The sequence below is a fragment of the Lentimicrobium sp. S6 genome, from assembly GCF_013166635.1.
Classification (GTDB): domain Bacteria; phylum Bacteroidota; class Bacteroidia; order Bacteroidales; family UBA12170; genus UBA12170.
This window is the reverse complement of record NZ_JABKBZ010000004.1, coordinates 57,672-115,342: the sequence shown is the minus strand read 5'-3', so window position 1 is coordinate 115,342 and position 57,671 is coordinate 57,672. Positions and strand designations below refer to the sequence as shown.

General features: G+C 34.5%; 49 protein-coding genes and 4 tRNA genes (1 of these 53 only partly in view). 17 read left to right on the top strand and 36 right to left on the bottom strand.

What is annotated here, in order from left to right:
* Positions 1–1,110 carry the 3' end of a right-handed parallel beta-helix repeat-containing protein gene (locus HNS40_RS03080; protein WP_172277491.1) on the top strand. 1,905 nt of this gene lie to the left of the window's left edge, so only the last 1,110 of its 3,015 coding nucleotides appear in the window; the start codon falls outside the window, past its left edge; the stop codon is at positions 1,108–1,110.
* A 160-nt stretch (positions 1,111–1,270) separates the two neighbouring features.
* Here the strand turns inward: HNS40_RS03080 and yaaA are convergent, their stop codons facing one another.
* The 10 genes from yaaA to rsfS form a co-directional block, all read right to left on the bottom strand.
* Positions 1,271–2,038 (bottom strand): peroxide stress protein YaaA, encoded by a 768-nt coding sequence (yaaA, locus tag HNS40_RS03075; RefSeq protein WP_172277488.1) that lies wholly within the window; start codon positions 2,036–2,038, stop codon positions 1,271–1,273.
* 2 nt (positions 2,039–2,040) lie between these two features.
* Complete coding sequence (locus HNS40_RS03070) at positions 2,041–3,264, bottom strand: ABC transporter permease (RefSeq protein ID WP_172277485.1); 1,224 nt, start codon at positions 3,262–3,264, stop codon at positions 2,041–2,043.
* Position 3,265: 1 nt separating this feature from the next.
* Positions 3,266–4,192, bottom strand: coding sequence for an ABC transporter ATP-binding protein (locus tag HNS40_RS03065; protein WP_172277482.1), 927 nt, complete (start codon positions 4,190–4,192; stop codon positions 3,266–3,268).
* Positions 4,192–4,479: a DUF493 domain-containing protein gene (locus tag HNS40_RS03060; RefSeq protein WP_172277479.1), complete on the bottom strand. Its 288-nt coding sequence runs from the start codon at positions 4,477–4,479 to the stop codon at positions 4,192–4,194. The genes HNS40_RS03065 and HNS40_RS03060 overlap by 1 nt, the downstream gene beginning before the upstream one ends.
* 56 nt (positions 4,480–4,535) lie before the next feature.
* Entirely contained in the window at positions 4,536–5,207 is a 672-nt protein-coding gene (locus tag HNS40_RS03055; protein ID WP_172277476.1) for a helix-turn-helix domain-containing protein, read from the bottom strand.
* A 68-nt stretch (positions 5,208–5,275) separates the two neighbouring features.
* Positions 5,276–5,932 carry a phosphatidylserine decarboxylase family protein gene (locus tag HNS40_RS03050; protein ID WP_172277473.1) on the bottom strand — a complete coding sequence of 219 codons (657 nt, stop codon included), beginning with the start codon at positions 5,930–5,932 and terminating at the stop codon, positions 5,276–5,278.
* A 9-nt stretch (positions 5,933–5,941) separates the two neighbouring features.
* Positions 5,942–6,763 (bottom strand): phosphatidate cytidylyltransferase, encoded by an 822-nt coding sequence (locus HNS40_RS03045; RefSeq protein WP_172277470.1) that lies wholly within the window; start codon positions 6,761–6,763, stop codon positions 5,942–5,944.
* A 3-nt stretch (positions 6,764–6,766) separates the two neighbouring features.
* The gene (locus tag HNS40_RS03040) at positions 6,767–7,414 is read right to left on the bottom strand and encodes an LUD domain-containing protein (protein ID WP_172277467.1); all 648 of its coding nucleotides are present in this window, start codon (positions 7,412–7,414) and stop codon (positions 6,767–6,769) included.
* An 18-nt stretch (positions 7,415–7,432) separates the two neighbouring features.
* Positions 7,433–9,475 (bottom strand): ATP-dependent zinc metalloprotease FtsH, encoded by a 2,043-nt coding sequence (ftsH, locus tag HNS40_RS03035; protein ID WP_172277464.1) that lies wholly within the window; start codon positions 9,473–9,475, stop codon positions 7,433–7,435.
* 10 nt (positions 9,476–9,485) lie between these two features.
* Positions 9,486–9,869, bottom strand: coding sequence for a ribosome silencing factor (gene rsfS, locus HNS40_RS03030; protein ID WP_172277461.1), 384 nt, complete (start codon positions 9,867–9,869; stop codon positions 9,486–9,488).
* A gap of 378 nt (positions 9,870–10,247) precedes the next feature.
* Between rsfS and HNS40_RS03025 the strand changes: the two genes are divergently transcribed.
* The 6 genes from HNS40_RS03025 (at position 10,248) to HNS40_RS03000 (ending at position 15,455) form a co-directional block, all read left to right on the top strand.
* A complete protein-coding gene (locus tag HNS40_RS03025; protein ID WP_172277458.1) occupies positions 10,248–12,290 on the top strand; it encodes a thiamine pyrophosphate-dependent enzyme in 2,043 nt (680 codons plus the stop codon).
* Positions 12,291–12,306: 16 nt separating this feature from the next.
* Positions 12,307–12,810, top strand: a complete 504-nt coding sequence (locus HNS40_RS03020; RefSeq protein ID WP_172277455.1) for a flavodoxin — start codon at positions 12,307–12,309, stop codon at positions 12,808–12,810.
* Positions 12,811–12,831: 21 nt separating this feature from the next.
* On the top strand, positions 12,832–13,305 hold the full coding sequence (locus HNS40_RS03015) for a hypothetical protein (RefSeq protein ID WP_172277452.1): 474 nt from the start codon (positions 12,832–12,834) through the stop codon (positions 13,303–13,305).
* A 92-nt stretch (positions 13,306–13,397) separates the two neighbouring features.
* Complete coding sequence (trmB, locus tag HNS40_RS03010; RefSeq protein WP_172277449.1) at positions 13,398–14,102, top strand: tRNA (guanosine(46)-N7)-methyltransferase TrmB; 705 nt, start codon at positions 13,398–13,400, stop codon at positions 14,100–14,102.
* Complete coding sequence (locus tag HNS40_RS03005) at positions 14,095–14,430, top strand: MGMT family protein (RefSeq protein ID WP_172277446.1); 336 nt, start codon at positions 14,095–14,097, stop codon at positions 14,428–14,430. The genes trmB and HNS40_RS03005 overlap by 8 nt, the downstream gene beginning before the upstream one ends.
* A gap of 329 nt (positions 14,431–14,759) precedes the next feature.
* A complete protein-coding gene (locus HNS40_RS03000) occupies positions 14,760–15,455 on the top strand; it encodes a hypothetical protein (protein ID WP_172277443.1) in 696 nt (231 codons plus the stop codon).
* A 140-nt stretch (positions 15,456–15,595) separates the two neighbouring features.
* Here the strand turns inward: HNS40_RS03000 and HNS40_RS23650 are convergent, their stop codons facing one another.
* From HNS40_RS23650 to mutS, 12 genes are all read right to left on the bottom strand, one after another.
* Positions 15,596–17,092, bottom strand: coding sequence for a T9SS type A sorting domain-containing protein (locus HNS40_RS23650; protein ID WP_172277440.1), 1,497 nt, complete (start codon positions 17,090–17,092; stop codon positions 15,596–15,598).
* A 143-nt stretch (positions 17,093–17,235) separates the two neighbouring features.
* Complete coding sequence (locus HNS40_RS02990; RefSeq protein ID WP_172277437.1) at positions 17,236–18,231, bottom strand: hypothetical protein; 996 nt, start codon at positions 18,229–18,231, stop codon at positions 17,236–17,238.
* A gap of 48 nt (positions 18,232–18,279) precedes the next feature.
* Positions 18,280–18,426, bottom strand: a complete 147-nt coding sequence (locus HNS40_RS02985) for a hypothetical protein (protein ID WP_172277434.1) — start codon at positions 18,424–18,426, stop codon at positions 18,280–18,282.
* A 121-nt stretch (positions 18,427–18,547) separates the two neighbouring features.
* Complete coding sequence (locus tag HNS40_RS02980; protein WP_172277431.1) at positions 18,548–20,011, bottom strand: FlgD immunoglobulin-like domain containing protein; 1,464 nt, start codon at positions 20,009–20,011, stop codon at positions 18,548–18,550.
* Between the two features lies 1 nt (position 20,012).
* On the bottom strand, positions 20,013–20,528 hold the full coding sequence (locus tag HNS40_RS02975) for a hypothetical protein (RefSeq protein ID WP_172277428.1): 516 nt from the start codon (positions 20,526–20,528) through the stop codon (positions 20,013–20,015).
* A gap of 119 nt (positions 20,529–20,647) precedes the next feature.
* A complete protein-coding gene (locus HNS40_RS02970; RefSeq protein ID WP_172277425.1) occupies positions 20,648–22,102 on the bottom strand; it encodes a T9SS type A sorting domain-containing protein in 1,455 nt (484 codons plus the stop codon).
* Between the two features lie 452 nt (positions 22,103–22,554).
* Positions 22,555–22,899 carry a GIY-YIG nuclease family protein gene (locus HNS40_RS23645; protein WP_216663795.1) on the bottom strand — a complete coding sequence of 115 codons (345 nt, stop codon included), beginning with the start codon at positions 22,897–22,899 and terminating at the stop codon, positions 22,555–22,557.
* An 841-nt stretch (positions 22,900–23,740) separates the two neighbouring features.
* Positions 23,741–23,825, bottom strand: a tRNA-Leu gene (locus tag HNS40_RS02960).
* 112 nt (positions 23,826–23,937) lie between these two features.
* Positions 23,938–24,010, bottom strand: a tRNA-Gly gene (locus HNS40_RS02955).
* 6 nt (positions 24,011–24,016) lie between these two features.
* A tRNA-Leu gene (locus tag HNS40_RS02950) sits at positions 24,017–24,101 on the bottom strand.
* A 121-nt stretch (positions 24,102–24,222) separates the two neighbouring features.
* Positions 24,223–24,295, bottom strand: a tRNA-Gly gene (locus HNS40_RS02945).
* A gap of 58 nt (positions 24,296–24,353) precedes the next feature.
* Positions 24,354–26,972, bottom strand: a complete 2,619-nt coding sequence (gene mutS, locus HNS40_RS02940; RefSeq protein ID WP_371742916.1) for a DNA mismatch repair protein MutS — start codon at positions 26,970–26,972, stop codon at positions 24,354–24,356.
* A gap of 97 nt (positions 26,973–27,069) precedes the next feature.
* Here mutS and HNS40_RS02935 point away from each other — a divergent pair, with 97 nt between their 5' ends.
* Positions 27,070–27,708, top strand: a complete 639-nt coding sequence (locus HNS40_RS02935) for a cyclase family protein (protein ID WP_172277422.1) — start codon at positions 27,070–27,072, stop codon at positions 27,706–27,708.
* A gap of 196 nt (positions 27,709–27,904) precedes the next feature.
* Entirely contained in the window at positions 27,905–28,414 is a 510-nt protein-coding gene (locus tag HNS40_RS02930; protein WP_172277419.1) for a Spy/CpxP family protein refolding chaperone, read from the top strand.
* 67 nt (positions 28,415–28,481) lie between these two features.
* On the opposite strand, the gene HNS40_RS02925 is transcribed toward HNS40_RS02930, so the two are convergent.
* The gene (locus tag HNS40_RS02925; protein WP_172277416.1) at positions 28,482–30,383 is read right to left on the bottom strand and encodes a tetratricopeptide repeat protein; all 1,902 of its coding nucleotides are present in this window, start codon (positions 30,381–30,383) and stop codon (positions 28,482–28,484) included.
* A 151-nt stretch (positions 30,384–30,534) separates the two neighbouring features.
* Here HNS40_RS02925 and pyrH point away from each other — a divergent pair, with 151 nt between their 5' ends.
* Positions 30,535–31,239 (top strand): UMP kinase, encoded by a 705-nt coding sequence (gene pyrH / locus HNS40_RS02920; RefSeq protein WP_172277413.1) that lies wholly within the window; start codon positions 30,535–30,537, stop codon positions 31,237–31,239.
* A 70-nt stretch (positions 31,240–31,309) separates the two neighbouring features.
* Here the strand turns inward: pyrH and HNS40_RS02915 are convergent, their stop codons facing one another.
* Entirely contained in the window at positions 31,310–32,368 is a 1,059-nt protein-coding gene (locus HNS40_RS02915) for a glutaminyl-peptide cyclotransferase (RefSeq protein ID WP_172277409.1), read from the bottom strand.
* Positions 32,369–32,526: 158 nt separating this feature from the next.
* A complete protein-coding gene (gene lysS / locus HNS40_RS02910) occupies positions 32,527–34,227 on the bottom strand; it encodes a lysine--tRNA ligase (protein WP_172277406.1) in 1,701 nt (566 codons plus the stop codon).
* A 192-nt stretch (positions 34,228–34,419) separates the two neighbouring features.
* Here lysS and HNS40_RS02905 point away from each other — a divergent pair, with 192 nt between their 5' ends.
* Entirely contained in the window at positions 34,420–35,937 is a 1,518-nt protein-coding gene (locus HNS40_RS02905) for a hypothetical protein (protein WP_172277403.1), read from the top strand.
* 6 nt (positions 35,938–35,943) lie between these two features.
* Complete coding sequence (locus HNS40_RS02900; protein ID WP_172277400.1) at positions 35,944–37,455, top strand: hypothetical protein; 1,512 nt, start codon at positions 35,944–35,946, stop codon at positions 37,453–37,455.
* Positions 37,456–37,520: 65 nt separating this feature from the next.
* On the opposite strand, the gene nhaA is transcribed toward HNS40_RS02900, so the two are convergent.
* Complete coding sequence (gene nhaA / locus HNS40_RS02895) at positions 37,521–38,831, bottom strand: Na+/H+ antiporter NhaA (protein ID WP_172277397.1); 1,311 nt, start codon at positions 38,829–38,831, stop codon at positions 37,521–37,523.
* 61 nt (positions 38,832–38,892) lie between these two features.
* Here nhaA and HNS40_RS02890 point away from each other — a divergent pair, with 61 nt between their 5' ends.
* The 4 genes from HNS40_RS02890 (at position 38,893) to HNS40_RS02875 (ending at position 44,568) form a co-directional block, all read left to right on the top strand.
* Positions 38,893–39,627: a DUF4136 domain-containing protein gene (locus HNS40_RS02890; protein ID WP_172277394.1), complete on the top strand. Its 735-nt coding sequence runs from the start codon at positions 38,893–38,895 to the stop codon at positions 39,625–39,627.
* Positions 39,628–39,643: 16 nt separating this feature from the next.
* Positions 39,644–40,297 carry an outer membrane beta-barrel protein gene (locus tag HNS40_RS02885; protein ID WP_172277391.1) on the top strand — a complete coding sequence of 218 codons (654 nt, stop codon included), beginning with the start codon at positions 39,644–39,646 and terminating at the stop codon, positions 40,295–40,297.
* Positions 40,298–40,450: 153 nt separating this feature from the next.
* A complete protein-coding gene (locus HNS40_RS02880; protein WP_172277388.1) occupies positions 40,451–44,086 on the top strand; it encodes an ATP-binding protein in 3,636 nt (1,211 codons plus the stop codon).
* 14 nt (positions 44,087–44,100) lie between these two features.
* Positions 44,101–44,568: a type II toxin-antitoxin system HigA family antitoxin gene (locus HNS40_RS02875; RefSeq protein WP_172277385.1), complete on the top strand. Its 468-nt coding sequence runs from the start codon at positions 44,101–44,103 to the stop codon at positions 44,566–44,568.
* A gap of 20 nt (positions 44,569–44,588) precedes the next feature.
* Here HNS40_RS02875 and HNS40_RS02870 read toward each other — a convergent pair whose 3' ends face one another.
* Positions 44,589–46,010, bottom strand: coding sequence for an ATP-dependent RecD-like DNA helicase (locus HNS40_RS02870; protein ID WP_172277382.1), 1,422 nt, complete (start codon positions 46,008–46,010; stop codon positions 44,589–44,591).
* A 229-nt stretch (positions 46,011–46,239) separates the two neighbouring features.
* On the opposite strand from HNS40_RS02870, the gene HNS40_RS02865 reads away from it, so the two are divergent.
* On the top strand, positions 46,240–46,773 hold the full coding sequence (locus tag HNS40_RS02865; RefSeq protein ID WP_172277379.1) for a GNAT family N-acetyltransferase: 534 nt from the start codon (positions 46,240–46,242) through the stop codon (positions 46,771–46,773).
* Between the two features lie 3 nt (positions 46,774–46,776).
* Here the strand turns inward: HNS40_RS02865 and ppk1 are convergent, their stop codons facing one another.
* The 9 genes from ppk1 to HNS40_RS02820 form a co-directional block, all read right to left on the bottom strand.
* Positions 46,777–48,825 carry a polyphosphate kinase 1 gene (gene ppk1, locus HNS40_RS02860; protein ID WP_172277376.1) on the bottom strand — a complete coding sequence of 683 codons (2,049 nt, stop codon included), beginning with the start codon at positions 48,823–48,825 and terminating at the stop codon, positions 46,777–46,779.
* A gap of 2 nt (positions 48,826–48,827) precedes the next feature.
* On the bottom strand, positions 48,828–50,276 hold the full coding sequence (locus HNS40_RS02855) for an LptF/LptG family permease (protein WP_172277373.1): 1,449 nt from the start codon (positions 50,274–50,276) through the stop codon (positions 48,828–48,830).
* A 102-nt stretch (positions 50,277–50,378) separates the two neighbouring features.
* Complete coding sequence (locus HNS40_RS02850; protein WP_172277370.1) at positions 50,379–51,824, bottom strand: PKD domain-containing protein; 1,446 nt, start codon at positions 51,822–51,824, stop codon at positions 50,379–50,381.
* Positions 51,825–51,828: 4 nt separating this feature from the next.
* Positions 51,829–53,316: a hypothetical protein gene (locus HNS40_RS02845; RefSeq protein WP_172277367.1), complete on the bottom strand. Its 1,488-nt coding sequence runs from the start codon at positions 53,314–53,316 to the stop codon at positions 51,829–51,831.
* Positions 53,316–53,867 carry an RNA polymerase sigma factor gene (locus HNS40_RS02840; protein WP_172277364.1) on the bottom strand — a complete coding sequence of 184 codons (552 nt, stop codon included), beginning with the start codon at positions 53,865–53,867 and terminating at the stop codon, positions 53,316–53,318. The genes HNS40_RS02845 and HNS40_RS02840 overlap by 1 nt, the downstream gene beginning before the upstream one ends.
* A 197-nt stretch (positions 53,868–54,064) precedes the next feature.
* The gene (locus HNS40_RS02835; protein ID WP_172277361.1) at positions 54,065–54,424 is read right to left on the bottom strand and encodes a hypothetical protein; all 360 of its coding nucleotides are present in this window, start codon (positions 54,422–54,424) and stop codon (positions 54,065–54,067) included.
* A gap of 89 nt (positions 54,425–54,513) precedes the next feature.
* Complete coding sequence (locus tag HNS40_RS02830; RefSeq protein WP_172277358.1) at positions 54,514–55,491, bottom strand: T9SS type A sorting domain-containing protein; 978 nt, start codon at positions 55,489–55,491, stop codon at positions 54,514–54,516.
* Positions 55,492–55,500: 9 nt separating this feature from the next.
* Positions 55,501–56,883 (bottom strand): hypothetical protein, encoded by a 1,383-nt coding sequence (locus tag HNS40_RS02825; RefSeq protein ID WP_172277355.1) that lies wholly within the window; start codon positions 56,881–56,883, stop codon positions 55,501–55,503.
* Positions 56,883–57,410 (bottom strand): RNA polymerase sigma factor, encoded by a 528-nt coding sequence (locus HNS40_RS02820; RefSeq protein ID WP_172277352.1) that lies wholly within the window; start codon positions 57,408–57,410, stop codon positions 56,883–56,885. The genes HNS40_RS02825 and HNS40_RS02820 overlap by 1 nt, the downstream gene beginning before the upstream one ends.
* Positions 57,411–57,671: the final 261 nt, after the last annotated feature.

The window sequence follows — 57,671 nt, the reverse complement described above, 5'->3', positions numbered from 1 at the left end:
AAAATGCTTTATTTGTTCGAATCACCTTTTTATGTTCAAGCTTATCAAGGTAATATGGCTGATACCACTATTGAGTATAGATATACCTCTAATGCTAACCAGTTGGCCTATCGTGTGATAGGACATGAGGAGATTCTGTTCTCAGAACTCTCGTTGTTTAGAAAGAATACAAATCCTAGTCCATATCAGGAATTATTGAGGAACTTTAACATAGAAACTTGTGAGTTATTTGAAGACAGAGGAGATTCGTTAATAGTTAGAGGAATTCATGAATTAACAAGCAAAGTTTTAGTACCTAAGGGTAAAGTAGTAGTTTTTGAAGCAGGAGCTCAAGTGAATATCCTAAATGAAGGAACCATTATTTCGCATTCGCCTGTATATATGCTAGGGACGAAAGAGCAGCCTATTAAAATATACTCAACTGATACTACTGCAAATGCATTTATTGTGCTACAAGCAAATAAAAGAAGTCTATTGTCTCATGTGGTTTTCGAAGACTTAAACACACTTGAGTATGATGGTTGGAACCTAACTGGAGCAGTTAATTTTTACGAATCAGATGTTGATATTACAAATTGCAGCTTCCTTAAAAATCATTGTGAAGATGCGTTAAACATCATACGATCCGATTTTCATGTGACCAAATCTAAGTTTGAAGATATCTATGCCGATGCTTTTGATTCTGATTTTTGTACAGGTTTATTAGATTATTCAAGCTTCGACAGGGTAGGAAACGATGCCATCGATTTTAGTACCAGCCAAATTTATATAGAAAATTGTGAAATCACCAATATCCAAGATAAAGGAATTAGTGGAGGTGAAGGTTCAACACTTTGGGTGAAGAATACTAATATTACTAATTGTAATATTGGAGCTGCTTCTAAAGATCTATCTCATGTTAGTATTGAGAATGTAAATATCGAAAATTGTTATTATGGTTTGGTAGCATTAAGAAAGAAACCAGAGTATGGTACAGCAGTTTTTGATACCAAGAAACTCAAGCTCGTGAATTGTCAGGTTAAGCATTTAATAGAAAAGAACTCAGTGTTGAATTACAACGGTAGAAAGATAGAGGGAACCCGTGAAAAGGTTGCTGAAATGTTTTATTAAAAAGGCATAATATGGGGGTAGTAATATACTGCTACCCACCCTGTAATTCCTAGAATCACTCCCATAAAGAAAAAGAAAAAGGCCAAAATAGCTTTCTTTTTGTAAATACTATAAGCTCCTAATAAAAAGGAGATTAAAGCGTATATGTACATTCCTATAATCATCCTCTTGTAAATGTTAGTTCGGTTTCGGTACTCAGCTCTGCATTAAAGAAATAGCCTTCTTTGTCGAAGTGTTTTAATTCTTCAGGGTTTTGTATTTTGTTCTCGATGATATAGCGGCTCATTAATCCTCTGGCTTTTTTAGCAAATATTGCAATCACTTTATAAGAATCACCTTTGGCTTCTTTAAAAATCGGAGTAATGATAGGGCTTTTAATTTTCGAGGTATTAACTGATTTGAAATACTCATTCGAAGCTAAATTCACCAAAACACTTGTTCCACTCTCTTCTATTGCTTTTTGTATATTCTTGGTGATTTTATCTCCCCAAAACTCATATAGATTTCTAAACTTTTCAGTATGAAGTTTGGTTCCCATTTCAAGTCGATAGGGTAGAATCATATCATAAGGCCTCAAAAGTCCATATAAGCCAGACAGCATCCTCATGTGTTCTTGGGCATAATCGGCATCTTCTTGGCTAAGAGAATAGGCATCTAGCCCATTATAGACTTCTCCTTTAAATGCATAAAGTGCCTGTCTCGATTCTCCCTTTATAAAAGGAGCTTTCCATTGCGCAAATCGATCGTAGTTTAAATAAGCAATTTTTGAGCTTACGCCCATTAGTTTAGCAATATCATCAGCTTTATATTTCTTTAAAACTTTGACCAATTGCTTGCTTTCTTTTAGGAAAGGGATATTTGATTGGCCTTGAACTGAAATAGGGCTTTCATAGTCTAATGTTTTTGCAGGAGAAATAATAAATAACATAATTAAAAATCTTTTTTAAGTCTTTTGTTGAAAACAAAAATAGCAATTATACTGCTCAATATGGAGAAGAGTAAAAGCATCAGAGTATTTTGCATAATACCCATCAATCCAACATCTCTACCCAGTACATCATAGAAGCCATCTATAGCCCAATAATTAATGGTAAAATGGGCTACAGTTTTTATGATTTCAGGAAATAGAAATAATGGCATCATACTGCCTCCCAAAGCTGACATTACCAAGATGATGATTAAGCTTAAGCTTTCAACTTGTTTTTGACTTCTAGCTAAGGAGGCAATGAGGATTCCAAATCCACTAACGGCCATCGCGGTGGCAAAAACAAGTAAAATCAGTCCGGAGAAGTTTCTAAAGATGTCTAGACCGAAAGCTAACCAAGCAAACAGAACTAATATGCTCATTTGTATCATGGCAAAAACAAAACCACTTCCGAATTTACCTAAGATAATCTGCCATGGTTTAATGGGAGAGTAGAGGATTCTTTTTAAGGTGCCTGTATCTCTTTCTTTGATAATGGAGCTCCCCATTCCTGTAATGCTGAAGAGGAGCATCATAACCGAGGTTCCTGCGAATGCTTGTATCAAACCCCAAGGCATGTCTTCTTTTACTGAAACGGCTCGTGATTCTATGGAACTTGTTCCCACACTCGTTTCTTCTTGGTCTGGACTGAATTGTTGATCTATATCATCATGGATTTCAGCTATCATTTCTTCGGGCATTTCATCTCCATATTTATCATTAATAAAAGAATGGACTTGGCTTTTACTTCCTTGCTCTCCTAAAAATGGCATAAGAGTAGACATGAGTGCTTTTTGAGTCAGGCCCATCTCCAATTCTCTTGACTCATCATAAATGAATTCTACTGGAGTAGATTTTCCTTGATTGATAGAATCCTCAAACCCTTTATAAATCAGAAGGGCAGAAGGGAAGTCTCCATTGATGACCAATGTTTCTGCTTCGCTTAATGGTTTTATAGTTAATTTGAGGCCTTTTTCGGCTTCTAATTCAGATAATAAATCATGACTTAAAACGGACTGATCATCATCGCAAAATAATAAGGATTGGGCTCTGTCTTTTGAGGAGCTTTGAAAGCCACCATAGACCAAGGAAAATAATGCAATGAGTACTATTGGAAGTAGAAAGGATAATAATAATCCTTTTTTGTCTTTAAATGATTGTAATAAATCTTTTCTGGCTATCTCAAACATATTAATCCCTTAATTTATTACCGGTTAGCTTTAAAAATATCATCTCTAAATTTACTTTCTGTATCTCAATTTGATTCACTTTTATCTCGTTTTGACTAAAGGATTGCAATAAATGCACCAAATCTTCATTGGCGTTTTTGGAGGAGACAAATAATTGTTGATTTTGGAAGTAGAAGGAGTTGGACGAGGAAATGGAGTTAGAAAGTAGGGCCTCGTCCACTTTTTTCTCAAAGCTAATCACTAGTGTTTCCTCCATCTTTAAATGCTCTTTTAACTCTTTCTGGCTTCCTTCTGCAATTAATTGACCATGGTCAATAATGCCTATTCTGTCCGAAAGGCGTTCTACTTCTTCCATATTATGCGAGGTGTAAAATATGGTTTTACCTTGTTGATGGAGCTTCTCAAATATCTCATAAGTAAAAAGCCTACTTTGCGGATCGATACCTACCGTAGGTTCATCCATGAATAGAATTTCTGGATCATGGAGTAGAGCTGCAGCTATATTAATCCGCCTTTTCATTCCGCCACTATATGAACTTATTTTTTGATTTCTAGTGTCGTATAAATCCAGAAACCGCAATATCTCATGAATTTTATCAGTCAAAATATTGGATGAAACCTGATTGATTTTTCCCCAGAATTTTAAATTCTCAAAAGCAGACAGATCTTCATATAAGGCTATTTCTTGTGGAATAACTCCAATGGTTTTTTTGATATCTTGCTTTTGTTTAAGACTATTGAAACCAGCAATTTCTACTTCTCCACTACTTGCTTTTGTAATATTTGAAATGATATTAATACAAGTAGTCTTTCCTGCTCCATTAGGCCCCAAGAGGCTGTAAAACTCGCCTTTTTTGATATGTAAGCTTAACTTATCCAGAGCGGTAAAGTCTCCAAATTGTTTACTGATTTCTTTTATCTTAATCATTATAATGCCATTTTAAATCCAGGTACAACTTTTAAATCATTATATACTTGGGTTAATATTTCTTGGCTTATAATTTTAACATTAACCGAATAGCTTGTATAGGTTCCTTTGCCGCTTGGTTTATGACTCCATTTACCAAAACTAATATTTAGGTTTTTTAAAACAGGCTCTAAAAGGTCAATATTATCTTGATTGTTTTCTTGAGTAGTCATGATTACCTTTAAATCAAATTTCACAGGAAACTTTACCTTTTCTTCTTTCTTTGGGCCTTTGCTTTGTAATTTCATTCTTAATTATTTTAAATATATTTGTAAGGTTCTACATTAGAGACTAAATACTGTTATCACTTCCATATGGATTCAACCTTTTCAAATTGTTTTTCATTGAGTTGATAAAAATAACCTTTTTCGGAGATTTTTAGTTCTATTATTTCCAATAGTAGGAAATCGAGTAGGAGCTGATTGGTTTTTTTTGGTGTGAGTTTCAATTGTTTTCTCAACTGACTCCAGCTGATTGGTTGTTTCTCGTTTATCTGGTTCAGAAATTCTTTTTCTATATCTGTATAATTGATTTTCACAGGGCGAGCATTTCTCTTTTGTTGCCATGCTTTAATAAACATTCCGTTGGCTAATATATTCTGATCATTTAGTCGTATGAAAACTTTAAAGGCACCATTTTTATCAGGTGCAGAAACCAGCTCTTCTTCTGTCTTTTTAATGGAGACTTCCAAAATGAGCTTACCTAGAACATTCCATTCTTTGAACTTTAAGGGAACTTCGGGTTTGCAATACATCTGGGCAGCTGCTTGAAGCATATGGAATTCCTCCTCTGATCTTACTCCTGCCAATGCTCCATTGTCTTTAACTCCAATTAAAAGTTTTCCACCATTGGTATTTGAAAAAGCCGAAAGTGTGCGGGCAATCTTTTTCGAGTCAGATACCTCAAATTTAAAGTCTTGAGTTTGATGTTCGCCTTGTTCAACAAGTTTTTCGATATAGGATTTTCTGGAATTCATGGATAGCAAAAATAATAAAATTCACCCCAAGGGATTTAACTAAAATGTTAGAAAAACAAAAAAAGGATTTAGAATTTGGCTAGAACAGTTCTTCCACCCACCACTTTTTCATCGACAGAAACCAAAGGTTTGGCTGTGATAGGTAAGTATAAATCTACTCGGCTACCAAATTTGATAAAGCCAACTTCGTCGTTTTGATTTACCTCTTGTCCGACTTTGGCATAACAAACTATTCTTCGAGCTACTGCTCCGGCAATTTGTCTAAGCATAACCAATTGCTTGTTTTCATTTTCTATACAAACGGAAGTGCGTTCGTTCAATAAAGATGATTTTGGATGCCAAGCTACTAGATATTTACCAGGATGGTATTTGTAATATCTTACTTTTCCTTTGAATGGGAACCAATTGATGTGAACATTGTATGGCGACATGAAAACACTTATTTGTAGGCATTTTTCCTTAATGTATTCATCCTCAAAAACTTCTTGAATGATCACAATTTTTCCATCAGCTGGCGACATGATATGGCCATCTTTAGAAATAAATTCTCTATTTGGAACACGGAAAAAACGAACAATTAGAGTGTAGAAAATAATCGCGGCTATGCCTATAGGTACTTGGTACCACCAGATCTGGGGTCCAAAATATAACAATGCAAAAGCTAGCAATGCTACTATAAAAAATGAATTTCGTATTATGTTTTTTCCTTCTCTATGGAGTTTCATTCGATTCTACTAAGCCAGCAAATATAGTAAAAATACATAAAAAGGTATAGAAAATATAGCTGCATCAAAGCGATCTAAGATTCCACCGTGCCCAGGCATGATGTTGCCACTATCTTTAACTTTGGTTTGGCGTTTCAGCATACTTTCCACTAAATCACCCAAAGTTGCTGTTATTACGATAAATAGCGCGATAATAACCCAGATCCAAGGCGTAAATATTCCAGAGTAATAACCAATAAACCATGCAATAATCATGGTAGCAATAGCTCCTCCGATACTTCCTTCCCAAGATTTTTTTGGGGAAATGCGCTCAAATAAACGATGATTTCCAAAGCTAATTCCGCTTAAATAGGCAAAAGTATCGCTTGACCACACCAAAACGAAGAAGCTAATAAGTAATAATGGTTCGGTTTGATTTTCGCCAATCATTCCCATATTGGCAACTATATTGAATAAACCAAAGGGAATGGCAATATAGATGAGTGATAATACTTTTATACCTAAATCTTCGAATGGACTCTCGGTTCTTTGGAATAATGAACTAATGAAAAAGATGAAAGTAAGAGGAATGATACCGTATAGCATTTTTACTTCTATCCAGCCGTTGGCATAAGAACCAATGAGTAAATAAATCAAACTACCCATGAAAATGACAGAGCTTGTTTGGATTGGACTACCTTGTTTTTTGAACATACGAGTATATTCAAAAAGAGCGATGGCATTAAAAGCAAAAAACACAATAAAAACTGCGATAGGGTGATATAGGATGCTTCCGATGATTAGTGAAGCAAATACAGCTCCTGCTAAAGTTCTTATGATTAGATTTTTCAAATTTTATTCCATTAAATCGTCAATAAAAAATACGAAAAGCTCTTTTGGCCCATGGGCTCCCATAACCAAGGTTTTCTCAATATCAGCCGTTCTACTGGCTCCAGTTACCATGGTCATCATCGATGGCAAAACGCCATTATAACGCTCGCGCATGCCAATAATCGCATCACTAATTTCAGGAACTAATTGAGAAGCATAGGCCACAATTAGATGAACCTCTGGCCAGCTGTATAATTTACGGCCAGAACTTAATGAGGAGGACATTAAAGCAGAACCAAATCGGGCGATTAGGAATTCGCATTCTGTGAGTCCCGATTTGCAATCTTTTAGATCTTCATCTTTTGAAAGATATTCTATTTTTGCTAGATCTAGGTGCTTTCTTAAATCTTGATGTTTACAAAATAGAGGACCAATATTCTCTTCTTTTAGTAATAAGGAGAGGATATCGGTCAGTTCTTTTTCATTTTCACAAAAGATGAATTTCCCACCTAATGCAGATAATTCTTGAGCAAATTGTAGATCGATGGATTCTTCGAGAGGCTTCATGATAGGCTTCTCCAAATTTACTGATACATAAGGATTGTCTAATTTGGTCATTAAACCATTTCTAACTTCCTTTAGAATCTTTTCCCTTGAGGTAATCTCGTCCATCTTTATAAACTTAAATCTCTATACTTTTTCTTCTTTAGGCTCTTCAACTTTAGCCTCAACAGTTTCTTCTTTTACTGCTTCAGTAGTGGATTCATTTTCGTTTCCTCTGTTAATCATGAGATGATCTTTACCTTCATCCCAAGAGCGAGAACCGAAAATTTTCTCCAAATCTTCACGGAAAATAACTTCTTTTTCCATTAATACATTGGCTAGCATGCTAAGCTTGTCTTTGTTTTTATCTAAAAGATCTAAAGCTCTTTTATAAGCCTCCTCTATTAATTTACTAACTTCAAAATCAATGACCTGAGCTGTTTTTTCACTATAAGGCTTCTGGAATTGATATTCTTGTTGTCCTGAAGAATCATAATAAGATATGTTTCCAAGCTTATCATTCAATCCAAAGAATGCCACCATATTAAAGGCTTGTTTGCTTACTTTCTCCAAATCGTTTAAAGCACCAGTAGAAATTTTATTGAAGATGACTTGTTCAGCAGCACGGCCTCCTAATGTGGCACACATCTCGTCCATCATCTGTTCTTTAGTTGTGATTTGTCGTTCTTCTGGAACATACCATGCAGCGCCTAAAGCTTTACCGCGAGGGACAATAGTGACTTTTACTAATGGGTGAGCGTGTTCCAATAACCAACTTACAGTAGCATGACCAGATTCGTGATAAGCAATCACTTCTTTTTCCTGTTTGTTGATGATTTTGCTTCTTTTCTCCAACCCACCAATTATTCTATCAATAGCATCGAAGAAATCTTGCTTTTCTATTTGTTTCTTATCTTGTCGAGCAGCAATTAATGCAGCTTCATTACAAACATTGGCAATATCAGCACCTGAAAAACCAGGGGTTTGTTTGGCTAACATCTCAATATCCACATGAGAACCAATTTTTAAAGGTTTGGTATGAACTTCAAAAATAGCTCTTCTTTCTTCTAGTTCTGGAAGTTCCACATGGATTTGTCTATCAAAACGACCTGCTCTTAATAAGGCAGTGTCTAAAATGTCGGCTCTATTGGTGGCGGCTAAAATGATAACTCCAGCATTACTACCAAAACCATCCATCTCTGTTAAAAGCTGATTTAATGTATTTTCCCTTTCGTCGTTGGCTCCAGTCATGGCATTTTTTCCTCTAGCTCTACCAATAGCATCAATCTCATCAATGAAAATGATACAGGGTGCTTTTTCTTTGGCTTGCTTGAAGAGGTCACGAACTCTAGAAGCTCCCACACCTACAAACATCTCTACAAAATCAGAACCTGAAAGAGAGAAAAACGGTACTTTAGCTTCACCAGCGACGGCTTTGGCTAACAGTGTTTTACCAGTACCTGGGGGGCCAACAAGTAGCGCTCCTTTTGGAATTTTACCTCCAAGTTCAGTGTATTTTTTGGGTTTCTTGAGGAAGTCTACAATTTCCATTACTTCTACTTTTGCTTCTTTTAAACCAGCAACATCTTTAAAGTTAACGGATACAGAACTTTCTTTATCAAAGAGCTGAGCTTTTGATTTGCCAATATTGAAAATTTGGCCTCCTCCAGCACCGCCTTTGCTCATCATTCGCATAATAAAGAACCAAACCCCAACGAGTAAGAGGATAGGAAAGACCCATCCGAAAATATCTTTACCCCAATCTTGACGGGTTTCGTTTCGAATAAAAATCGGTTCAGGGGAATTTTTTTGAGCTTCCTGAACTCTTTTTTCAAAAGATTCTATGCTGCCAATCTGATAAGAAAAATCAGGCTTTTTGGTTAATGAGCCCCCTTCAGTTTTGATATCGTAATTAGATTTCTTATCTGCTTTTACATATATCTCTGCGATTTCTTTATTGACAAGAATGATTTTTTCAACATCTCCATTGTTGAGCATGGTCTTTACCTGACCCCAATCCGTTTCTTTAGAGATGGTATCATTTCCAAAGAAAGTTAAAGCTATAAAAATGACGGCCATAATACCGTAAATCCAATAAAAACTGAATTTCGGTTTCCCTGGCTTCCCTCCTGGGTTTAGTGGGTTTTTGGATTGATTCTTCGGGTTTGTATTATTATTGTTATCTGCCATTCTGTCTAGGTTATTTTGTCATACTTTCTTGTACAGTAGTTATCTCGGCATCAGCCCACAAACCTTCTAGATTGTAAAATCTACGGCTTGTTTCTTGAAATACATGAACCACAACGTCCACATAGTCCATTAATATCCACTCAGCAGCTTGTGCGCCTTCTACATGTAATGGTCTGTCGTTCAGTTGTTTTTTTGCTTCCATTCCCACTGATTCTGCTATGGCTTCTACTTGAGTGTTTGAGCTTCCATGGCATACCACAAAGAAGTCACAAATTGCTGTAGGTATACTTCTTAAGTCAATAGTGGTTATTTCTTGTGCTTTTCTCTCTTGCATTCCGTCAACAACTGCCTTAACTAGTTGTTCTGATGTATGATTCTGAATAAATTTTATCATTAAAAAATGTCTTTATAGTGCAAAAATAACCAATTTGATGGTTATTTATATAATTTATATCCCACTAACACAAAATCAGAGCCAAAGATTACGGTATCACTAAAATTTAACAGTTTTTTATTACATGTTGGATAGCTGTTTTATTGCTATTGCTGCTAGCACCCTTAGAATCATGATGAAGTCTAAACATTCGTATCGTTTTTGTGGAATCATTTTTACCCAAAATCTAGTTAAATCTTCTTAAATAGAGCAGATTGGAGATTTTTTACTTATTTAAAACTAATCTAAATTAAAACTTATTTGTAAATTTGCTCCATAATTTATCGCTAGATAACAACAAGTTTAGAATTTAAAAGGGTTTGAATTAAACGGATTAAAATGACAAATAAAAAATACAGCATTAAGCATACGCCTAAAGAAACTTTAGAGAACTGGTATTATTTAATGTATTTAGGCAGAAAATTAGATGAAAAAGCGCCAAATTATTTAAAACAAGCATTGGGATGGTCATATCATGCACCATATGCGGGGCACGATGGAATTCAGTTGGCTATTGGTCAAATATTTGAAAAGAATAAAGATTACCTCTTTCCTTATTACAGAGATATGTTAACGGCTATTTCAGCTGGGATGACGGAAACAGAAATTATCTTAAATGGTATTTCTAAAGCTGATGATCCTTCATCAGGTGGTCGTCACATGTCCAACCACTTTGCCAAGCCAGAGTGGAATATAGAAAATGTTTCTTCCTGTACTGGTAACCATACTTTGCATGCAGTTGGAGTTGCTCGTGCCATTAAAACTTATGGCGAAAAAGCAGTAGCTATTAGTTCTCAAGGAGAAAGCTCTGTTTCTGAGGGTTATGTTTATGAGGCCATTACTGGTGCCGATAGAGAGCAATTGCCTGTTATTTTTGTTATTCAAGATAATGGATATGGAATTTCTGTACCTAAGAAAGACCAAACAGCCAATAGAAAAGTAATAGATAATTTCAGTGGCTATAAGAATCTTCATCTTATTCATTGTAATGGTAAGGACGTTTTTGATTCCATGAACGCTATGCATGAAGCCAAGCAACATGCTTTAGAAACAGGAAACCCTGTGCTTCTTCATGCAAATTGTGTGAGAATGGGCTCGCATTCTAATTCTGATGATCATCTATTGTATAGAGATGAGCAAGAAAGAAATTATGTAAAGGAATACGATCCTTTGGCGAAATATCGTAGAATGCTAACTCGTTATAAAAGGTTTACAGAAGAAGAGTTAGCCGCCATTGAAGAAAAAGCAATTAAAGCAGTTAAGAAAGCTCATAAAATTGCCATCACAGCAAAAGATCCAAGTCCAGATTCAATCCATGATTTTGTGACTCCAGAACCGGTGGTAAGTATAAAATATCCAGAGGGTCTGCATACTCAAAACTCTGGCAAAAAAATTAAACTTATTACCGCTTTAAATGAAACCTTAAAATCGGAATTCCGTCGTAATCCAGATACTTATATATGGGGTCAAGATATGGCCAATAAGGATAAGGGAGGAATTTTCAATGTCTCTAAAGGTTTACAGCAGGAATTTGGAGTAAAAAGAGTTTTTAATGCACCAATCGCTGAAGATTTTATTGTAGGTACAGCAAATGGGATGAGTCGTTATAATGATGATATAAGAATCGTTGTAGAAGGAGCTGAATTTGCAGATTATTTTTGGCCAGCTATGGAGCAATTGGTAGAGTCTTCCCATGATTATTATCGTTCAAATGGTAAGTTTGTTCCTAATGTGACCATCAGGTTAGCTTCGGGTGGATATATTGGAGGTGGATTATATCATTCTCAAAATATTGAAGGAACTTTGACTACCTTCCCGGGGATTAGAGTGGTTTATCCTGCTTTTGCAGATGATGCTGCTGGTTTACTAAGAACTTCAATACGTTCCAAAGGAATTACTCTTTTCCTAGAGCCTAAAGCATTATATAATGATCCAAAAGCAGAGGCTTATTGCCCAGATGATTTTGAAGTTCCTTTTGGAAAATGCAGAATCAGAAGAGAAGGTACAGATATGACCATCATTACTTATGGAAATACTTTGCCAATGAGTTTAGAAGTGGCTGAAACTTTGCAAAAAGAGGATGGTGCTAATGTGGAAGTATTAGATTTACGTTCCTTATTGCCTTTAGATAAAGAAGGTATTTTGAAGAGTGTAAAGAAAACAAACAGAGTTTTGGTGGTACATGAAGACAAAGTTTTTGGTGGATTTGGAGGAGAAGTTGCTGCTCAAATTTCAGCTGATGCTTTTGAGTTTTTAGATGCACCAGTAAAACGAATTGGAGCAGAGTTTACACCCGTAGGTTTTAATAGGATTCTTGAAAACGCCATTCTTCCCAATGCTAAAAGAATTTTAGATGCCTCGAGAGAATTATTAAATTACTAAATTTGGAGATAGAGATATGAATAAGATAGGATTATTTTATAGTTTTAATACTAAGAACACAAGTACCGCTGCGGAAATTATTCTTAATGCCTTTGGCGAAAAAGCAATTGAAGCTGTTAATGTTGAGGAAGCTACCGAAGATGATTTTGATAAATTCAGTCATTTTATCTTAGGAGTGCCAACCTGGTGGGATGGAGAATTACCTAATTATTGGGATGAATTCTTGCCTAGCGTTGAGGAAAACTCGTTGGAAGGAAAAACTTTTGCTATTTATGGAGCTGGAGACCAAAAAGGATATCCTGATAACTTTGTAGATGCCATTGGTGTTATGGCCGATTTTCTTGAAGTAAGAGGAGGAAGGGTTATTGGTTTTACTCCAAATGAAGGCTATATATTTGATCAGTCTCAGGCTTTAAGAGATGGTGTTTTTGTTGGTTTGCCATTGGATTTTGAAAACCAAGCAGGCAATGTTCAGGCTAGTGTGGAGGCTTGGGTGAAGCAGTTAAAGAAAGAATTTTAATCATATTAAAAACAATATAAAATGGATCAAATTAAGAAATTATTATTTGCATTAATGATGGTCATGTTTGTAGCTCCCGTTTGGAGTCAATCAATTGATGACATTATAGAAATAGAAAGATCAGTATTGAAAACTGAGAAAAAAGCTGCCGTAGCAGCCAATATGGTTTTTACTGATGCTGAAGCTGCTGTTTTTTGGCCGCTTTATGAAGAGTTTTCAGCTGAAGAGTATAAATTGCAAACAGAGCGCATCAAAATCATTAAGGATTATGCCGAAAACTATAGTAACTTAGATGATGTGAAGGCGAATGAATTAATGACTAGAAACATCAAGCTAAAACAAGCTGTAAGTAAATTAGAAATGAAGTATTATAAGAAGTTTAAGAAAGTAATATCTCCTTCTAAAGCTACTCGCTTCTTCCAAATTGACAATAAAATAAATGCTTTAATAAATGCTGAGCTGGCATTAGAAATTCCTTTAGTGGAAACTAAATAAAGGGTTTTAAAATAATTTTAGAAAGCAATATGGCTCAGGCTGTATTGCTTTTTTTTATTTAGCTAAGATTATATATTTGCAAAAAAAAGAATATGGCTCGCAAGAAACTAGAACAGTTTGCTGAAAATGCAGAAAATCCATTATTTTTTCAACCTTATTGGCATGAGGTGATAGCAGGAATTCCATTAAAGGGAAAGTGGAGAGCCGGTTTTTTCAAGAATGATCATCCCGTTGTTTTAGAATTGGGTTGTGGTAAAGGGGAGTACACTGTGGGTTTAGCTCAAAAATATCCCAATAAGAATTTTATTGGTGTAGATTTAAAAGGAGCCAGAATGTGGCGAGGCGCAACGGATGCACGAGAAGCAGGCTTGGGTAATGTGGCTTTTATCAGAACTAAAATTGAGCAAATTCTACATTTTTTTGGTCCCAATGAAGTAGATGAGATTTGGCTAACCTTTTCTGATCCGCAACCAAAATACGAAAGAAGAAGACTCTCGTCTCCTCGTTTTCTGAATCTCTACCGTCAGATCTTAAAGCCCAATGGTATCATTCATATTAAAACAGATAGCAGAGAATTATTTGACTATTCTATGGAGGTGATTAACTATTTTAAACTTCCTCTAGAATTTCATTCTTACGATTTATATCAGTCGGATTATGATGGTGATGCACCAAAAATTCAGACATTCTATGAGAAGCAGTATTTAGCAAAAGGTATTCCGATAAATTATGCTTTATATTCATTAAACGAGGCTTATAACTCCAATGAATTAGATAAATTACCTTCTGATGAGTAAACTGGAGGAGCCTAGTTTTTTTGATAAGGTCTATCAAGTGGCACGCTTGATTCCCTATGGTCGGGTGACTAGCTATGGAGCAATTGCAAAGTATTTGGGTGCTGCGAGAAGTGCGAGAATGGTGGGTTGGGCCATGAATGGAAGCCATCAACAGGATGTGCCAGCTCATCGAGTTGTGAATAGAGCAGGGGTTTTGTCAGGTAAGCACCATTTTGGTCAAGAAAATTTAATGAAGGATTTGCTGGAGAGTGAAGGGGTGAAAGTGGATGGCGATCAAATTATAAACTTAAAAGAGGTGTTTTGGGATCCTAGTGAACATCTGCTTTAAACTGAAAATGGGCTTATTGTCATTTTTAAATGTCTATTCCTTATTCAGGGCAAATGCATTTGAATGTTTAAATTTAAACCTGCTTAGATTTCAGGAATATCAAAATGGGATATCCCCAGCAAAAGATAGATTCTCTTCTTTGTCAACCTTTGAGTTTCTTTTGTGAAACTTTGTGCAATAGCTTTATCACAAAGGAAGAGAGGATTTTACCAAGTGCCAAAAAGAAATAGGGTATGTTTGCTCAATTCCATTTTGTCTCATAAAAATCTTTAGTAACTTTATTGTCACTAATTCGTCTTAGAAGAAATCAAATCAACAAAATTAATATTATGAGAAAATTATTATTCACTCTATTGATAGGATTAATGGCCCATGGCTTATTTGCGCAGAAGTTTTATACTACCTCTGGCGGGGAGCTCATTTTATCCCTCGCCGAAATTAATTCTGGGGACGCGCCTACTCCACAAAATATAGTTCGTTTTTCACCATGGTTTAATGTTCAGAGCCTCGGAAATGTAGATTTTGGTGACCATGCCGGAATGTTTTTCGGATTGAATGTTAGAAATGTTGGTTTTATTGCCAAAGATAATTCCACACAAGTGAAAAAGAAATATCGTGTATACAATTTAGGTATTCCTGTTGGATTTAAGTTAGGAAATATGGATTCGTTCTTTGTTTATGGAGGATATGAATTCGAATTGCCATTTAACTATAAAGAGAAGACTTTCGAAAATGAAGTAAAAACAGGGAAGTTTAATGTATGGTTTAGTGATAGAGTCCCTACTTATTATCATTCGGTATTTGTAGGATTTCAGTTTCCCTACGGAGCTAATCTAAAATTCAAATATTACCTTACTCCATTTCATAATGCCGATTTTGTAGAGAAAATAGATGGTGTAGATGTAAAGCCTTATGAAAACTTTGAAACTAATGTTTTCTATTTGGCATTAAGTTTTACCATGTTTAGAAATAGTAAGGTTTATTATAAGAGTTCAAATAGTCATAGGGTGGTTGTGGAGTATTAATCCTTGAAACGGCTATAGAGAAAGCTTCAATTCCTTTGGGATACAATTCCTGTTGGTGCTATAACAAGTTTCAGTTAAATAAAAGCCTTACTAGTCATACTAATAAGGCTTTGAGTTTTTTTGAGATATTGATTGATAGATTATTTTAATACCACCATTTTTTTAGAATCGGCCACTTGTCCATCTATTTTAATGGTGTACAGATAGATTCCATTTTCTAAATCGATAGTATTAAGATTTATATGATGGGCTCCTCTGTCTTGTTTTCCTTCATCAATAGTAATTAATAGCTTTCCTGTGTAGTCATAAACATTTAACTGGATATTGGCTTCCTGCTCCAAATTATAGCCTATTTGTGTGTTGCCATTAACCGGATTGGGTGAGTTTTGACTTAATACCTCATCACTTGTTATAGGATTTAGGCTTTCCGCTTCCTTACTTTTTAGAGGCAATAAGGAGATTAAATAGTCTCTCTTTGCTATGTATTCCTCTTTAGATTTGGGTTTGTGCTCGGGCATGGAGCCTACACCATAGCTAGCTTTATTGCTGCTGTTTTCCATAATATAATAGAGCAAGCCTAAATCAATAATAGCAAATATTTCTTCTTCAGTATCTGGTTCTCCTGAAATTCTTGCCTCATAGAAATCAATGGCTGTTTGCCAGTTTTCTAGTTTAATATCACATCTATTGCTAAAGAATTCTGCTAGTGATTTGAGCACATCATTAGTTTGAATACTTGGGTTGTCATTAAAATATTGACGCAGCGATGAATAATCGTTAGTGGCAAATAATTCAACAATAAACAAGTCTTTAACAGCTGCTTGGGCAAATGTAGTATTAGGATAATCTGTGATTATGGTTTCTAGAGTAGTTTTTGATGCTATGAATTCTTCATCCTCAAATTGAGTTTGGCTATCCATATATAGTATTTCTGCGCTTTCGGCCACCCCTTTGCTTAAACCTGGACACCAAGTAGGGTCTGAATCATAAGCTCCTACAGGATATAAATCTACTAAAGGATTAAAAGAGCTTCCTCCCCAGCAATTGTATTCTACATCTATTATAGGTTGTCCACTAGGAGGTAAATTATGATATACTAAAGCATCGTTTGAACCTCCCAAATTATCATTATCCTTTATTACATTATAATGAAATATTTGTGGGACACTATATGAACTCATATATACTTCTTCACCAATATTATCTTTGATAACCTGTGTTTGGCTCTCGTAATTTGCATTACTGTTTCCTATAAGTTGTACAGAAGAATTGTTTAATAACTTTACACCGAGGTCGTTATTTGAGATTTGGTTATTCTCTATAATACCAGATGAACTATAAAATGTAAGAGCAGGTCCATCGATATTTGTTATAGAATTATTTTTCACAAAATAATCTCCTTTTCCATGTCCCGAATTCCAAACTTCGATTCCATACATGTAATTATCAATGGTATTATTATCGATATTATATGTATTACAGCCTTCAACACGAATGGCGGTGTAATTGTTTGAATTAGCAAAATCACAATCGCTAATAGTTGCAAGAATGCTAGGAGCAAAATTATTATTCTCAATATGAACATACGAATCATCAAAATCACAATTATCAACTAATACACTCCCTTGATTATTCACTCCCATAATTTTTGAACCATTTGAGAAAACTGAATAGGTAATTTCGTAGGTTCCTGAACCATGTAGCCAGAAAGATGATTGGTTATCTAAATTCGCACTGCTTACACTTAATGAAGAGTTATATAAAAGAATCTCAGTATGATCTAAGTGGTCAAATCGGTATCTATATTTACTGTTGCACCATCTTCTATAATTATTTTTCCATTTGTGAATTCAACGTATTTTCCAATTGTTAAGGTAGCTCCAGATTCAACTGTTAATTCAGAACCGTTTAATATATCTACTTTTGAATTCTTCAAGAGAACTAATTCTGATTCAGCTTTTACTGAAAAACTCTTAGAAATCCCGATAATACCTCTATGGCTTTCGTTTGTTGTCATATTGCTATGTAACAAAGTTGGGTATTCTAGGGAAGTATAGGCACTGATTGCTCCTAAGTCTGAAAATAAAGGGGTTTCATCTAGGTCTTCATGATCTGATTCCCAAATCCAAGATTCATATAAACTAATATATAAATCAGTATTTAAATCAGCGTCTGTATAATCTTCGTTATCATAGCTGTCCAAATATGCAGGAGATTCACCATTAGTTGATGAATACATATGGAAAAAGCATTCACTATGTGTATACTGTTTACCATTGATTAATTCATTCTCAATATCTGGAGTATCATTTCCTGATTCAGCTCCTTCAAGATATTGGCAAGCTGAATGGAAAACAGTATTTTGGCCTTCTAAGGCTCCATTAAAGCCCCCAGAGTTGCATTGAAGCATCCAAAAAGCTTTTTTATGAGCAGGAATAGGGTTTACCAATGCTGCAAAATCATCCTCAATTATATATTCATCATCCATTAAAAGTAACCTTGCATGGCCTTCAATAAACATCCCATGATCAAAAGTCCATACAAATAAAAAATCATCTTCTGTAAGCTGAGGAAAACCGCCATTACCAAGTCTTAAACCATTAAATACCATTTGTAAGTTTGCTAAGGTAGCAGGATAATCTGTTACTGTAACAGTAGAACTAGGTTTATATCTGTCATCGATAAGAGGGTGATTAAAAGAATAATCAACTCCATCGGCAAATAGTACAAATATATTATCAGGATCATACCCCTTAGCTTGTAATAATTCCCACATTAAAAAGGTATCGTTCCAAAACTCATCAAAATCTTGGTTATTGTCAGTTTAACCTCCATTAAACTGATGGGTATTTGGAATGCCCTGTGCAACATAATCACCAGTAATGAGCACTGCATATTTTTCTTGGCTTATACCAATTTGGCTTATACAAAAAGCCATAAATAAAGCTATAAAAGTTTTTACATTAAACATAATGTTTAGTTTTGCACAAAAGCCGGATTATGGAGTAGCTAAGCATTTTTCCCTGCAAAGATGAGTGCTTATGCCACTCCTTACTGTCCGGTGTTTTGTTCGGTTTATAATAAAATTATTATTAAAATACTTCAACAGAACGTGTCATGATTTGTTTGCCGGCTTTCAAACGAATAAGATACAGACCGGGACTTACCTCCTTTCCATTTTTATCTGTAGCATTCCACTTTATTCTTTGTGTTCCTGTTGATTGTTTTTTATTTACTAAGGTTTTTATGAGTTCTCCTTTTAGATTATAGATTTTTAATTCTATATGAACCGTATTACTCAAATGATATTGAATATTTGCTTGAGTACTGATTGGATTGGGGAAAATTGCGAATTTTGAAAATGTAACTGGTAATACTTCATCTGTATTTACCAATACTTCATATTTTCTTAAAACTATATTTGACTCCACTATAGAAGCACCATAAATTGTATCCACTTTACCATTTACTAAATATATTAAATTTCCCTTATTAATTAGTTTGTTCAAAAAATTCCCATAATTATCTTCATTTATAATTTCACCAATCCATTCCGCATTCTTTTTTTGATAATGAATTAATCTATAACCATCTTCATATTTTTCATTATCAATTATATGAGTTTTGTTATAAGAATCTATTACTATTGCTTGGTCACTTGGATCTTCCACAATAATTTCAGGATCGGACCATTCTGTTCCATCATAAAAAGCATATAATGACCCATCGTTTGGAGGAGCTGAATTAGAGAGCGTCTGCCTCCATACAATTTGAGGATGATTAAGGTTGTTTATAGCCAAATCGTTTCCTACCCAAACTTTATAATCTACACTTACTTGGCTAATGTTGGACCAATTATTATTCTGGCAGGTTGAGTAAACTATTTCTAGATCATTATTACTTTGATAATAATAATAATGATATGCTGAACAATGTAATATATTATTATTATCAATGACTATTTTCCCAATAAAATAGACATCACTATTATCATAAGGGATTAAAAAATCGCTCCACTGATCGTTTTCGTAATAGCGATAGACCATAGATCCATTATTATTATACCAATCACAATACCAAAAACAATAGACTCTATCGTTATTATCTATGTATAATGAATTATGATCAGAACCATACCATCCATTAGAAACTGTATCAATGGCACTCCAGTATTCACCATTATATTTCCGCAAAAATATAAGCATGTCGCTGGGATTACCAGCATTATAATCATAGCTAATGTATACCTGATTGTCACTATCTACTACCACATGAGGATTTTCCATCCACAATGTGTTGTTCTGTGAAATATTTTCTGCTTCGCTCCATGTTAAGCCATCGTCCTCGCTTTTGCTATAATAAATAATACGGTGATTAGCTTCTAATCTATAACTCCATACAACATGTATGATTCCATTATTAGCTATATAAAAATCGGGACTGGAATTATAACCTTGTAATTTACTTATTTCTACGGGCTCACTCCATTCTTGGGCGGAAGTAGGAGTATTATAAATAAATGTGAACAGGATAATAAGGCAAATAGTGCGTTTCATTTTATTGGTCTTTAATATTTATATCTAGTATAATATTTGCATTCAAAGGCTGAATCAAATGGCTTAAGTCTTCTTTGCTTAATTGGCCTTCGTATAATTGAATATTAGTCTTGTGATCGGAAAATTTCTCATAAGTCCAAACAAATAGGCTATCAAACTTGCTAAGTTTATTTACGCTCTGACTTCCTTCTTTAAACTCATTAAAAACTTTGTTAATATTATCCAAGGTAGCTGCATCATAAGTAAGAACAATACCTACATTGGGTTTGTATCTATGTGCTAAGCTTGGACTTTGGTAGTCGTATCCATTATCAAAAAACACATAAATATTCTGAGGTGCATAGCCTTTGCTTTGTAGCTCTTCCCACTTTAAGAAGGTTTCTATCCAAGCTTGAGAGTGATTATTTGATTGAACTTGAGTTTTGGCAATTATTACTGCATATTTTTCTTGGCCAATACCAATATGGCTCATGCAGAGAACCATTAATAAAATCATAATTGTTTTAAGTTTAAACATATTGTTTAGATTTGCAACATCAGCCAGATTGGGGAGTACTGTAGCATATAATCTGTGGAAAGTTTGCTGCTATAGATACTCCTAGTTATCTGGCGAAATGTTCGGTTAATAATTCATTATTATCTAATAAACTCAATCTTTTGAGTAGATATGGATTGAGCAGCTTGTAATCGCACGATATAAACTCCAGAATTAAACTGATTACCTTCATCTAAAGGATCCCAATTTATCTGATGATTTCCTGATAACATTTTGCCATCATAAAGCGTTTTAATTAACTCCCCTTGCATATTATAAATTTTAATATTTACCAATTCTTCATTTTCTAGAAAGAAATTAATATTAAAGATTTGATTAGAAGGATTTGGTGAAATTTCAAAACTATTTGGTTTTTCTTGTGGACTTATTCTATTTATCATATCAGTTCGAGTAAACATCACATTTTTCATATTATTATCAAAAGCAGTTATTGCTGTGAAAACCATATTAATGGTCATATCTTGTTTAAGAATTTCAAATTGATTGATAGAGTTTTCCATTGGAAAAATGCTCGATTCCCAATTCATGTTATTTTTATAATAATGAACGATAATCCACCTGTCTTCTATTTCTATTTTTTCTCGGTGAAATACGTTTGGGCGATTCTGATAATCAATTATAATTCTTTGGTTGTTTCTACCTTCCCCAAGATAGGTGGGTATATCCCATAAGCCATCTTCATTCTGTGCATTATAATATGTTGTGGAAAGAGGAGGTTCTCCTCCCTGAGGAATATATTCTTGCCAAACCAAATGGGGACTTTCATTATTATCTAAATCTATATCAAAACCTATCCAAGCATAGTGCTCTCCAAATTTCTCAAAATCACTCCATTCATTATTTTCATAATCATAATAAAAATAGATCGGTTTAATGTCATAGTTTCCTTCATTTTGATAATGATGATTTCCAATCCAATGTAAATTGTTTTCTGAATCTACTACAGCATCATTAAAGAAATGATATTCATTATTATTATAAGGGGTAATAACATCACTCCAGCTATCACTATCACTATCTTTATACATATAAGAACAAGTGCCGTTATTAACTGCTTTATACCAAAAGCAATATACTCTATCGTTATAATCAATAAATATTTTATTGCTTCTTGATTTAGTTGTGTAAGGTGTTAAGGCTATTGGCTCACTCCATTCTTCACCATTAAACATATGATAATAAACCTGAATGGCAGTAACGCTCATGCTATTATAATCATAAGACAAGTGTAGATTTTTTTCAGAATCACATACTATGTGTGGGTTGGAAACCCTATATTCATTATTTTGAGAAATATTAATGGCATCGGACCAAGTTAAGCCATTATCGTGTGAATTACAGTAAAATATTTGACTGTAGTCTGTATTATAGACTTCCTGCCAAACACAATGTATTACACCCTCATGGTCTATACAAAACTCTGGATCTAAATACCCACCACTTGTTTTTGTAACAAAGGTAGGTTCAATCCAGTTTTGGGCTTGGTTTTGGAAGCTAAATAGGAGGATAATCGATAGGATAATTAGTTTTTTCATGTTGGTATGCTTTGGGGTTTTAATGCTTTTCAAATATATAAAAAATTCTGTTTGTTTGTTTGTTTGTTTGTTTGTTTGTTTGTTTGTGAGAATTGTATATCTACCAGAAAATTAGTGGTATTGCGATTGATTTGCTTGGTGCTGATTGTCTTGATATTTAGAAGGTTAATCTCAAATATCTTTCTAAATGTTATACTATGTGCTATTATTGTATTGATTAAAGGAGCTGTTCTTTTGGTGTTTCTTTTGTGATATTGCCTGAACCCTCTTTGGCCATTTCGTGAAGGAATTTTGATAAACAAAAAAAGCTCCAGATAAATAAATATCTGAAGCTTTTAAGTACTCAAGGTGGGATGCTGACGAATGCGAGCATTGTCATCATCTTGATAATTGCCATGCAATTCATCAAGGCTTGAACTAATCATATATGTCTTTTTCATATGATTAACCTATTATGGCTTATTCGAAACCCTAATATTTAGGATGCTAATCATCTTTGTATCAATAATATCATCTTTATATTTTATAATAAACCTTATTAATCTTTCTCTACTAAGGTTTTTTAACTTCATTTCTAGCCTATAGGCTTCGCTTTTTGATGACTTTTTGGTGTACCATAATAAGTTCCAAGGAATTCCTTTTGATGTGAAGCTTTCTAGTCCTTTATTATGTCTGAGAACTCTGTCTTCTATGTTGTTTGTTGATCCTTTATAAAATAAATCTAAGGACTGAGAGTATAGGATATATGTGTAGAACAGGATCAACGTGTTTTTATGGGGGATGGACAATCTAGTCATTTTTTTCTCTTGTTAATTTAGGAAACTATTAATAATAAATATATTACTCAAATGGTTCATTTAATCTGTAAAAGCATGATAATATATTTCTCTTCAACACTTTTTGAAAAAGTGTTACAAAACCTCCGCTGTATATCAAAGACTACTCCACAAATGCCTTTCCGGAAAAACAATAAACTCCTCCTTATAGTGACATTCTACGAATGATCACTAACGAGCGTCAAACAGTATTGTTTTTTATTCCTTCAAGCCATTTGCTCCGTTTAACGACTTTGATATAAGGCGGCTTAGACATTCCTGCGGAAGTCTTTATAAACTTTGCATAGCATCAGGTGTGCTTACATTAGTTTGGATATTGTCTGATAAACAAATTATTATATATACTATTTTTCTTATTTCGGAGACTGCGGGAAGGCCTCTCCCAAACAGAAAGCGGCTTTAGAGGTGAATTTCAGAATATTAGATTTAACAGCAAAGGGCTTTAGCTTTTAAATAATGACATAAGAGAAGCAAGGTGTAAAAATAAGGCTTTAAAATCTGGAAAACATCTACAATTCAAAGGTCATTATTTTCAACTTTGCTTGTTAAATCAATATTCTGGAAGAGGAGGGTAAGCAATTGTTTGGGATGGATTTTTGCTTACTTTTTTCCATAAAAAAGTATGAAGACACATTAGATTTGTCTTTCAAAACATCAACATAAATGCAGAACAAACAGTCTAAACTGTGATAATTATTGATGAATACAAAATCAATTCCCCCAGAATTTTGCCTTGACCTGTAGAACATCTCTCAAATATAAACAAAAAAAGCTATAAAACTTTACGTTTTGTAGCTTTTAGTACTCAAGGCGGGACTTGAACCCGCACGATCGCGATGATCATTGGATTTTAAGTCCAACGTGTCTACCAATTCCACCACTTGAGCATCGAGAATCTAAAATGAAAACCTGTAGACCTGTTTCCATTATATTTAAAGAACGTATTCTAGAGTTTTTACTCTAAAAAATAAAAGCTTTTGTTGATACAAAAGCTCTGAGAGCGAAAGACGGGATTCGAACCCGCGACCCTGACCTTGGCAAGGTCATGCTCTACCAGCTGAGCTACTTTCGCAGTGTGTACCCAGGGCGGGACTTGAACCCGCACGATCGCGATGATCATTGGATTTTAAGTCCAACGTGTCTACCAATTCCACCACCTGGGCATTAGATTTAACCTGTGTGGTGGGAGCTCGTAAACTCGGTTCCACCACCTGGGCATCTACCTTTATATTCTGATGGAATCGGTAAACTTATTCCATCTAAGGCCATATAAAAGAACTTTTGAGCGAAAGACGGGATTCGAACCCGCGACCCTGACCTTGGCAAGGTCATGCTCTACCAGCTGAGCTACTTTCGCGTTTTGCGGTTGCAAATATACATAATATTTTATTTAGTAAACAAGAAAAAATGAGCAATTAATTTCCTAAAAGCTTTTTGATCTCATTTAGCTTCATAAGGGCTTCCACTGGGGTTAACGTATTAATGTCCGTCTTTAAGATGTCTTCTTTAATTTGGTATAATAACGGGTCGTCCAATTGTATGAAACTGAGTTGATAATCGTCTTTCTTCTTTTTCTTGTTTGCCAATTTCTTGCTCGTACTCTCTAATGCTCCTTGTTTTCTGGTCTCCTCTAGCTGTTCTAAAATTTCATGACTTCGGTCTAAAACCCAGGTTGGCATTCCAGCCATTCTAGCTACATGTATTCCAAAACTATGCTCACTACCTCCTTTTTTCAGCTTCCTCAAGAATAAAACCGTGTTCTGAACTTCTTTTACAGTCACGTGAAAATTCTTGATTCTTTTCATGGTATTGGCCATTTCATTCAGTTCATGATAATGGGTGGCAAATAAAACCTTTGGATGATATAGCGGATGTTCGTGTAGGAATTCCGTAATAGCCCAAGCTATACTGATTCCATCATAGGTGCTGGTTCCGCGGCCAATTTCATCTAATAAAATCAGGCTTCTATTACTGATATTATTCAAGATGCTAGCGGTTTCGTTCATTTCCACCATAAATGTAGATTCTCCCGATGAAATATTATCGGAAGCGCCAACACGTGTAAATATTTTATCTACCAAACCAATATTAGCAGCCTTTGCAGGAACAAAACTGCCAATTTGAGCCATTAAGACTATAAGCGCAGTTTGTCGCAAGAATGCTGATTTACCACTCATATTTGGCCCAGTGATGATCATGATTTGTTCACTCTCATGGTCTAGATAAACATCGTTAGAAATATAATCAACACCGGGTTCTAATTGTTGCTCAATCACCGGGTGCCGACCTTCCTTGATATCAATGTTAAGAGAATTATCAATAACAGGTTTGCTATAATTATTCTCATCTGCAATTTGAGCAAAGGCTAATAAAACATCTAGTTGGGCCAGAAGAAAAGCATTATTTTGTATGGGTTGAATATAATCGTGTAGCGCAAGAACAAGATTATGATAGAGCTTGAATTCAATGGCTAAGATTTTCTCTTGTGCAGAAAGAATTTTTTGTTCTAATACTTTTAATTCTTCGGTAATATAGCGCTCCGCATTGGTTAAAGTTTGCTTTCGATGCCATTCCTCTGGAACTTTGTCTTTATGCGCGTGAGTGACCTCTAAATAATAACCAAACACATTATTGAAACCGATTTTCAAACTCGTGATACCCGTTCGCTCACATTCTCTTTCTTGAATGCCTTTGAGGATGTCTTTGCTTTTAAAAGCCAACTGGCGATATTCATCGAGCTCCTCACTAACGCCATCTGCAATGACATTCCCTTTGATAATAAGTGCAGAAGGATCGTCTTTTATTTCTGTTTCTATCCTAGTTCTTAGGTTAGGACAAAAGTTAAGCTGTTCTCGAGTTTTCTCCAATGCTGGAATCGGAATTTCTTTAATCAGTTCTTGGATTTTCTCCACTATAATTAAACCATTTCTAAGCTGTAAAACCTCTCTGGGATTTATTTTCCCTGTGGCCGCTTTTCCTACTAATCTTTCTAAATCACCTAATTGATTGACTTCATGAAATAAACGGTCTCTGAGTTTCTGATTATTATAAAAATAATCAACTATTTCTAAACGCTCCTCAATCGGTTGCTGATTTTTCAAAGGAAGAACTACCCAACGTTTGAGCATTCTGGAGCCCATGGGAGAAACAGTTCTGTCAATAACATCGAGTAAGGTTTTAGCATTTTCGTGAGGAGAATGTATCAATTCAAGGTTTCTAATGGTGAACCTATCTAGCCAGACATAGTGGTCTTCCTCTATTCTAGTGACCTTATTAATGTGTTCCACCTCTCGGTGATGGGTTTCGAAAAGATAATGCATAGCCGCTCCAGCAGCAATGATTCCATGGGCCATATTTTCTATACCAAAACCTTTGAAAGAAGTTATTTTGAAATGTTTGAGCAAAATATCGTTGGCAAAATCTTGAGAAAAAACCCAATCATCAAAGGTAGTAGAGTAATACTTACTACCAAAAAGTCCGTTAAACTCGGTCAGCTTATTTTTCTGAACGATGATTTCATTGGGTTGAAATCCTTGAAGTAATTTATCGATATATTCATTATTTCCTTGAGCGATAAAAAACTCACCAGTACTCACATCGAGAAAGGAGATACCACTAGTCTTCTTATGGAAATCGATGGAAGCCAAGAAATTATTTTTCTTGTTTTCTAGAACCTGGTCATTATAAGAAACGCCAGGAGTAACGAGTTCTGTAACGCCTCTTTTTACGATGGTTTTGGTGGTTTTTGGGTCTTCAAGTTGGTCGCAAATGGCGACTCTTTCACCAGCTTTCACCAGTTTTGGTAAATAAGTATCTAAAGAATGATGTGGGAAGCCAGCTAAGTCCACATAAGCCGCTTTTCCATTGGCTCTTTTGGTAAGAACAATGCCAAGAATTTTGGAAGCTCTTACTGCATCCTCATTAAAAGTTTCGTAAAAATCGCCCACACGAAAAAGTAATAAAGCCTTTGGGTATTTCGCTTTTATGGCATTATATTGTTTCATTAATGGTGTTTCTGCAACTTTCTTCGACACTTTTCCTCCGTTTTTTTTAATAGCCGATAAAATTACAGAATTGTTATGGAATAGCAATCTTTAAATTGTCATACATTTGTGGCAAATAATTAGAAAAATGCATATCATAGACTTAAGTCATAAGATTGAGAATGGAATGCCTGTATTTCCAGGAACTCCTGAAGTAAAGATTGAGCAATTATATACTGTGGAAAAAGATGGCTTTGCAGAAAAGACTTTAGGCTTGCTTACACATGTGGGAACACATATGGATGCGCCTGCACATATGATTGGAGGAGGGAAAACCTTAGACCAATACCCCATATCTAAATTTTCTGGTAAGGCCTGCCTCATTCCCTTTTCTTGGGAAGATATAGATGAACAAGCGCAAGATGAGTATTTGAGTGAATTTGAGTCGGTGATTAGAGATTGTGATTTCGTCATTCTAAAGACAGCTTACTCAGAGAAGTGGGGAAGCCCAGAATATTTTAAAAACTATCCTGCATTAGATAAAAAAGGAGCGGAATATTTATCTGGTTTTAGATTAGATGGAATTGGTATTGATGCCATTTCTTTAGATCAAGAAGAGAATACGCAATATGAAGTTCATCACGAAGTTTTAGGAAATGATATCCTTATTATTGAAAATCTATGTCATTTGGATACCATCAGGTCTCAGGTATTTCGTTTTAGTGCTTTCCCTCTATTTATTGGTGATGCTGATGGTTCTCCAGTTCGGGCTATTGCGGAGTATTAGAATGGTTTAGTGATGCAATGATTGTATGATGTAATGAGTCAATTGTTGATACATTTCCAGCTTCCCAATTCTCCCTTTCTCATTTCTTATAGTTCCTAAAATTCGTTAAAATCAGTTTTTCTTTCGTTTTATATTAAACTTTTCTCTTTCATCATTATCAAAGAAGCAAATAAAAACAACATTAAAAATTGATATTATGAAAACAAGAAAATTAATTGCCCCCGTATTAGTCCTTTTAATCTTTGCTGGAAGTTTCCAAGTATTCGCTCAGAACGGAAATAGAGATGGAAATGGAAACGGAAATGGAAATAGAGATGGAAGAAATAACAGAAATGGAGATCGTCTGGCTTGTTTAGATTTAACAGCTGAGCAAGAAACACAAGCAAAGGCTATTTTCACCGGAATCATGGAACAAACAACTCCAATTAAGGCCGATGTAAAAGTAAAACAAGCCGAATTGGACCAGTTGATGATTGCTGATAGCCCAAATGAAAAAGCTATTTATGCCAAAGTAGATGAAATCAGTCAGCTTAGGACAGAGATGCAAAAGCTTCGAATTGAAGGTAAACTAAAAGTAAGAGCTATTTTAGACGATGATCAAAAATCGAAATTCGATGCCAATCAAGTAGATGGAAAAAGAGCTGAAAAAGGCAAGCCTCAAGGCCAAAAGTCTTCAAAAGGCCAAAGAGCAGATTGTAGAAGGTAGATGAGAATAAAGCTTGACTAAGAAAAAAAAGATGACATTACTTAATTGATGTCATCTTTTTTTGGTTTTACAGAGAATCCGCATCTTCGTTTACAGGGAAATCATTTCTCAAGCTACGGAATATCTTTCTGGCCTCATTCGTATATATACTTGCTGAATAATCGGTGAGTATTTTTTTATACCACTCACTGGCCTTTTCTTCATTATTGAATTGGTTTAATTCCATTTCTGCCAGTATCCAAATGGCATCGTCTGCTAATAGCCCATCAGGGTATTGGTCAACAATTTTTTCTAATAAAACTTTGGCTTCTTGGTATTGATTAGAAGCGAGTAATATTTCCGATTGACGCATCCAAACATTATCAAAAATATCATGGTATAAACTAAGCATGAAAATGCTATCTAATGTCTGTAGGGCCAAGCTGTCTTGCTTTCTTAAATAAAGGAGATCTGCTTTTCCGTAATATTCTAAAGCCCTTGTACTGCTGTCGGCATCTAGATTTTCAGCAATGAAAAGGGAAAGGTTCATGGCGTCGTTGGCAATTCTTTTTCCGGTGGCTGCTTTTAAAATATCTAATTGTGCCTTAGACCAATCAAACTCCCCAATATAAAAAGAAAGCTTGGCGTTTTTTAGTCTGGCTTCGAAACCAATTTCATCATTTTTAAAATCTTTTTCTACCTGTGAAAAGAGGAGGGTAGCTTCCCATGGATTATCACTAAGAAGGTAAATGTCTCCTAATAATAATTTTGCTGGAGCCTTTTCGGCCTTAGAAAGGCCGGGATGTTCAACGAGTATATTGAGTTCTTCTATGGCTTTATCCGAGTTATCTTGAAAGTAGGTGAGGAGTTCTGCATAATTCATCACCATGGGTATGGTAAATCTAAATCGGCCCATCTCATCCAATGTGATTAAGAATTCTTGGCTCAGCTCATTGATTTCCTCTTGACTTGGATTGTTTTTCGATCTCAAATCGCCATATTTAGCTGATAAAAGAGACTGAATGGCTTCGGGATAATAGACTTGATCTTTTGCACCTGGCCTTGAGATGATATATTCTAATGCTGAAATGCTTTGTGCATAGGCACCATTATTCATCATTACTTGGGCTAAATCGAATACTCTAAAATACTCTCCACCTTCTCGTCTATCTAAAGCTTTGGCTTGTATCACTGCAATATTGAAGTCTCTTCGCTGAATACTTAACCATAATAGGAGCTCACTAAATTGATTGGCATCCTCTTGTTTTTTTATTCTGGAAAGCAATTCTTGTTTTAAGTAGGGATAGATTTGGTCTTCTTTATCTCTTCTAAAAGCATTTTGAATTCGATATTGAACAATCTTCATTTGCTCAGGTTTTATCTCTAGAAGATCGAGATAAGAATCGGTCATTTTATCGTATTGTTCCAAATAATAGTAGAGATATCCTAGTTCACTTTCGAAGCCATATTCTTCTCTTAGCAATTTTTGCCCCGTAAAATAGGTTTCTTCGGCCAAATCGGATTGCCCTCTGCTTCTGAAATCATTAGCCAGTTGTAGAATGGCTCCTTTGTTAGCAGGTAATTCTTTAATGGCTTTAGCAAATAGCTTATTGGCTTTTTCTACATCGCCCTTTTTTTGCTCAATATAGCCCATATCAGAAAACTCTTTATAGGCTTTCTCAGTATTCTTCTGTGTTTGTTTTACTAATTTTTCTGCCTTACGAAAATCTTCTAATTGCACATAACAATAGAGGAGGTATCTATAAAAATAGTCGCTGGGGTTTTCTTCGTAGAGCTCCTCAAATAATTGGCTTGCTTTTTCATATTCCCCTGCAACATAAAATTCAGTCGCTAGTTTTTGTTTGGTCTTTTTTGGTTTTTTCTGACCATTAGTGGCTGGGTCAAATAGCTTTAAATTTTGGCTATAAGTTTCAATATTTATTCCCATAAGGAATAAAACTAGAAAGGTGATATATAATGCGTTTTTCATCTGATTGCAAATTTAAACATAAGTTTGAATTCAATGACTTTTTATAATCATTTAGCATTTTAGAATAACGCTCGTTTTGAGCACTAATTATTCTAGGAGGGAATAAAAAAAATGATTAATTTTATTCATCGGAAATACAAAATACAACTATATGAAATTCAATAGAATACTTTTGAAATTAAGTGGTGAAGCATTGATGGGCGAGCAACAATACGGTATTGACCCTCTTCGCTTAGGCGAATATGCTTCAGAGATTAAAGAAGTGGTAGATGCAGGAAAAGAAGTAGGAATAGTAATTGGAGGAGGTAATATTTACCGTGGATTACAAGGTGCTGGAGAAGGAATGGACAGGGTTCAGGGTGACTATATGGGCATGTTGGCTACTGTTATCAATTCCATGGCATTACAGGGTGCTTTAGAAAAAACAGGATTAAAAGTAAAGCTGCTTTCTACTTTGACTTTAAGACCTATGGCGGAGGCCATGAGCCGAAAAATTGCCATAGATTATTTAAAAGAGGGTTATGTAGTAGTGATTGCTGGAGGAACTGGAAATCCATTTTTCACCACAGATACTGCAAGTGCATTAAGAGCTGTAGAGATAGAAGCAGATGTGATTATGAAAGGAACCCGTGTAGATGGAATTTATACAGCAGATCCAGAGAAAGATCCAACAGCTACAAAATATAGTGAGATTTCATTTGATGAAGCCTATGAAAAAGGATTAAAAATTATGGATTTAACCGCTTTTACCCTCTGTAAAGAGAATAGTCTTCCTATCTATGTTTTCGATATGAATACCAAAGGCAATTTATTGAAAATTGTAAATGGTGAGCATTTGGGAACTATTGTGAAGTAGCTGGTTTAACTGAAGAATAAAAAAAGGATGTTATCACTTCATGTGATGACATCCCTTTTTTATTTCTTCATCACTTCAGTTTAATTTCGAACATCTTAGGCCAATTTTTACCTGTGATAATGAAAGTCTCATTTTTGTGATGATAAGCGATGCCATTTAATACACCGTGGCTTTTATAAGGTTCACAAATATCCTTTAAGTTAATGATACCCAATACTGCACCATTTTTAGGATTAATCTTAATTATTTTATCAGATTCCAAGATATTGGCATAGATATAATTGTCAACATACTCCAATTCATTTAAGAAGTTATATACTTTTTTATAGCCTAAGACTTCTGTTTTTCTGGATACTTTTGATAAACTTTCTTCTTCAATGAAATAGATTATATGACTACCATCGGATAGGATTAGTTGCGTCCCATTTGTTGTTAAGCCCCAACCTTGTTTGATCTGCTCTGGGTATAAAAACTCTCTAGTTTTCTCAAATGAACTTTTCTCATAAATAAACCCTTTTCGATTGAGCCATGTTAACTGATATATCCTTCCATTTAAACTAGCAACACCTTCACCAAAATAGTTATCTGATAATTTTACCTCCTTAATATTGGCTTCACTTCCTAAATTATACTCAAGCAATTTGGAAGCTCCAAATTCACCTGTACTTTCAATTATATTGCCTTCTTTGTTACATATTAGGCCTTGGGTGAAATGTGATGGGTCATGAGGGTATTCGTTTATAATTTCATATTCAATATCTTCTTCCATAGTGGAAGGATGAATAGTTATAACACTTCTATAGGTAATATTTCTATTGCGATAGTCTTTTGTAAAATAGACTTTTTGAATGATTCTGTTTTTTCCATATTTAAGATCAGTTGAATCAAGTAGTATATTTAGTGGACCAGAAATTCTTTTGTTTCCTATTTTGGTGACTATGGAGTCAATCGTATATGGAGAATTTGTATTTATTTTCAGAGAGTCTCCAAAATGATATATTTCATTAGTGATGCTATCGAAATTGGAACTTAAATTTTTTGTACTTTTTTCTGAACATGAGAACTGAAATAGCAAAATAGTCAAGATCAACACTAAGGTTTTTATTTTCTCTAGTATCTGTTTTTTCATATTTACTTAAATTGGATTAATACCTAAGGATTAAGTATGTTATCAATCGCTTCCACAAATATATTGAAAGAATTTTAGAAAGGAAGAAAAGGAAATAGAAAAAAAGGATGACATCACTATAAGTGTTGCCATCCTTTTTTATATTTCTTAGAAAGCAATTATCCTAAAAACTCAATGTTCAAGCCGTCATCAGTTTTAGTGACTTTAGCTAGTTTGTTTTTGGTGAGTCCTTTGATAGCGGTATCCCACTTTTTATTACTTAAACCAGTTTTCCCTTTTAAGTCAGCTAGTTCTACTGGAGATTTAGCTTTCAATAAATCAAAAACGATTTTTTCTTCTTCAGTCAATTCTACTTTTTTCTTCTCTGGTTTCATCTGAGGGAAGAATAATACTTCTTGAATAGAAGAATTATCGGTCATAAACATCACCAAACGGTCGATTCCAATTCCCATTCCCGATGTAGGAGGCATACCATATTCCAAAGAACGAACAAAATCCATATCAATAAACATGGCTTCATCATCACCTCTTTCGGCTAGTTTGTTTTGGTCTTCGAATCTTTCTAACTGGTCAATGGGGTCGTTCAATTCAGAATAAGCATTGGCCAATTCTTTACCGTTTACCATCAACTCGAAACGCTCAGTTAAACTCTCATCATCTCTATGTCTTTTACAAAGAGGAGACATCTCAACAGGGTAATCAGTTATAAAAGTAGGCTGAATATAAGTATGCTCACATTTCTCTCCGAATATTTCGTCTATGAGTTTTCCTTTGCCCATATAATCATCTACAGCGATTCCCATTTCACGAGCAGCTTCGCGAATTTCATCCTCAGTTTTACCATTTAAATCATGGCCTGTATGGGTTTTAATGGCTTCTAAAATAGGTACACGAGCATAAGGAGCCTTAAAGTTGATATCGTTTTCACCAAATTTTACTGTTGATTTACCATGCACATCATTGGCAATGGTTTCCAACATTTTTTCGGTGAAATTCATCATCCACTTATAATCTTTATAAGAAACATAAATCTCCATTTGTGTAAACTCAGGATTATGTGTTCTGTCCATTCCCTCGTTTCTGAAGTCTTTGGCAAACTCAAAAACACCTTCGAAACCACCAACGATGAGTCTCTTTAAGTAGAGTTCATTGGCAACTCTCAAATACATTGGAATGTCGAGAGAGTTGTGGTGAGTGATAAAAGGACGAGCCGATGCGCCACCTGGAATAACTTGTAAAATTGGGGTCTCTACTTCTAAATATCCATGAGAGGTAATGAAATTACGCATGCTCTGGATAATCTGACTTCTTTTGATAAAGACATCACTTACCTGGTCGTTTACAATTAAATCTACATAACGCTGGCGGTATCTTAATTCAGGGTCGGTAAAAGCATCATAAGTTTTTCCATCTTTTTCCTTAACAATAGGAAGTGGTCTTAAAGCTTTAGATAAAAAGGTAAATTCACTGGCATGAATACTAATTTCACCCATTTTAGTGATGAAAACACGACCTTTAACTCCAACAAAGTCACCAATATCAGAATACTTCTTAAACACGTCATTATAAAGAGATTTGTCATCTTCTTTACAAATTTCATCACGTTTTAAATAGACTTGAATTCTAGAGGTGGAATCTTTTAACTCAATAAAAGAAGCTGCTCCCATGATTCTGCGGCCCATAATTCTACCGGCCAAACTTATATCTTGAAATAAGCTATTATCATTAGGGAATTTTTCTTTTATTTCAGCTGCGGTTGCATTCACTGGAAATTCTTCTGCAGGGTAAGGATTTATTCCAAGCTTCCTCAACTCATTCAACGAATTACGTCTTATTTGTTCTTGTTCGCTCAGTGCCATATATTTTAGTTTTTATCGTTTTCAAAAATTTTTGCAAAGATAGTTTTTATTCTCATTTGACTGAGCTTCATCGAGTAACATTTCTAATGTAACCAAATTTCAATAAAATAGTATAATAGCACTAAGTATAAGTATGTTATATTAGAATTGCCTTTTTTGATGAATTGAATATGAAGAATTAAAAATAAAAATATGAAACGATTATTTCCCTTTTTGTTAGCTTTATTGAGTTTGTGGGCATCAGCGCAGGCTCCCGAAGGTATAAACTATCAAACGATTGTTAGAGCTGAGGATGGCTCAGTGATCAGCTTTCAGAGTATGGACTTTAAGGTTTCCATATTACTAGGAAGTACAAGTGGTACTGCGGTTTATTCCGAAGAACATAGTGTAGCTACTAATGCGAATGGACTAGCCTCTTTCAGAATTGGTAAAGGTGAGGTTTTAACAGGAAGTTTTTCTGATATTAGCTGGGGTAGTGATGCTCATTTTGTAAAGCTGGAAGCTCGACAAACGGGAACCAGTACTTATAATTTGATGGGAATTGAAGAATTTGCATCGGTTCCTTATGCTTTCTATGCTGAAACTACTGCAGCAAGTGAGGGTATGTGGCAGCAAAATGGAAACGACATTTATTTTATGGATGGTAATGTGGGCATTAAAACAGATGAACCTACTGAAGCTTTAACTATTGGTACTAATAATAGAATCCAGCTGAGCACGGTGAAAAATTCCTTGACTTATGGTGCAGTGATGAATTTAAGATGGAATAGCCCAGATGCTAAGCCAGGAATACATTTTCAGGATGCTAGCGGGGATTCCAAAATTGCATTATCAGCCTATGAGTATGAGACTTATCCAAGCGATCAGGCCCGAAAATTTAGCATTGCAACAAGCAATCTTTCAGGAGACTTGGTAGAGCGGTTTAATGTGCCTTTTGGTGAGAATGAAGTGGACATTAGTATCACTGATGCCAATTTGAAACTCATTGATGGAAATACTTTCCAAGTGGGAACAGAATCGAATAGTGGATTAGCACTATACTATAGCGATGTTTTTATTCATGGAACCAAAAAAATGGGAATAGGGGATAAAGATTGGGAAGAAGAAGGAACATGGGAAAATGCCCAGCTTGAAATATATCGTGCCAATAGCAATGTAGAATTGTTAATTCATGATGATGCAGGTACCAATGATATTGGTCTTCACTTAAGAAATGGAGAAAATGATTGGAAAATGACTCATGATGGTGACTTTAATATTATTCATGAATCCTCTAATTTCTTTAAAATTACTGGTGATGGTGATGTGGGAATTGATGTGGATGAACCTATTGCTAAATTAGATGTGAATGGAAATATTAATGTTTCCAGTGGTTTTGCCTATTTGGTAGGTGGTGCAGGAAAAGGTTCATATTTACCTGTAAACGATGATGTCACCAATGGCGATGTACTAGGTTTGAATCCTAGCACTGGTCAGTTAAGAAAATTTGAAAGTGGCGATATATACATGGGAATTGCAAGCGCTAAAGCAGGTTTTGTGAGTAATTATGAGAAAGGCCGTGAGGAGGACTCCGGATTTGCATTGGTGGTTTCAAAAGGACAAATAGAAGCAAATTTAACACAGCTTCAGGTGAATGGTAGAATGGTTTCCACAGTTGATGGAGAGTCGATAGGAGTGCTATTAGCAAACGGAAAATTATATTTAAAATAGAGAGCTATGAGACGACTATTATTAATAAGTCTGTTCTTTTGCGCTATAATAAGTGTATGGGCTCAGGCACCAGAAAAAATAAACTTCCAGACGGTATTGCATTATACTGAAGGTTCAGTGATTCCAAATCAAGAAGTGAAACTGATTGTGAATATTCTGGCTGAGGAGCCAGATGGAGATATCGTGTATCGTGAAGAACATAGCATAGAAAGCAATGATTATGGATTAATAAATCTAAAAATTGGGGATGGTGAAGTGCTTTATGGTCAGTGGTCTGATATTGCTTGGAGTGAGGAAGATCAGTTTATCATGTTAGAATTAGATAGCTCCGGAACTGGTTCGTCCTTTATGGATATGGGAGTGACCAAAATGCTTTCTGTACCCTATGCTTTATATGCTGAAACAAGTACTGTCAACGATATCTGGAATGAAAACGACTTAGGTGTTGATTTCGATGGAGATATGGGGATTCATACAGACAACCCTTCGGAAGGTATTGAATTGGGAGAGGATTCTGAGATATTTGTTTCTTCTGATATGACTAATTTGCTGGATAACGATTTAATAAAAATTGGGATGAATGCAGATTCTGCTCAAGCCAATATCAATTGGAGAAGTGCAGATGAAGAATTTGGAGCAGCTTTATCGGCTCGTGAATACACCACCGATCCACTTACATTGAGAAAACATTTTTTGATATCTACGGCTGATGAGAATTCCTCTCGTAATTATAGAATGGAAATAAAGTATGATGAGGATATTGCAGATATTCTTTTTAATAATAGTAATTTAATTATAGATGGAGATTTTATTGTGGGTGATGAATCTCAAAGTCCTAAAACTATTTATTGGTCACATAATTGGGTAAAAAATGAACATGTGTTTGGTTTGGGGGATAAAAACTGGGAAACGATGGGTGTATACGGTGATGCATCAGCAGAGATATATTCCATGGCCTCCTCAAATTTTGTGCTATTACACTCTGCAAGTGAATTAAAGAGAGCTCAATTAAAGTTGCGAAGAGGAAATTCGGAGTGGATTGCTGGAGTGGAAGATATTTTTTACTTCAAGCGTAATGATTCCAAGAAAATGAAAATAATGCCTGATGGGAAAGTGAAAATTGGTTCTAACGATCCTAATTATAAGCTCGATGTTTATGGCGATATTAATATTCCACTGGGATATTCCTATTTGATCGGAGGAGGGAAAAGTAATAAGTATGCGGAGTATTTTGAGTCGGAAGAGCAAATAGAAATAGGTGAACTAGTAGGAATTAATCCTGAAACTGGTTTAGCAAGAATATATCAAAATAATGATGTTTTAGTTGGTATAGCTTGTGAGTCAGAGGGTTTTGTTGGGAACGCTGAGTATGCGAAATATGACAATTATACTTTGGTAGGCCTTGAAGGCATGATGGATTTTAAATCCAATAAGGTACAAAGAAGCGGTGTAAAAGTTTATACCCATGATGGACAATTTATAGGAGCCATCATGAATAATCAGATTTATATAAAATAAGATATTTTGTGCTCTTTAGGAGCATTTAATAAATTGAGAAAAGTGCAAAGGCAAAGAACCTGGAATTAATTTCCAGGTTTTTTGTTTTTACTGCTTAAGCTCAATAATGTTAATCCTAAAATGGCAGAAATAAATGAAGCGGCAAAAATTCCGATTTTAGCAGTTTGAATAACATCTTTATCGTCAAAGGCTAATTCTGCCACAAAAATACTCATGGTAAATCCAATACCCGCCATCATAGAAGCTCCAATAAGTTCTTTCCATCCGCTGCCTTCTGGTAGTCGAGCTAATTTGAATTTAATGGCAATCCATGAAAATCCAGTAATACCAATGGTTTTACCTAAAACTAATCCTGCCATAATTCCTAGTGAAACAGGGCTAAATAGTAAATCTACTAAGCTACCTTCTATTTTAATTCCTGCATTAGCCAGTGCAAATAGCGGAAGGATGAAGAAAGAAGTGATAGGGTGGAGGTGATGTTCCAATTTTTGCAATGGGGTATGTGCGTCCTGGGATACGGTATCAATATCCTCAATACAATGAGCTTGTTTTGCAGTGAGTAAAGAATTGTCATTCGCAAGTTGCTGTTCAAATTTATTAATTTTCATTTTTACTTTAGCCACAAATTCTTTTTCATCGATTTTTGGTCGGGCAGGAATGGTTAAGGCAATGAGAACACCAGCAATAGTGGCATGTACTCCTGAGAATAAGAAAGAGGTCCAAACTCCAAATAATCCAACAAGGGCGTAGAACGCTGTTCTTCTAACTCCCATTTTATTAGCTATAGTAAGTATACTTAAGAAAACGCCAGCATTAATTAGTTCATTTAAATTAATATTTTCAGTATAGAAAACAGCAATAACTAAAATAGCTCCCAAATCGTCTGCAATGGCTAAGGCTGTTAAGAAAATCTTAATATTTATATTGACTTTATCTCCCAATAAGGCCATTAATCCTAATGCAAAAGCGATGTCGGTAGCCATAGGAACACCCCAGCCAGAGCTATATTCGGGATTGGAACCATTAATAAAAAAGTAGAAAAGAGCAGGAATCATCATTCCGCCAACTGCTGCTATGATGGGTAAAGAAGCTTTTTTCATGGAAGAAAGCTCACCTCCCATAATCTCCCTCTTAATCTCTAATCCAATGGTAAAGAAGAATATAGCCATTAAGCCATCATTTATCCAATGTCCAATACTGTGTTTAATATTAAAGTCACCTGCTGTGAAACCCACATATATCTCATGCCAAAAATGATGATAAGAATCTGAATTATTCGCCCAGATGACAGCAATAACAGTGGATAAGATAAGTAGTATTCCTCCAAGGCTTTCTTGCTTAATGAAATGCGATATTTTAAAATTGCTAGTCTTCATAATGATTCGTTTCTAAACTATAAATTGCTACTTTTGTAAAAAAAAACAAAAATAAGAAACTATGAGAACAAAATGGTTAATCCTTTTTGTTATATCACTAAGTTTAGTGTTAACTTCTTGTTATAAGCAACAAGAAACGGCTACCTTAGAGGAATATGACATTACTTTTACTAATTACGATACGGAATTTGATTTTAATAGCTACAGCACTTTCTTTGTTCGAGATTCAGTGATGCTATACTCTGATTATCTTGAAGATGAAGAGATTGAAGAATTCTATACAAATGGCACATCTGATGAAATTAGAGAGGTTATTATTAATAAATTTAAATCATTGGGTTATACTGAGGCTGCTGATTTGGAGTCTTCGGACTTTTTAATTAATCCTTCTATTTTAATGAATACACAAACCACTGTAACTTATTACCCATATTATTGGTGGGGATACCCAGGTTATTGGGGATGGTATGGTGGATACTGGAAGAATACTAATGTAGATAAGGGCACTGATTATTACCCTTATTATGGTTGGTATCCAAGTTGGGGAGCTAGCTATTATAGTTATAATACCGGATCTATGGTTATGGATATGGCTGATGGTGAATCTGTAATGGATTATCGTACTTGGTTAGAAAATGCTGGTCCTAATCCAGATCCTAATGATGCTCCTGCTGTTGTATTCCGTTGGACTGCCAAAATAGATGGAATCTTAAGTAACGATGCAAGTTATAATGGCTCCAGAGCTGTAAGAGGATTCAATGAAGCTTTTGAACAATCACCATATTTACAGAAATAACCTAAAAAAACAGAAAATGATGAAAAGATTATTTATAGTCGCAATACTATTTGCTTTTTTAGGTCTTTCTAATCAAGCAAGTGCTCAAAAACCTGATGCAACAGGATTTATTAAAACTTATGCTCAACCTGGTGGAATGTTGACTTTCGATTGGATTATCGGTGTTCCAGTAGGCCAAATGAGTGATAAGTTCATTAGTAAAACATCTACTAGAGGTTTTGCTATGGAATATAGATATTTATTTAACGACCCTATTTCTGTGGGTGGTGGATTTAGCTGGCAAGGATTCTCTGAAAAATTTGACCGTTCCACATATGAAATGGAAGGTGCCGCGATTACTTCGACTCGATTTAATTATCTATATACCTTCCCTCTTTATGTGAATTTCCATTATTATCCATTGAAAAACAATTATATATATCCCTTTATTGGTGTTAATGCTGGAATGTTTAACATCGAGAAGCAAGATCAGATTGGTCAGTACTATGTAGAAGATAAAAGCTGGCAGTTTGGTTTCCAACCTGAAATTGGAGCTTTATTCCAATTAAACCCAGGTTCTGGATTTGGATTTATTGTTAAAGGAAAGTATACACATATTCTTTATAATAAAGGAGAATATAATAGTTTGTCTCATTTTGATATTCATATTGGTGCAACATTTGTATTTTAATGAAGAGTAGAGAATGATAAAAAAGCGAAAACCAATAGTTTTCGCTTTTTTTTTGGCAAAGAAATTGCTTGATGTCATTGGTTTTAAATATATAGTGAATAAAGAAATAGGTGAGATATTTTGATGTCACTAGTTTTGTTAAATTTGTGTTTTATGAAGATGATCCTGAAGAAATATATGCTCCTGATAAATATTTCACTGCTATTGCTAGTGACTGTCGCTTATGTTATTTTAGGGAATAATAAGTCTGAATCTATTACCAATGTTGCTCAGCAAATTCAAAGTCAAGTTCAGTCGGATCAGGTTCTTTTAGATGGGATTTTATTAGAATTACAAGAGGTATTAATCCTCAATGGAAAAGAAGCATTTGAGATTAAGGCTTTATCCTATCAGGCTAAATATAAAAATAGATTTGCTTTTGCTTTATATGAGGATCAGCAGCTAGAATTATGGACTGAAAACCATATTGTGTTTTCTGAAAGCTTTAATGAAATTGATAAACCAGGGCTTCAGCATTTGGGCTCTTACCAAGTTGTGCTTCGCTATAAACAAGTTCAGCAATTTTCGATTGTTGGAGTTCAGATCATAAAAATCCAATACCCTTGGGAAAATGAATATTTAATGAGCCATCTGGCTAGCTATTTTAGTATTTCAAAGAAATTGATTGTAAGTGATACCAAGGGCTTTCTTGTGGAGGGAAATAAAGGAGAAGAACTTTTTTATATTGATTCTGCTGAGAATAACTCTTTAGGAAAATTGAAATTGCTCCCCTTCTTCTTGTTTATCTTCTCATTTTACTTTTTGGCTCAGATTCTGCAAAAGCTATTAAAGAAATTATCTAAAGAGAAAGAATTAATAGCATTAAGTATTTTTAGTTTAGTCATTTTTACTTGGTATGGAATCCATTTATTCTTTGGGGTGCCAGAGTTTATATTTCAGAGTGAATTGTTTTCTCCTGGCCTTTATGCTCATTTCTGGATTTATAATACTATTGGAAACTTATTCTTTATTAGCTTGATGTTAATGGTAGTAGTGATTTATTATTTTAATCACGTAAAAACTCGCCAACTCAATGTCTTGTTCATCCATATTTACCTTGTTTTTATTTTCCTCCTCTATTATATCTTGGTCATTTTAATCAGGAGTTTGATTTTCGATTCCCAAATTGGTCTAGATTTGTTTCAGCTAGCCTCATTAAATATATATAGCTATTTAGTAATATTGATTATCTTTATTCTGCAGTTTTCTTTATTTTTTGCTGTTTATCGTTGGTTGGGACATTTCATCAATTGCAAAAAAGTAGAATATCATATATGGATCTTTCTTTTAGGAATAGGCGTTTTACCTCTTGTCACCTCAAGCGATTTTTTAATCTCTTTTTGGTTGATACATCTTTCTATTAGTGCCATTATTATTTTGACCTTTTATTGGCAAAGAAGAAACACAGGTAACAGAAAGCTTGGTGAAGTTTTGTTTTTTCTGGTATTTTTTACTTTCCTAACCACTTTTTATCTCAATTACTTAAACGATCAGAAGGAAGGTCTTATCAGAGAAACATCAGCATTAACCTTAGATTTAGAAAATGATCCTTTTTTAGAAGAACAGTTTATTTCTTCTATTGAGAAAATTCAAAATGATGAGTTTCTTATTGAACTCACAAAGGGACAGCAGATTATTGATAATGATGACAGTCTCCTCAACTTTATTTCGGAAAAGTACTTTGAATCTTTTATGCAGTTATATCATATCAACCTGATACACTGCGATGAGGAAAGTATGATTATGATTATGCCTGATAATTTCGAAACATCATGTTATCAGTATTTTAGTGAAAGGATAAAAAATAGCAAATCAATTATTCGAGAGGATACTTTGTATTTGATTCAAAGTTCATTTCAGTACAGGAATTATATTGGAAGAGTTCCTTATCAGTTAGATTCGGTTCATAAATCTTGTATTTTTATTGAATTTGTATCTAAAGTAAAACCTAAAGAAATGGGACTTCCTGCGATATTAGAGAAATCCCATATTTATCAATCAACTTTATTAAGAAATTATTCCTACGCAGTATATGGTGATGGAGATTTAACTGATGTTTATGGTAAGTTTGATTATAAGCAAAAGCTGGAAGATTATAGATTGACTTCTTATCATGATACTTATTTCGATAAAAATAATTATCAGCATTATATTTATTCCAAGAACAAAGAAAATGTATTGATCATTAGCTTAGAAAAACCAGGCTGGTTGCAGCGGTTAGCTTCTTTCGCATTTATTTTCTTGTTCTATAGCTTATTCACTTTCTTGCTTTACTTTCTGTTTAATACTGCTTCATTACAAAATTCGGTAAGTAGTTTCCAAGGTAGACTTCAATATTCCATGATCATACTCCTCTTATTTTCGTTTATTCTAATAGGAGTTTCTAGTTTATATTATATCATATATCTGAATCAGGCAAAAAATGCTGATAGTTTGATGGAAAAAGCCCATTCCGTTTTAATAGAATTAGAGCATAAATTGAGTGGTATGGAGGAGTTCACATCTGCAGATCATCAGTATGTAGAAAGTTTGTTGATGAAATTCGCAGAAGTATTTTTTACCGATATCACCTTGTATAACAAGAAAGGCGAGTTGTTAGCAAGCAGTAGACCAGAAATGTTTAGTGCCGCATTATTATCGAATAGGATGGAAGCCAATGCTTATTATGAATTGAAATTTCTTAAGAACTCTTTCTTCATTCAGGAAGAAAAAATTGGCTCTCAAAACTATTTATCGGCTTACCTTCCATTTAGGAATCAAGACAATCATTCTGTTGCCTATCTGAATCTGCCATACTTTGCCAAGCAGTACGAATTGGAAGAGGAGGTCTCTGGATTCATCGTAGCTTTCTTAAATATCTATTTATTCCTATTGTTTATTACTGTAGTGATAACCCTTGTGGTCTCTCGATATTTGAGTAAACCTTTGCAAATGATTAAAGAAAAAATGGGGAAGCTAGATTTGCAAGATACTAATGAGAAGATTGAGTGGAATAAGGATGACGAGATTGGTGAGTTAGTTAAAGAGTATAATAGAATGGTGGAAGAATTGAGTTTAAGTGCTCAGAAATTAGCCATTACCCAAAGGGAATCGGCTTGGCGTGAAATGGCTCAGCAAATTGCTCATGAGATTAAAAATCCACTCACACCCATGAAACTCAATGTGCAGTATTTAGAAAGGGCTTGGGACGATCAGGTGGAGGATTTTGAAGTGAGGATGAAGAGGATTACCAAAGGATTACAAGAGCAAATTGACGTGCTAAGTGAGATTGCTGGACAGTTTAGTACCTTTGCAGCAATTGATAAAATCCAAGCTCAACAATTAGATATCAAGAGCATTATTATAGACGTGGAAAGCATTTTTAAGGGCAATGATCATGTGGCCTTCTCCCATGAATTTATGGAGGAAGATATATTAGTTTCGGCCGATAAAAATCAATTGATTAGAGTATTTAATAATCTGTATAAAAATGCGGTTCAAGCCATAGGACAAAACTCATCGGGCGCTATTCATACTAAATTAACAAGGGTGAGTGAAAGCCTAGAGATTCGAATTAGTGATGATGGCTGTGGCATTGCTGATAGCGAACTTACTCATATTTTTGAACCACGATTTACCACAAAAACTAGTGGAATGGGACTAGGCTTGGCATTGGTAAAAAAGATGATAGAGAATATCGGAGGAACTATTCGAGTGGAAACCATCCTCAAAAAAGGGACTAGTTTTATTATTAAAATTCCTATTGTTTAAAAGAATAGTAAAATATGAGGACTAAAATATTAAAAACGGAGAAAGATTATAATGACGCCTGTGAGCGTATTTATATACTTATTCACAGCAATGAAAATGCAATTGAACCAGCAAGTAGCGAAGGCGAGGAGATAGAATTATTGTCTCTACTTATTGAAAAATATGAGCAAGAGCATTTTTCAATTCAAGCTCCAAGTCCTATTGAAGCCATTAGATTTAGAATGGATCAGATGAATTTAAAGCAAGCAGACCTTGCACCTTTGTTTGGTGGGAAAACACGAATTTCGGAAGTTCTAAATGGAAAAAGACCATTAACTTTGAAAATGATAACATTATTAAACAGATATCTGGGAATTCCCTTAGAATCATTGGTTAATGGTAATAAAGATATAAAACTAGATCCTGAAAAGAGAGAGAAAATATTGAGTATAGATTCCATCAAAGATTATTTTACAAAAAGTGGTAGAGTGGCAGTCTTATAAGTTTTTAGGATTGTCAAAGGCTAGTCCTGATAATATTCCTCTTTAAAATTCACCAAGTATAGTTTTTTAGTAGCACGAGTAATGGCAGTATAGAGCCAACGACCAAACTCCACATCCATTTTATCATCGGGAAGCCAAGGTTGCTCCAAAAATACCACATCCCATTGCCCGCCTTGGGTTTTATGACAGGTTAAAGCATTGGCAAATTTTACCTGTAAGGCATTAAAATGGCGGTTGTTTTTTACCGCATCTACTCTGGCTTTCTTGCTACTTAAATCGTAATAATCTTTCATCACCTCCTGAAATAGCCTATTGTTTTCTTCATAGGTTAAGGAAGGACTCTCAGAAGTTAAGGTATCCAATAGTATCAAAACATCAAAGCTAGGTTCATCAGGGTAATCAATCATTTGCACTTCTACTTCAGCAAATTCAAAGCCATATAAATCAGAATATCTTTTCAATTGTACTATTTCTACTATATCTCCATTTGCTATAAAACCCGCTTGTGATTTTTCCTCTAACCAATAGTAATTATTTCTCACCACCATTAATAAATCGCCACCTTCAATGCGGTTCTCTTTATAAAGAATTCTGTTCCTAACTTCGCGATTATATATATTGGCTCTTTTATTACTTCGAGTAATAATCACCACATTTTCTTCTCCAAATTCAGAAAAAGCATCTGACAATTCATCAGCTAATTCCATACCTCCAATTCTATAAACATCTTTAAAATCACTAATGGAAAAAATGGGGTTCTCTATACTTCCTTCACCGATGAGATTACGGATGTGAGTAGCATTATATAAAATTCCAGATTCAGCAGCTTGTCTAACCACCTCTTTAAGTTCATATTTAAAAATATCGAAAGGATAATAACTTTTTAAGCCTTCAGGACTCAAAGCAGGACTTATTTCTAATCCCACTGGAGGAAGCTGAGCCAGATCGCCAATCAGCATTAACTGACAATGGTCACCTGAATAAACATAGGTGATCAGGTCGGCGAGTAAATCTTGATGGGAAAAATGAGCATCCGAAGTAGAGCCAGAAATCATGGAAGCTTCATCAACAATAAACAGGGTGTTCACATGGAGATTTTCTTTCAATCGACTTTCCATATACCCACTTTTATCCATACTGGTGAAATATATTTTCTTATGTATGGTGAGGGCTTTTTTATGGGCATAGGCCGAAAGGACCTTGGCAGCTCTTCCTGTAGGAGCCAAAAGTACTGTTCGCTTTCTGATACCAGGTAGAGTAGAAACAATGGATTGCACAAAACTGGTTTTTCCGGTTCCTGCATAGCCTTTCAAGAGGAATACTTTTTCTATAGAATCGTATGCTAGAAACTTTACAAATTCCTCAAATAGCAATTCCTGATCAGTAGTTGGCTGATGCGGAAATTTTTCCTTTAATATTTTTAAAACTAGTTCAGGGTTCATAAAATGAATTAGGTGATGCTTTTTTAAAGACATCGCAATTTAGAGAATATAAGTTGAAATAATGAAGAAAATTAAGCTGAACAAAAGACAATAGGATTTATTTATTAACAATTCCTCAAAATTGGGATTAAAAGCTTTAAACCCATAATAAAATCAAGATGTGAAAAGAGTTACTATGTTCTAGTATTTGCTTTTTTTCGTATCTTGTGGTCATAGAAATAGAAAGCATATGCAAGTACAAATTAAGAGGGAAAAACCAAAGGATATTGAAGAGGTTAATTTGTTGTTTAATTTGGCTTTTCAAAAGGAAGATGTTAACGCCTTGATTAAAGATTTTAGAAAAACGAATCACTTTATTCCAGAGTTATCTCGTGTAGCACGAATAAATGACCAAATTATTGGTATTATTATGTATGCAAAAGCCGAGATAGTTAAAGGTAGAAAGAATGTCCCTAGTATTATTATGGCCACCATTGCAGTATTACCTTCCTACCAAGGTTTAGGAATTGGACAGGAACTGATAGCTAATTCTTTTCAAAAAGCTCGTGATTTAGGTTATGTTTCAGTATTGGTTGTTGGTCAAGAGGAATATTTCCCACGCTTCGGCTTTAAACCAGCATCTGAGTTTGATATTACCACAAGCCTAGAAGTTTCTGAAGAAGAATTTTTAGCCATAGAATTAGTTCCTGATGGATTAAAAAATGCCTCGGGTAAACTTAAAAATCAAGAGCTTTTACCTGAATTAGTAAAATATAGTATTTAGATACTACTTTTCTTCTTTAGCTTTCAAATATTTGTAAGTTTCTAACTGTGATTGATGGAGTATTCCATCTTGTGGAATTAGGTATTTATTAATATCCCTACCCTGTAAATTCCTTGCTTTCATATTGTCTTGGAGCTGAATGTCGATTAAATCTTGGATTTCTTTTTGATGTTCTGGAGAGTGTATAGGGCAAACTACTTCCACACGGTGGTCAAGGTTTCTAGACATTAAATCAGCAGATGAGATATAATACTTTCTGTCTCCTCCATTAGCGAAAATAAAAATCCTACTGTGCTCTAGGTATCTATCTACAACACCAATGGCTTCAATATTTTCATGAGTAAAGTTCTCTCTCAAAACACAGATCCCTCTGATGATCAGCTTGAATTTCACTCCCGCATCTGCAGCTTTGTAAATCTTTTTGATGATACCCATATCTACAAGGTTATTAATCTTGATGATACAAAATGCTTCTTTACCTTCTAAGGCATTATGGGTCTCAATTTCAATTCGCTTATAGATAAAATCTCTGATTTTGAAAGGTGCGACTTTTAAGGCTTTAAAAGTGGGGCGATTGAACTTGGTTTCAAATAATTGAAAAACATTATTTACATCTTTACAAATATCGTGATTGCTGGTCATTAAACTGGTGTCGCTATATACTCTGGCTGTGGCTTCATGGAAATTCCCAGTACTCACATTGCTATAATACACGTTTGCCCCTGCTTCTTTTCTACGAATGAGGATTAGCTTGCAGTGAACCTTAAACCCTGGTATAGTGGGGATGATTTTTACACCTTCCTCTTGTAAGCGCTCTGCCCAATAAATATTATCCTCTTCATCAAACCTAGCTTGGAGTTCCATGAAAACGGTAACAGCTTTTCCGTTTCTAGCCGCATTTATCAATCCTTTCATAAGAGAGCTATTTCTAGAAACTCGATAGAAAGTCATTTTAATGGCTCTTACATTTGGATCAACGGCAGCTTCCCATATTAAACTAATGGTACTTTTAAAGGAATGATATGGATAATGAAGTAAAATATCTTTTCTTCGAAGAATATCAAATTTGCTTTTGTTTGCTGGCAATTCAGGATGAATAAAAGGCTGAATAGGTTTGTAAAAAAGTTCTGGATCTAAAGAAGGAAAGTCCATAAAGTCTTTTAGATTATGATATCTTCCACCAGCTCTCAGGTTATCATTGCTTTTAATTCCAAAGGTATTTAAAACTACCTTTAGGAGCTTTGGAGAGATGGACCTATCGTATACAAAACGAATAGGAGGTGCTTTCTTTCTTTTCTTCACACTATCACTCATGAGTTCTAAAAAACTTTTTAAAACGTCATTATCAATATCCAGCTCAGCTTCTCGAGTTAGCTTAACCATATGAGCTACAAAAATATCATAACCTAAAATAGAAAATATAGCATGGAGATTAAACCTCACCACATCATCTAAAAACATGATGTATTTCTTGTCGCCAACAGTAGGGAGTTTCACAAAACGAGAGAGAATGTTGGTTGGCATTTCAATAAGAGCATATCTATCTTTGAGGATTTTTTTGGAATCTTTCATCTCAATAGCTAAATAGACTGTTTTGTCTTTGAAATTTTTGTATTTCTGATTGTCGCCTAACATTAGAGGAAATACATGTTTTCTTACTTCTTCGTCAAAATATTGACTAATATATTCTTTCTGTGATTCGTTGATCTCATTTTCATCTATCAAGAAAACATTATTCTCTCTTGCTTCTGCAATAAGTGAATGATAGGTTTCATTATAAATCTCTTCTTGATGTGCTACTTTCTGCTGAAGTTCTAAAAAGGTATTGGTCAGGCTTTTCTTTACAGCATCAGTCACCTTTTTGTGAATCCTCATTCTGTTAATGGTAGCAACCCGAACTCTAAAAAATTCATCTTTATTATTGGAAAATATACCAAGATATTTAAAACGTTCTAATATGGGGTTCTTTTTATCAATGGCTTCTTGTAGCACACGGTAATTAAAATCAAGCCAACTTAATTCCCTATTGATATATTTTATTTCATTTTCCATTACTACTGAATTGATTTTGATTCTTTGCGTTTAAATATTTTTTCAAACATTTTTTTATAAGTATCAGCATCAAACAATGGTGCATCGGAAGTAGCTTTTAGGGTAAGGAAAATCCCAATCGGTAAAAATATAGCAGAGGCCATCCAAACCCCAATCCAAAGGTTCATAGAACCTGCTTTTACTGCTCTTTCCCCTGTCATGGTTAGAATATGATAGGCAATAAAGAATAGGGTAGACATGACCACCGGTAATCCCAATCCACCTTTTCTGATGATGGCTCCCAATGGGGCACCTACAAAAAACAAGATGAGGCATGCAATTGAAAGTGTAAATTTTTTGTGATAGGCAATATCGTGTTTTCTAATAGTATTCTCTCTATTTGTATTTTCATCATTCATGCCTACCACGCTTTCCTTTATATTTCGAGTTCTATTCAAAGCGCTTTCGATTATCTTGTTCCTATCGAGTACATGTAAATCAAAAAGGATACTGGTGTATTCAGAAACCATTAAGGTGTCTGAATACAACTGCTTATTAAGTTTGAGTGAGTCTACTCTATGGTAGTTTTTGTATTTTCTGATGAGGTTTTGACCAAAATCAGTATTTCTTCTCTTTAATAAAATATTTAGGGAGTCTTTTGATTTGGTCAACTGACTTAAATCCATCATATGATAACTGTGTTTGAACAGGTTTTCATCAGTTCTACTGAGTCCATTATCGATGGTGAATCGTATTCTTTCTTCAGAAAACTGAGTGGTTTGGAATGGTCTAGTAACTCTATAGTTTTTTTGATCTGTTTTCTCTTCATAGTTATACCCATTGAAAAGGGTAAATTCAATAGCATCGCCACTAAGGCTTTGTTTCATAGTCCCCGATTCCGCTACACTCACCTTGGTATTCCCATTTCTTCCAGAATGGTCGTAAATCATTACATCGTAAATAGTTTCCCCATCTTCGGCTCTCCCACCAATCCGTAAGGTGTAATCTCCTAAATCTTTATTGAAAATACCTTCTTTTATCTTGAAGGCTAGTTTTTTCTGCTGAACGTCGTATAGGAGGCTTCTGAATTTTAAATTAGCCACTGGTAATACATTATTAGAAAAAAGAAAAGCCAAGCCACTAATAAATATAGATAGAATGATTAATGGTTTCATGATTCTTTTCAATGAAATGCCTGATGCTTTTAGGGCTACCAGTTCATAATGTTCACCCAGATTGCCAAAGGTCATCAAGGAGCTTAATAAGATAGCAAGTGGCAGAGCCATAGGAACAAAAGTGGAGGAGGCATAGAAAAGCAATCGAAGAAGGACGTGCCATTCCAATCCTTTACCCACTAAATCATCCACGTATAACCAAAGAAATTGCATCAATAAAATAAACAATGCAATAAAAAAGGTTAATATCAATGGCCCTAGATAGGAGCGAATTATAAAAAGGTCTACTTTTTTCAAAGAATTCTATTTTTTAGCAAAGATAAGATATTAGCAATTTTGAAGACTTAAAAAATGCTAATTTTAGAGGATTCCTTTTTATCAGGAATTCAGGTGTTAATATCAGTTGTGAATAAGCTTAAATACTTGCGTTTGCTCATCTGCTATTTTAACGAAAATAACTCCTTTATTTGTATTTTCAAGATCAATGTGTATATAATTTAGTCCATCATTTAGTGTGATAGACTCCTCCCGTAGTATATTCCCGTTAGAGTTGTAAATTAACATTTTAGCTTCTTTCATTTTTCCGCTATAGTAGTATTCCAATATACTATAATCTATGGCGGGATTAGGGAAAATAATAGATTCCTGTTCTATTGATTCTGACTTCAAATGGCTTCGCCCTTTTCCGTTTACAATCACCATTTGTGATCTTGCCTTAACTCCGGTGATATCCGCGTTAACAAGGTAATGTCCACTTGAAACATGATCGAAATAATAATCACCATTAGAATCTGTAGATTTGTAATCGATGAGTTCTTCTTGAGTATTATAAAGATAGACCATAGGATTTCCCTCTATGTTTTCAATGTTGAGAATATCAAAAATAGAACCAGAAATTTCTGCTGTGCCTGATTTATTATCTTTTTTCTCAACCATACTTAGGTCTTCTCGGAATTTATCCTGTGCTAGATTAATAATTTCTGCTTCGTCCCATTGAGTTGTATTTCCAACATAGGTAGGTGCGTATTGCCTGCTATGATTAGAATTTTCAGTAAAATGGGTTTTAATGATATAATAGGATTTCAATTTTGCAGCAAACCAAAAATATCCAAAATCCACAAAATAATTGGTATCAATAGGGATGATGTTATTCTTATCCATTCTGTACAAATAGGCGATTCCTGTATCTCCAGTTGGGTAGGGGTTATTCATTAACGAATCACCAAAAAACACTTGTCCGCCTAAATTATAATATTCTGAAGTAGTTAGTCCTTGACAGGTTATTTTTTGTATGGTAGATGTATCATTGAAATAATATTTTGCTGTTAAACAAACTTGATAATCAGTGTCTTGGTATGTGTAGCTATGTGTTGTATCTTCCACATTTGTTAATACACCTTCGCCAAAATCCCATAATAAGTAATCATAACTTCCTTCAATTTCACTTGCAAAATGGAAGGTGTTTGGAATGTGGTAATTACTATCGAGCTTAAAAGTAAAACTGATTTCCAATGGGACTTCTATGTTTACTTCTTTACTGATTTCATCTTGCGTAAATTCATTTGAAATACTTAAGGTCACAATAAAGTTCCCTGCTTCTGGAAAATAGTGAAAAGGATTACTTGCATTACTAGTGCTGCCATCTCCAAAGTTCCACAAGTAATCAGTAGGGTTTCCTGTTGATAAGTCTTTAAATTGAATAACACTAGGTTTCCCTATGGTTATAGATTCTTCAAAGGAGAAATTAGCGACACATAAGGTATCTCTTTGTGCAATCGTTATTTGGCTTATGATAGCCAAGAATCCGATAAGTATAAGTCTGAAGGCTTTTTCTATCTTTTTCATAGGGCTATCTATTAAATTTGTATTTAATCCCTATTTGCAATCCAAATGCAAATGGGCCATTATTGGAGTTTCCTTTTATTTCGTAAGGGCTTTTAACATAATAGTTGAGCCTTGGTTCTGCATAAATCCACCAATTTGGTAAAATACTAAAGTTATTTTCCAAACCTATTCCCACTTGTAGATAGGTGTCGTTATGCTTTATTGTAATATTCTCTAATTGATAATATCCTGCTAGGGCACTGGACATATTATTGCTTTCGGTATAATTTGACCATCCCAAATTAGCAGATACTTTTGCCATTAATTCATACTTTGGCTTTCGATAAAGTCGATAAGAGAAGTCTATTGGGATAAATATCCATCTTCTTTTTTGGTCTGGGCCTTGAACTTCAGATTGATTATCAATGGAGTCGAAAAGGCTTCTTATAGTATAGTGAATGATAATAGAGTCTGAGGAATTTGGTGCTTGTTCGTAATAATCAATATCATAAAAGAATCCAACGCTATCGTAAGTGGAATAATGAGCCATAAACCGGCTTGGAGTTTTTTCTGTTTTTACTCCAATACCAATACTCATAGACCATTTTTTATACTCTATACCAGCCTTAACTCCAAGTTGGTGATTGTTTACATACATCTCTTCGGAAGAAATAGGCCATTCTGGAGTATAATTTGCTCCCACAAACCAAGTCAGATTTGTTGGCTCTTCATCAGCTAAATCCTTTATTTCATCATCAGTAATGACTGGAGCAATTATTTTTTGATGTTTAGAGGATGTTTCACTATTTAGTTCTTCCTTATTTGCTGGAGCTGGCTCAGACTTAGTGTTTTCTTCTTTTGTATTTTGAGTAGCCGTTTTTTCTTGAGCTACCGGAGTAGTTGTTAAGCCATATTCTGTAGTTGAATTTGAATTTTCATCAGAAATATTATCTATGGATTCAGCTTTGTTTTCATCAATATCATCTGTACTATTAGACTCGTTTTCTTTAGGTTCTATATTTGAAACTGGAGCAGAAATGTCAGTTACAGGATTGGGTTCGATTTCCTTGTTTTGTACTTTACTCTTTTTTCTAATAATAGAAGCTTTAGTAATGTCTTGTTCTTTATCTATTTCATCAATGGGTTCCAATTCTGTAATAATCTCAGTTTCTGCACTAGAATTCACCTCGTCTTCAGTGAGTTGGTAAGTTTCCTTCTGGTCAGCTTTTACTTCTTCGGTATTAGATGCAATGATGACTTCAGTAGTCTTAGGCGTTTCAGAGGGAGAATCTTCTTGGTTCATTTGGTAGATGGTAAATCCTGCGAATGCGGTTACGGCAGCTACACCTGTGTATAGCCAAGACTTTCCGATATTCGAAAAGTTTAATCTGATGAGTTCTAATAGGATCAATTTTTTGGAAACTCCTTTCCAAACATTTTTAGAGGGAGCCATCTCTAGATTACCTAGAGAGTCTCTCAAAAAATTGTCCATATTTTGTTTTTCTTTTGCCATTAATCAGTGGGGCCTATTTGGCGGTTAAAAAATTCCTTCTTAAGTTTCTTTCTTGCTTTCAATAATTGCGTTTTCGATGTGTTCACAGAAATATTTAACTCTTCAGCTATCTCTTTATGTGAGAATCCATCAAAAACATATAAGTTCAAAACCATCCTATATCCTTCAGGAAGTTCTTGAACAGATTTTAATACCATTTCGGGTGAAACATGAGGCAAATATTCACTTTGCTCTTCTTCACCATCAACAATTTGTATATCATCAATGTCCTGACTATAATAATGCTTCAGGTTTTTATGATAAGAGTTGATAGCTGTATTTATCATAATGCGTTTCATCCACGGTTCTAACGAACTCGATTTTTCTAATGATTTAATCTTATTAAATATTTTAATAAAACCCTCTTGCAGAATATCTTCTGCTTCGTCTCTGGATTTACTATATCTCATGCACAGCCCTAATAGACTAGAAGCGTACTTTTTATAAAGCACAGCTTGTGCCTTACGCTTGCCTATTTTGCAGTCGTGTATGAGGTCATCCAAAGCTTTCATTCAATCAAATTCGTTTGTAAGACAGCATATATGAAATGTGGTTGCCTATTGTTTTAATGAAGGATAAAATTACATATTTAATAAATACTAGTAGATATATAATCTACAGAAATCTAATTATTTATATGTTTTATTTATAATGTAAAAGGGCAGCTTTAATTTTTAAAGCTACCCTTGGTATGTGTTTGAATTTCAGGTTAGAAAGTCTGATCGATTTCTGCAGTAAGCTTTTTTGAAATTCTTAAGTAGTCTTTTAAAAAACCAGGATCACTAAAGCGGTTCTTAAATTTGGGCATCATTTCTTCCATTTGGGCTGGAAGATGAACTAGAGCATCATTATCTTTAAATTCTCTTCCCAATTCTTTCTCAGCATTAATCTCTTTGATATAGGATTCCACCCATTCATTAAAGTCCTTAAGCAATTCTTTATTTGATAAATGATCCCAATTTTCTTCGTTTAAACTATTGGAAAATAATGGTTTGCTTGCACCAAGTACTGGGATAGCAGCAGCGGTAACTACCGTTTTTTTAAGAAAGTTTCTTCTAGAGTTGCTCATGATTTTATTTTAGGTCAAAATTAGGATTGTTCCACTTAAGAAAAAAACAGTTAGACCTAAAAAGTGTGAATCAAATGTTAAGAAAATAATTAGTGGCTAATCACTAATTTTTGAGTACTGGCAAGTGATCCATCAATCAGAATCTCTAGGATATAATATCCATTTTGCCAATCTCCAACTGTTAAGGTATTTGAATAATCGCTAGAAGTCAGTTTAGCCGATTCTTCAAAAACAACCCTACCACTAAGGTCTGATATTCTAGTTTGAATATTTTTGTTTCCACTGGTATTGAATTGAATATTGATAAGACTAGAAGCAGGATTTGGGAAAAATCTAAAAGATTCTTCGCTAATCAATGCTTCATTAATGGAACTACTGATATAGCCATCTTCTATACTGATTTCTATTTCCTGGTGCACCGCATGCTCAGGACTAATTATTATTTCAATTGGGTTGGTAGTCATACCAATAATTTGAGGAAATAGTACATAGGTACCATATTCTAGATTTTCAAAATTAAATTGTCCAAATTCATTTGTTGGGTAATGAACTACTGATTCCATGTTTTCATCAAAAATGATAACATCAACATCAGCTACAAATGGTTTCCCACTAATTTGGAATATAGTACCACTTATTTTCCCGGGTCCATTGGGAGAACCTTCAGATTGTTGAACAACCATATCAATATCATATTCCCAGGATGTTTCGGTAAGATGAATAACTTCTGCTTCTTGCCAAAATGCATTATCTGGATAGTAGGTAGATGAAAATGCGCTAAAATTTGGATCTTCAGGAAGTAATCTTGCTAAAACAAGGTAGTCGCCAGCAGGTTTTCTATAAAAATAATAATAACCTAAGGTATCTATATTGGCATCATCAAGTCTTTCATTTGTTAAGGCATTATATAAAACAGCTTGACCTATTTTGATCGGGAAATCTTTGGTAAACACATGTCCACCAAAGCTATACCTTTCTTTAGCTTGTTCAGCTTTTTGTGCCATGATATCTTCCGAAAAAGAAATCAAGCTCAGTAAAAAACCAATGACAAGTATATATTTTTTCATTTTATTCCTTTATTTTAAAACGTATTTAAAACCAATTTTCACTCCCAAACCATAAGGGTTTCCGCTGTTGTTACTCTCTACCAATGACTTGATATAATATCTAGCATTGGGTTCTAAACCGAATCTGAAATTTTCAGTAATGTGATAATTAATGCCCACATTAATTTGTGCTTGTAAATTCCAATCGGTTCTTTGATGGTAAAGAGGAGTAGTTTTAATAATGGTATTCAATTCTCCTTCAATGCTTGGAGTTGGAATATCTTGATAAATTAAGATACTTGCATTCAAGCCCGTTTTGGCATAGAAACTAAATTTCTTTCCAAGAGGAGTATAGTAACCAATATTAATCGGTATGTTTAAATAAGCGTAAGTATTTTTATTTTCTGTTATTGTTGCCTTGTCGAGGGTATCGTATATATTGACCAATTTTGTGTAATATGTAGGAACTGGAGTTCCGCCTGAAGTATCAAAGGTCACATTATAAACATCTTGATAGGAGCCTTTAAAAACTGCTTCTTGATAATCTACATGATAGATTCCATCATCTTTACTTAATGATGCACCAAGTCCTGTTTCTAAGAATAATTTACCAATATGATATTTAGCAGATAGATCTAAACCATAAGATTGGATATTATTGTTGTTATCTGGAATAGTCACCCATTCAGGAGAAAATTCTAAACCTAATTCCCAATATTTCTCCTGACGGTGTCCTTGAGTCATATCATCAAGAGCGTCCTCGTCGAAGAAGTCATAGCCAGCTTTTGTTGGCTCTGTATTAGAGATCTCTTTATTAATATTTGTTTCAATAGGAGTATTGTTACTGATTGCTTTACCTTCTTTAGATACTATTTCTTCAGCAACTTCAACTTGTTCTTCTGTTTCTACTTCTATATGCTCTTCTACAATAATAAAATTTTCTTGTAATTGGCTTTTGATTTCTTGATTAGACTCCTCTATGAGTTGTTCTTCTTTTTCTTCTGTTTTATCTATTTCACTGTTCGATTTTTCTTCAATAGGTAGTTCCTTTTCTATTTCAGAAATGATTTCCTCTTCTGTAAGATCTAAGTCCTTCTCAAAAGAAGGGGAGGCCATATTAATAGGCTTTGTTGTAGAATTAGATTCGTTATAAGGAGTTGTAGGAGCTACTGGAGTAGATTCGTCTATCGAATTAAACTCGTCGTCTCCTAAATAGAAATATCCAGCTGTACTCAGAAGTAGACCCAATAAAGAAGCAGCAGCCCACCATCTCCATTGAGATGATTTGCCGGCAGCGCCGCTCAATGCTTCCGCTTGAACGCCAGTCCAGATATGTGCAGGTGGTGCCACTTCATGATTCTGAAGCTTATCCCTGAAAATCTGGTCAAATTCCTTATGTGTATTATCTTCCATTATTTTTTCACTACTCTTTTTTGCAAATATGCTCTGGCTCTCGCCAATTGCGATTTACTTGTGTTTTCTGATATATTTAGCATGTCGCCAATTTCTCGATGGGTATATCCTTCAATAACATTGAGGTTGAATACCGTTCTATATCCATCGGGTAACTTGCTGATAATCCCTAAAAGCTCATTTTCCGACATCTGATCAATGGCAGAAACGGTATCGCTTTTTTCAAAAATCATTACAGTATCTAAATCATTATAATTTCTATGCTTTAGATTTTTTTTGTAATAATTGATAGCGGTGTTGACAATGGTTCTTCTAATCCATCCTTCGAGGCTTCCTTCGTTTCTATAGGATGCTAAATTTGAGAAGACTTTTACAAATCCTTCTTGAAGGATATCATTGGCTTCATCTACATCTTTAGCAAACCTTAAAGATACAGAATACATTTTCGATGCGTATTGATCGTAAAATGCTTTTTGAGCTCTAGGATTTCCTTGAATAACCTTTTTTATAAGTTTATCTTGTTGCATATAGATTGTAAATGCCCGTATTGTTTTCGTGCGGTAAATTTAGAAATATATTTCACTAACGAAAAGCAGAACTGAAAATCTATGCAGAATAAATATAAATATGTCAAATTATCATGCTAAATAATTCAAAGAACGATATGCGATTAAATCAAAAGAGAATAATGGTCTGTGATGCAAAATATATAGACAAAAATGTGTCCAAAATAGTTGCATAGGTTCATTATAATTTTTGATTAAAAATCGCTTTGTTTTAATTTAAAG

Bases quoted from the DNA above. Each gene is read 5' to 3' on its own strand.
- rsfS (WP_172277461.1), bottom strand. From the start codon at position 9,869: ATGATAAAATTTATTCAGAATCATACATCAGAACAACTAGTTAAGGCA.
- HNS40_RS03065 (WP_172277482.1), bottom strand. From the start codon at position 4,192: ATGATTAAGATAAAAGAAATCAGTAAACAATTTGGAGACTTTACCGCT.
- HNS40_RS03000 (WP_172277443.1), top strand. From the start codon at position 14,760: ATGAGAAAATTATTATTCACTCTATTGATAGGATTAATGGCCCATGGC.
- HNS40_RS02885 (WP_172277391.1), top strand. From the start codon at position 39,644: ATGATGAAAAGATTATTTATAGTCGCAATACTATTTGCTTTTTTAGGT.
- HNS40_RS02990 (WP_172277437.1), bottom strand. From the start codon at position 18,231: ATGTGGGAATTATTACAAGCTAAGGGGTATGATCCTGATAATATATTT.
- HNS40_RS02985 (WP_172277434.1), bottom strand. From the start codon at position 18,426: ATGTTTAATGTAAAAACTTTTATAGCTTTATTTATGGCTTTTTGTATA.
- HNS40_RS02890 (WP_172277394.1), top strand. From the start codon at position 38,893: ATGAGAACAAAATGGTTAATCCTTTTTGTTATATCACTAAGTTTAGTG.
- HNS40_RS03070 (WP_172277485.1), bottom strand. From the start codon at position 3,264: ATGTTTGAGATAGCCAGAAAAGATTTATTACAATCATTTAAAGACAAA.
- HNS40_RS02935 (WP_172277422.1), top strand. From the start codon at position 27,070: ATGCATATCATAGACTTAAGTCATAAGATTGAGAATGGAATGCCTGTA.
- HNS40_RS03005 (WP_172277446.1), top strand. From the start codon at position 14,095: ATGAGTAAACTGGAGGAGCCTAGTTTTTTTGATAAGGTCTATCAAGTG.
- HNS40_RS02880 (WP_172277388.1), top strand. From the start codon at position 40,451: ATGAAGATGATCCTGAAGAAATATATGCTCCTGATAAATATTTCACTG.
- HNS40_RS02930 (WP_172277419.1), top strand. From the start codon at position 27,905: ATGAAAACAAGAAAATTAATTGCCCCCGTATTAGTCCTTTTAATCTTT.
- HNS40_RS02830 (WP_172277358.1), bottom strand. From the start codon at position 55,491: ATGAAAAAATATATACTTGTCATTGGTTTTTTACTGAGCTTGATTTCT.
- HNS40_RS02980 (WP_172277431.1), bottom strand. From the start codon at position 20,011: ATGAAACGCACTATTTGCCTTATTATCCTGTTCACATTTATTTATAAT.
- pyrH (WP_172277413.1), top strand. From the start codon at position 30,535: ATGAAATTCAATAGAATACTTTTGAAATTAAGTGGTGAAGCATTGATG.
- HNS40_RS02975 (WP_172277428.1), bottom strand. From the start codon at position 20,528: ATGTTTAAACTTAAAACAATTATGATTTTATTAATGGTTCTCTGCATG.
- trmB (WP_172277449.1), top strand. From the start codon at position 13,398: ATGGCTCGCAAGAAACTAGAACAGTTTGCTGAAAATGCAGAAAATCCA.
- HNS40_RS02840 (WP_172277364.1), bottom strand. From the start codon at position 53,867: ATGAAAGCTTTGGATGACCTCATACACGACTGCAAAATAGGCAAGCGT.
- HNS40_RS02865 (WP_172277379.1), top strand. From the start codon at position 46,240: ATGCAAGTACAAATTAAGAGGGAAAAACCAAAGGATATTGAAGAGGTT.
- HNS40_RS02820 (WP_172277352.1), bottom strand. From the start codon at position 57,410: ATGCAACAAGATAAACTTATAAAAAAGGTTATTCAAGGAAATCCTAGA.
- HNS40_RS03040 (WP_172277467.1), bottom strand. From the start codon at position 7,414: ATGGACGAGATTACCTCAAGGGAAAAGATTCTAAAGGAAGTTAGAAAT.
- HNS40_RS02875 (WP_172277385.1), top strand. From the start codon at position 44,101: ATGAGGACTAAAATATTAAAAACGGAGAAAGATTATAATGACGCCTGT.
- HNS40_RS03020 (WP_172277455.1), top strand. From the start codon at position 12,307: ATGAATAAGATAGGATTATTTTATAGTTTTAATACTAAGAACACAAGT.
- HNS40_RS02925 (WP_172277416.1), bottom strand. From the start codon at position 30,383: ATGAAAAACGCATTATATATCACCTTTCTAGTTTTATTCCTTATGGGA.
- HNS40_RS02970 (WP_172277425.1), bottom strand. From the start codon at position 22,102: ATGAAAAAACTAATTATCCTATCGATTATCCTCCTATTTAGCTTCCAA.
- HNS40_RS03015 (WP_172277452.1), top strand. From the start codon at position 12,832: ATGGATCAAATTAAGAAATTATTATTTGCATTAATGATGGTCATGTTT.
- HNS40_RS03060 (WP_172277479.1), bottom strand. From the start codon at position 4,479: ATGAAATTACAAAGCAAAGGCCCAAAGAAAGAAGAAAAGGTAAAGTTT.
- HNS40_RS02870 (WP_172277382.1), bottom strand. From the start codon at position 46,010: ATGAACCCTGAACTAGTTTTAAAAATATTAAAGGAAAAATTTCCGCAT.
- HNS40_RS02915 (WP_172277409.1), bottom strand. From the start codon at position 32,368: ATGAAAAAACAGATACTAGAGAAAATAAAAACCTTAGTGTTGATCTTG.
- HNS40_RS02900 (WP_172277400.1), top strand. From the start codon at position 35,944: ATGAGACGACTATTATTAATAAGTCTGTTCTTTTGCGCTATAATAAGT.
- ftsH (WP_172277464.1), bottom strand. From the start codon at position 9,475: ATGGCAGATAACAATAATAATACAAACCCGAAGAATCAATCCAAAAAC.
- nhaA (WP_172277397.1), bottom strand. From the start codon at position 38,831: ATGAAGACTAGCAATTTTAAAATATCGCATTTCATTAAGCAAGAAAGC.
- yaaA (WP_172277488.1), bottom strand. From the start codon at position 2,038: ATGTTATTTATTATTTCTCCTGCAAAAACATTAGACTATGAAAGCCCT.
- HNS40_RS02825 (WP_172277355.1), bottom strand. From the start codon at position 56,883: ATGGAAGATAATACACATAAGGAATTTGACCAGATTTTCAGGGATAAG.
- HNS40_RS03025 (WP_172277458.1), top strand. From the start codon at position 10,248: ATGACAAATAAAAAATACAGCATTAAGCATACGCCTAAAGAAACTTTA.
- HNS40_RS23645 (WP_216663795.1), bottom strand. From the start codon at position 22,899: ATGACTAGATTGTCCATCCCCCATAAAAACACGTTGATCCTGTTCTAC.
- HNS40_RS03050 (WP_172277473.1), bottom strand. From the start codon at position 5,932: ATGAAACTCCATAGAGAAGGAAAAAACATAATACGAAATTCATTTTTT.
- HNS40_RS03055 (WP_172277476.1), bottom strand. From the start codon at position 5,207: ATGAATTCCAGAAAATCCTATATCGAAAAACTTGTTGAACAAGGCGAA.
- HNS40_RS02850 (WP_172277370.1), bottom strand. From the start codon at position 51,824: ATGAAAAAGATAGAAAAAGCCTTCAGACTTATACTTATCGGATTCTTG.
- HNS40_RS02845 (WP_172277367.1), bottom strand. From the start codon at position 53,316: ATGGCAAAAGAAAAACAAAATATGGACAATTTTTTGAGAGACTCTCTA.
- lysS (WP_172277406.1), bottom strand. From the start codon at position 34,227: ATGGCACTGAGCGAACAAGAACAAATAAGACGTAATTCGTTGAATGAG.
- HNS40_RS02835 (WP_172277361.1), bottom strand. From the start codon at position 54,424: ATGAGCAACTCTAGAAGAAACTTTCTTAAAAAAACGGTAGTTACCGCT.
- HNS40_RS02905 (WP_172277403.1), top strand. From the start codon at position 34,420: ATGAAACGATTATTTCCCTTTTTGTTAGCTTTATTGAGTTTGTGGGCA.
- ppk1 (WP_172277376.1), bottom strand. From the start codon at position 48,825: ATGGAAAATGAAATAAAATATATCAATAGGGAATTAAGTTGGCTTGAT.